Raw genomic sequence first — 56,769 nt, forward strand, 5'->3', positions numbered from 1 at the left:
GGTCATCGGCGTCGGACAGCCAGGCGTAGCCGTCGGAGTCACACTCAACTCGATCGCCATCGTCATCATCGGCGGAACTTCACTGCTCGGCGGAGAAGGCGCCATGTGGCGAACCCTCGTCGGCATCCTGATCTTCGGAACCATCAACAACGTCTTCGACATCCTCGCATTCCCGCAAGCAACACAAGAGGTCGCCCTCGGCGTGATCGTACTCGCCGCCGTATCCCTCGACGCCTACACCCGGTCACGGAAACGCTCAGGAGAAGCCTGACCTGCCGCGACAACGGCAGCTTTGCTGAAGAATCCCCTATCAGAGAAGGAATATGAATATGTCACGATTGGCCGGCAAGGTCGCCATCATTACGGGTGCAGCCAGCGGACTGGGGCTCTCCGCCCTCAAGCTCTTCGTGGCCGAAGGGGCCCGGGTACTGGCTACGGACATCTCCGCGGAGGCACTGCAGCAGGCGGTCGATGAAGTTACGGCTGATGGTGGCGAGGCAATCGCCCGCACTCACGACGTCTCTTCCGTTGAGGATTGGAATCGTGTGGTTGATGACGTCCTGCTGGAGTGGGGCACGATCGACATCCTGATCAACAATGCTGGCATTGCCCTGCCAAATGGTATTCTCGACGCCGGGCTGGAGGACTGGAACAAGGTCATGGCCATCAACGCCACCGGACCCTGGCTCGGGATGAAGAGTGTAATCCCCACCATGCAGGCCGCCGGCCACGGTTCCATTGTGAACGTCTCGTCGATCGCCGGGATTATCGGTGGTGGCGCCGGGGACGGCGGGGGCGCGGCATATTCCGCCTCGAAGGGTGCGGTCCGGTCCCTGACAAAGCACGCTGCCCAGTGGTTCGCAAAGGACAGCATCCGGGTAAACTCGGTGCATCCGGGTCCGATCGATACCGGCCTGACCCGTGGTTACGGGTTCACCAGGGAAACGCTGGCCAACCCCGGAACTGTTCCTTTGCCGCCCCACGCCGGGGAGGCCTCCGACATCGCGTACGGCATGCTCTACCTTGCCTCGGACGAGGCAAAGTTCATCACCGGAGCAGAACTAGTCATCGACGGCGGATTCATCTCTCGCTGAGGAAACCTACTCCTAGTACTACAGCGGGCCGTCATTGCCAACGAAGATGTCGCGGTATCGCTTCGACCATTCATAAACTAGCCGCCCACGACCCCGAAACGGGATCGTAGTGGATGCGGTCGACTTCAGAAGGACAAGCACATGCATGAAATCACCCTTCAACTTGACGTTCCCGCCACGATGCGCGACGGCACCATTTTGCGAGCAAACGTTTTCCGCCCTGAGGGAGAAGGTCCTTTCCCTGTTCTTCTTGCCCGCCACCCTTACGACAAGAATTTGATGGAGACCGGCCAGCTCGACGTCAGGACGTTGGTGCGAGCTGGCTACATGGTGGTCACGCAGGACTCCAGGGGTCGCTTCACTTCCGACGGCGAGTGGCATCCCTTGCAACACGAACGCGAGGATGGCTACGACACCGTTGAATGGGCGGCTTCTCTACCGGGCAGCAACGGCAGGGTGGGCATGTTTGGCCCCAGCTATCTCGGCAGCACCCAGTGGAGCGCCGCGATTGCCCGTCCCCCACATCTGGCGACCATCGTCCCTGCCACAACTTTCGCCGACCCGGACAACGGCTTACTGTTCCGAGGCGGGGCGATCGAGTTCGGAAACAACCTTTTCTGGGGACTGTTTACCGCCTTGGGCCAGATCCCGAAGGCCGGGCTCGAGGCCGACGCAATGATGAGGCAGTTGGGGACGACGTTCACCGACCTTGACGCTCTCGCCACCCGCACGTATTGGCAGCTACCGGCAGGTGCCCCTGCGGCGCTGGCGGCGACAGGTCAGCCGGACCTCGGGGTCACCCGAGCCTTGGCGGATCCCACAACCATGGAGGACACACGCGTCTCAAGCAAGTACGACGATATAGACGTTCCCACCTTGGGGTTCGCGGGCTGGTACGACCTCTTTCTGCAAGGAGACATCGACAACTACGTCGGCCTGCGGGCACGCGGCCGTACCGCTCGCCTCGTAATCGGGCCCTGGCACCATGGCAGCCTCTCATCGCCTTGGAATGGAGGCCAGGTCGGTGAAATCAACTTCGGCCTTTCCGCCCAGACCCCGGGCGGACAGACGGTCACTGATATCGAGCGAGAGTGGTACGACCACTGGCTAAAGGACATGCCCGCCACCCACGCACACGAACCCGGTGTCCTGATCTTCGTTATGGGTACGAACCAGTGGAGGTCCGAAGAGGACTGGCCGCTCGCACGGGCCAAAGACACGGCGCTGTATCTCAACGAGGACAAGACTCTGACATGGTCAGTGCCCGAGCTTGACGAGGCCGGGTCGGGCTTCACCTACGACCCGGCTGACCCCGTCATCACCCGAGGTGGAAGCATCCAAATGGCCTCCGACTTCCCCGCAGGCCCATTCGACCAGCGCGTCGTGGAGGCCCGTGACGACGTTCTGGTTTTCACCACCGATCCGCTTGAGGCTGACCTCGAGATCACCGGACGCGTGCGCGCAACCATCTTCGCCTCCACGGACGGTCCCTCCACCGACTGGGTAGTGCGGCTGTGCGAGGTCGACGCGGCTGGCATATCGCGCAATATCACCGACGGGATAACACGTGTGCATACCGAATCGGAGCGTGTCGACGAGGTCGATGTCGACCTGTGGTCGACCTCCATCGTTATAAAGGCGGGCCACTGCCTGCGCGTGCAGGTGACTTCCAGCAATTTCCCCCGCTGGGACCGCAACCTCAACACCGGGGAACCCGTGACTGAGGGCACTTCCATCCGCGTCGCACAGCAGCGGCTCTACCACGACCGCAAACGTCCCTCGCGAATCATTCTCCCGATCGTCCCCAGTGGACCGGAGAACGTATTGGCCAACCGCGAGGGTCAGTAAAGTTTGCTACCCTGGCACGCTTTCGGTGGTGGAGCCCAACGTCGTTCAGGCGAGGAGGATGCGGTGGTGGGATTGGCCTCGTTGGGCTCCAAAAGAGCGGCGAACGCCTGGACCAGGCTGAGCCCTGCGGTGATCGCCGGGCAGGAGGCGGCGAGCTGGTCGAGGCGCTCTTGCTGTCCGACGGTGAGCCTGTCCGGTCTGCTTAGAGGGAGGCGGGAAGGCAAGGCGGGGTAAGAGGTCCGGGACGCTCATCCTGGTGCGGCCCTGGTTCAGGTACGGGGTCAGCTGGTTCCCGCTGCCCTGGTAGCCCAGCTCAGGGGTCTCGCGGAGGAGCTGTTGAACCGGCCCTGGGCTCGGTCGCCCGGCGGCTGGGCAGGTGCTTCCGATACGGGTCCGCGAACGTGGGCCGGTACGGCGGGACGCGCTGGAGGCGTTCAGGCGTACAGGTCGATGACGGTGGCTAGGTACCACGGCTTGGAGCCCTTGATCAGCAGGTAGGTCATGTCCCCGACGTAGCGCTGGTTCGGGGCCGAAGCAGTGAAGTCCCGGCCCAGGATGTCCGGGATCCTTGCCGCGGCCGGGCCGGGGACGGTGGTGCAGTGCCGGATCCCCGAGAGGCGAACAAGAGCGAACAAGGCGGCGAAAAAGACTCTCACCCCGCAGCGGGCCGTCGCTTCGGTGTACCGAAAGCCCTCCTTGCTCGTGATACACGATTAGCAGAGAGACCGTCTCCTCGTACACCCGGCAAGCAAGGTTGGAATGAGCGTTTCCGTGCCGGGGTCGTCGTTATCCCATATCCGGATGTCGCCATGGCTTGACGGAATCTACATGGGGGGAAGAGAAAGGTCCACCGAGAGGGCAGCAAGGACCACGATATCGACGAGTTGCCCCAGCCCAGATGCTAGCTGGCAAGGTGTACCTTCCCGGAAACGGCGTAACAGCCTGAGCGCTGGTTCTCACTGGTCGTAGACAGGGGCGGGTTCTCCCTGGAGTTCGCGGACGACGACGGCCGTGGGCATGCCAGAGGTTGCACCGAGGGACTGCGTCGAGAGGGACGCCTGGCAGACCGCCCTGTTCGCGGCATGAGGAGGGACTCGCCCTTGGTCAGGGCGTTACCGAGGACTCCCACGAAAGTGTCGCCGGCGCCAGTGGTGTCCACCACATTCACCGAGGGCGCTGGGATCTGGGTCGACTCTCCGCTGAGCCAGATCAGGGCGCTTCGACCTCCGAGAGTTACGACGAGGAAGGTCGGCGCCTTTCGTCCGGCCATGGCCCCCCAAGCAGAGCCGGGTTCTCTGGGACGCGCTGGCCGAAGATGACCTCGAACGCGCCTTCGTTAACGAACATCACATCGCACCAGCACCAGGAGTTCCGTGTCGAGCGCTCGGGCCCGCGCGGGGTTGAGCACAAAGATCCCCCTCGACCGCTGCGCAGCTCTGCGAATTACGTCCAGCGGCACTTCAGGCGAGCACTTCGGCTGCTTCTGCGGCAGCTTCGGCTGCTTCCGTGACGCTGTGGGGACTCACCGTCGCGTTGGCCTCGCTGACGACGACGATCGAGTTTTCGGCAGTTGCGGGCGAAGTTCTGTCACAGTTCTGCTGGGATCCGAAACCCGCCTTGTCTGCCATCGCCACAAGCGGGGCCCCGAACCGCTAGTTCGGGGGCCCCGCGTTGTTAAATCTCGAGGTCGAGGATGGCAATGTCGGTGTTTTTGCGGAACTCGAGGATGAACATGGCCACCTCCATGTGGGTGGGGTCGGCCGAGAACACTTCCAGGGCGGCGCGGTCATCGAGCTCGGCGACGAGGCCGAAGTCGAAGTTTCCTTCGATACCTATGTCGATGCCTGCCTTTAAAGAGCGCAGGCCGGGGATGACACCGACGAGTGCTTCAAGTCGATCGATGGCCTCCTGCACGCGCTTCGCCGGTGTGCCTTCGATGACGCGGAATAAAACGATGTGTCGGATCATGGTGTCTCCTTTACTGGGCGGCGTGGCCGCCGTCGATGATGATGTCGGCGTCGGTTCCGGTCACGAACCCGCGGCTCGGCGAGGAAGAGCACGCGGTAGGTGATGTCGATCGGATCGGCGCCGAAGATCGGGATCTTCGAGAGGACCGCGTCGGCGGTTTCCTTCGACATGGCTTCTATAATGGGGGTGCGGGTGAGCCGCGATCGGACCGTATTCAGGCGGACGTCGGCCTTGGCAACGTCCAGCGCGATCTTCTTCGTGATCGCGCGCAGAGCATCCTTGGTAGACGAAAATGCCGCTGGGCCACCGCTGACATTTCCCACGAGACCGGCTGCAGACAAGATCTTGACGATCCAACCCGTGCCGTTCTTCTTCATCTCGGCATCGCAGCTTCCGAGCGGTGTGCCGAGGATGTTGACGTTGAGGATGCGGATCGTCTCGTCGGGGTCGATGTCCCACACATCCCGTGTTTGGCCGGTGTTGATCAGGGTGTCCACCTTGCCGGACGCCTCAGCGGCCTTTGGAACGCAGTCGACGCAGTCGCTCTCCGTGACGATGTTGTGCTTGAGCCCGACGACTGCCTTGGATCCAGCCGCTCCATTTGATCTCTGCGACCGTCTCTCTAACAGCGCGTGAGGTCTGTGGCGACGACCTTCGCGCCCTAAAGGCGAAGAGGTTAGCCTCAAACTTGCCTTGTCCGCCGGCCGCTCCTGTGATGATTACGGCCTTCCTGTATAGACGTCCCCTGATGTTGGCCCTGTTTTTGGCAGACGCTAATTATGTGCTGCGCGGTTGATCGCGACAGTTTCGTCCAGAGGCGGCATCTTCTCGAAAGAGCCGAAGTACTCGATGAGACGGTCACGCGTGATCGTCGCCTTGTCTTTCTCGGCCGCGGCAATAGCCTTGGCGAGGTCTTCCAGGCCGAGCTCGGTGCAGTAGGCCGGGGTGCCGGGCTGCTGGCGCCACGAGTCGGCAATTACGCCGGCGTCGAAGGGGTCAAAGCCGGTGTCGTCAACGAGGCCCATGACCGTAGCGCGGGCCTCGGCGGAGTCCGCAGCGACAGGGATTGCAATTCGGCCAGGAGATCCTGCGGGGAGTCCCTTGGTCTGCTGGGTACCGGCGAGTGCTGCATTCCATGCCTTAACCACGGGGCGCCCGAGCTGCTCCTGGCTCCATTCGCTCTCGATCTGTCCGTTGTCTACTGCCTCAACCGGGCCCATCATGTAGGGGTAATAGTTCGACGTGTCGACCACGATCGTGTCCCTAGACACACTGGCCAGGAGATCTGCGAGATCCCGCTGTACCGAGAACGGGACCGCCAGCACGATTACGTCGCGGTCCGTGACCGCGGCGTCCATCTCGGCAGCACGCGCGCCGGCGGCGAGGACTTCTTCAGCGACGACTTCCGGTCCGCGGGCGTCAGCGACGAGAACGTCGTGTCCTGCTTCGCTGAGACGACGTGCGAGGTTGCCGCCGATAGCTCCAGCGCCGATAACTGTGATCTTCATAGGTGTTTCCTTCGTTGGTTGGTCCCACACGACAGGTGCGGACCGGATGTACACTCATCCGTGTACAAGAAGCCTAGCAGATGTACGCCTAAATGTGTACATCTATGGTCTGGGATGGATCGCCACCCGATGGATAGGGCAACCACGCCGGCCAGTCGCTTGGCGAATACCCTCATGACCCCGCCTGAGGAGGATCTCAACCTCTTTGCCGTGTCCGCGCTGAGCGACCCCACCCGGCGCGCGATCATCGAGTCCATCAACCAGGAGCCCGGCACCGGACGCAGCGGCTCCGACTTCGGCGTGCCCGGCATCGCCGGAGCAAGTCTGGGCAACACCAGACCTCCACAAAAACGAGGAGAAATACCAATGAAAGAAAGAAGCTACAACCCCCGGATATCGTCATCGTCGGCAGCGTCAACCTAGACATCGGGTGTATCCAAGAAGTCTCACTCGGCCACTGTGACTGACAAACTCCTCACGGTCACCAACCTGAGACAGTTTTTGCTGAGACGCAACTTTAAGACATCGCCACCCTCAGAATTCCGCGGACCGGAGCTCGCGAAGGTACCAGTAGCCGTCGAAAAGCTGTTGATTTCCAAGTCGCTCCAGAGCGGAAGCCAGGCGCCAGTCGCCATCCGCAGCCCCACTCGCTTGCCGTTAGGAATGCGGGCGCGCCATACAACCCCCACAGGAGGGGACACGTGCGCAACAGCGCATGGAGCCTTCCGGGTGCGATTCTTAGTGACTCGAAGGTGAATCGGTCTTGGAACTCGCGTCCGCGGCGATTACCAGGTCCAACAGACCAGGGAAGCGTCGGTCGAGCTCCTCTCTGCGGAGCCAGTTCCTGTGCCGATTGCCCTGGGCTTCTTGCTTGATGACGCCTGCCTCTCGAAGAACGCGCCAGTGCCGGGTCAGTGCCGATTTCGAAACGCCGAAGTCCGACCTGCTGCACGCCTCTCCAGGCGCTGCGGCAACCATTTCCACGATCGCGCGGCGGGTGGGGTCGACGAGCGCAGACATCACCGCGAACAGGTCCAGGTCTTGTTCGTCCGGCATGGTCAACGGGTTTGCTAAGCGACTTGCCACAGCATCATTCCTCCCTGTAACCGAAATCATGTACACGTCTCCGCGTACATCGTGTTACGCTTTTTTTATGTACATGACTTAGTGTACATCCCATGGTGCTCTCCATGGGATCCTGCGACAAAGGAACCCAGATGAAGATTACTGTTATCGGCGCCGGAGCTATCGGCGGAAACCTTGCACGCCGATTGAGTGAGGCCGGCCACGATGTGAACGTGGCCGATGCTCGTGGACCCGAGGCTATTGCCACCGAGGTCGTCGCCGCGGGCGCACATGCCGTAGAACTCGATAGTGCAGTGGAGGACCGTGACGTGGTCATCCTGTCGGTTCCGTTCTCCGTCCAGCCCAAGCTCACCGATCTGCTGACCAAGGCACCCGCGGACGCGATCATCGTTGACACATCGAACTACTACCCATCCATGGTCGGGCCGGTAGCAGCCGTCGACGCCGGTCAGGTCGAAAGCGCATGGAGCCAGGAACAGCTCGGTCGTCCCGTGGTGAAGGCATGGAATGCAACACTGCCCGGTACCCAGCAGACCAAGGGACTCCCCGCAGGATCTCCTGGCCGAATTGCAATCCCTGTCGCTGCGGACTCCGCCGAGGCTCGCGCGACGGTCATGGGCCTCGTTGACGACACCGGCTTTGACCCCTTCGACGCCGGCGTAATTGCCGACTCGTGGCGCCAGCAGCCCGGCACCCCGGCCTACTGCACCGAGCTCGGCCTGGAAGACCTCGCCAAGGCTATTGCCGCGGCCGAGAAAGACAAGGCGACGATCACGCGTGACCAGCTGGGCGAGCGCTTCGCTTCACTCGAGGCAATGCCCTCGTTAGACGAGACGGTCGCTATCAACCGTTCGGCACACGAGTGAATCTCGAGAGCCTGAATAGGCAGGGGGCGCTGCGGCTAGCCGGATCATAAGCCCTCGCACGATTCCGGGACGATCCTTCGTCCGATCACTTCGACGTCGCCCCACATTCCTGGCCGGCGATCCTAATGCCGCGCTCATCTCCTGGCTGGAACCCGGCCCGGACGCATCCGAGTGCGACCCCGCCGACAAACGAGCGGCCATAGAGCCGCGTGGCTCGTCATTGGCGAGACCATATTGAGAGAACAGAGAAACATCACATGTCACGCTTAAAAGGCAAGGTTGCCATCATCACCGGAGCTGCCAGCGGTATCGGTCTTGCCACCGCCCAGCTCTTTGCCGCCGAGGGGGCCAGCGCCGCTTACTCGGCTTCAAAGGGTGCGGTGCGATCCCTGACCAAGCACGCGGCAAACTATTTCGCCGGTGACAGTATCCGGGTGAACTCCGTCCACCCGGGGCCCATTTACACGAACCTCATCAAGAACTATGGCGTCACCAAAGAACAGGCTGCGGATGCCGCCAACGCGATTCTGCCGCCGCACATCGGCGAGGCATCAGACATCGCTTACGGCATCCTGTATCTCGCGTCCGACGAGGCCGGATTCGTCACCGGTGAGGAACTGATCATCGACGGCGGCTACGCCGCCCACTAGACCGGAACCCCGGGAAAGTCCCGCGTCGGGGCGCTCTCCCGGGGTGCCAGAGGTGTTTTTCGGCCTGTGGAGTAAGTCGCGGTCAGAACTGTCGCGCGGCGACGTCGGGGCGGTGTGAAGCGGCGAGTAGCTCCCCGAGGCGTTCTGCGGAGACAGGCGCTCCGGGGTCCCCGAGGTAGTCCCGCTTCATGCCTTCCAGGTCGGCGGCGTAGATCGGGGTGTAGGCACCGGAGTCCGGTTCGAAGCGCCATGACTCAGCGAGCGTTCCGGCGTCGATGGTGTCGAAGCCGAGGGCGTCCACGATCGCCGCGACCCGCGTCTTGGCCTCGTCGTTGTCACCGGCGATTGCCAGCGCGGTCCGGGGAGTGGAGTGCGCGAGGTTCGGGATGTGGTGGAAGAGGATGTTGTTGAAGGCCTTGACGATCACCGTGTTCGGAAGGAGCGACTGCTCGTACTCTGCGGTCGTGTTCTCGAGGGAGTCCAGCTGCTCGATGCGGCCTTCGCGGTGGGGGTAGTAGTTCCCGGTCGAGAGGATCGTTTTCCCGGCGAAGGCCTCCACAGGCAGGTTCGAGTAGGCGGCCAGCGGCACGGCCAGGACCGGGATGTCGCCGAACTCAACTGCGGCGCGGACGTCGCCGGCCTGCGCCCGAGGGCCGAGCTCTTCGATCAGGCCGGCAAGTGTCTCCGGTCCTCGCGAGTTTGCGATGAGGACCTCGTAGCCGGCCCTTACGGCCAGTCGGGCTATGGCGGCTCCGATCGATCCGCTGCCGATGATTCCGATTCGGTTCATGGTGTTCTCCTAATGCCTACCGTTCAATGGTTTGACGTTCTAGTCGGCGGTTGTCGCTGACACCCCGCCTGTGTGGGACGAGTTCAGTTCCCACCCGTTCCTGGTGATACCGGCCAGGGCCGCGGCGGATGCGCCATCGGCCAAAGCCGCTCCGCGGACCCAGCTCGTGGCCAGTGCCACCAAGAAGAGATCCCGTGCCCGAATCTCCTTCCGGGCACTTCCATCTCGTTGTGCGGCGTGCAGGAACTCCTCGGTTGTTGTGATGAATCCTTCGCACGTAACTGCGAGCGGGGATGTGCTGGTGGCCGCCGCAGCGCGGAGGGGGTCGGGCAGCCCGTCGAACGCGGCTGCCCACTCGGTTAGCGCTTCGAGCCAGCCGTCGAGGGCGTCGGCCGTGTTAGCCGCCTGGGTGCGGAGCTCGTCCCGGCGGGACATCAGCGCCTCATCGCGCGCGGCGAGCAAGGCCGCGAGCAGAGCTTCCCGGTTGGGGAAATGCCGGTACAGGGTTCCCGCGCCGACGCCTGCTTGTTTCGCGATCGCGTCGAGCGAGCCGCCCACTCCGTGCTTGGAGAAGTACTGCTCGGCGGTGTCGAGGATGTGATCTCGGTTGCGTCGGGCATCAGCCCGCGGGGCGCGGGCGCTGCTCGTAGCGGTCCTGGACATAACGGTTGCCTCACTTTTGACAAAACGGGGAGCGTCTCCGTATAGTCGTTCACCTAATGGGAGACACTCTCCACTATAGAGCACACTGCAGGCGACCGATGGCATGTCCCCACATTCCGGCTCGGTCGACCCACTGTGATGACCGGGTGTCGTCGCCTCCAAATCAGCCTCTCAATGAACGGAATGCAGCTATGTCAGATACCTCCACCGCATCGCTTCCCCAGGTGACGCATACTCACCGGCAGGAGGTCGACGCGCGCAATCGGCTCGCAATCGGGGTACTGCTTGCATCAACGTTTGTCGTCATCCTGAACGAGACGATCATGAGCGTCGCACTTCCTCACCTCATGGACGGTTTCGACATCGAGGCAAGCGCGGCGCAGTGGCTCACCACCGCCTTCCTCCTCACCATGGCGGTCGTGATTCCGATCACCGGCTTCTTGTTGCAGCGCGTCAGTACCCGCGCGATCTACATCAGCGCCATGTCGTTGTTCAGTGTCGGCACACTCATCGCGGCCATCGCGCCCGGCTTTGAGATCCTGGTCGCCGCACGTGTCGTGCAGGCCATGGGCACGGCGATCATGATCCCGCTGCTTTTCACCACCGTGCTCACCCTCGTCCCGGCAGAGCGACGCGGTCGCGTGATGGGCAACATCTCGATCGTGATCTCCGTCGCCCCCGCGGTCGGCCCGACCGTATCGGGCCTCATCCTAAGTGCGCTGAGCTGGCGCTGGATGTTCATCATCGTGCTGCCGGTCGCCGTGCTCGCTCTCGTGGCCGGGGTCCTGCGCATCCCCAACGTCAGCGAGCCGCGCAAGACCCCGCTCGATTACGTGTCGGTCGTTCTTTCGGCCATCGGCTTCGGCGGGCTCGTTTTTGGCCTCAGTCACATCGGCGAGACCGAGGCCGGAATCTCCAGCCCGACCAGCTGGGCGCCCCTCGCCATTGGCGCAGCAGGGATCGCGCTTTTCATCCTGCGCCAGCTGCAGCTGCAACGCAGAGACCGCGCACTGCTTGACCTGCGCACCTTCGCAAGCTCGGGCTTCACCCTCGCGATCGCGGTGATCGCGATCTACACGACCATACTGTTTGGCACTCTCACGCTGCTGCCGATCTACACGCAGAACGTGCTCGAACTCGACGCCCTGACCACCGGTTTGCTGATGCTGCCCGGCGGACTTGTGATGGGGTTCCTCGCGCCGTTCGTCGGGCGCCTCTATGACAAGGCCGGCCCGACCGTGCTCGTTGTTCCGGGCTCGATCATCGTCAGCGGTGCGCTGTGGTTCATGACGACGCTGGGCGCTGGGTCGAGCATCGTCACGGTCCTCGTCGCCCACATCGTGCTGAGTATCGGCCTGGCCCTCGCGTTCACCCCGTTGTTCACCTCGGGGCTCGCATCGCTCAGCCCGCAGTTCTACTCCCACGGCAGCGCCACCGTCAGCACCGTACAGCAGCTCGCCGGCGCGGTCGGCATCGCGGTGTTTATCACGGTGATGACCGCGACATCGACACCGCGAATCGAAGACGGGGCCAGCGTTATCGCGGCCACGGCCGACGGCATCCACGCCGCGTTCCTCTGCGGCGCGATCCTCTCGCTCATCGCAATCCCGCTCGCGTTCTTCATCCGCAAGCCCGCCTCCAGCGGCGCCCCGGTGCCCGTCGGGCACTGAGCATCACTCCCGTCTGCTCCGAAACAACTGCGATCATCCGATAGGGAAGATATCGACAATGCAAACCTCATCAGCCGCTACTATGCGTCACTCCTTCGCCGCCTACCCCACCGGGATGGCACTTATTGCCGCCGAGGTTCACGGCCAGAACGAGGCGATGCTCGCGAACTCCTTCACCAGCGTTTCTCTGGACCCGCCACTCGTCTCCATGGCGTTTACCCATACCTCGACCACCTGGCCCCGGCTTCGCCGAGCGCAGGAGTTGGGTATCACGATTCTGGGAGAGTCCCACCTCGCCCTCGTGTCTCAGCTTCGCTTGTCCGGCCCCGCCCGGCTCGACGGCATCACTCTGGATCACGCCACCGCCCAGGCACGCACCCTGCCGCAGGCGGCAGCCACCTTTGTCGTTCGGCCCCACCAGCATGTGCCGGCTGGTGACCACGAGCTCGTACTCTTCGAAGTCATCGACCACCAGCGCTACGACGACATGAGCCCCCCTGACCTTTTATAACCGCCAGGTCGCCGTGCTCCAGCGCGAGAGAGAGTAGACGATGTCCCGTAAGAAGATGCATCTGGCCGCAGCAAGTGCCACTCCCTACGGCGCCAGCCCGTACGCGTGGTTGGAACCCGGGGTCGATCTCCACGACTACGACAACATTCACGTCCTGGTGCGCGCCGCTCAGGCTGCCGAACGTGGCATGTTCGATTTCCTTTTCCTCGGCGACTTCCTCGCGCAGACCCAGCGCAGTGAGGCGCACGCGCCGAACCAGACCCTCGAGCCGACCATCGTGGCCACCGCCATCGCCCTGGCTACCGAGCGGATCGGTCTCGTCACCACGGTCAGCGCCACCTTCCAGGAGCCCTACAACATCGCGCGCGTGCTCAAGTCCCTCGACGTCGTTTCCGGCGGGCGCATGGGCTGGAACGCCGTGACCACCTCCTCACCTCAGGCCGCCGCGAACTTCGGGCGCGCGATCGAGGACCGTGACACTCGCTATGCCCGGGCCGACGAGGTCGTTCAGATCGTCCAGGCGCTCTGGGGGAGCTGGGAAGAGGATGCCTGGATTGGCGACCAGCAGTCCCGGAGGATCACCGACCTGTCCAAAATCTCGCCCGTGAACCTCAGAGGAACTTACGTCTCCTCCCGCGGCCCACTGGAGATCCCGCCCTCCAAGCAGGGCCAGCCGGTCATGGCCCACGCCGGCACGAGCCCGCACAGCCTCGCCTTCGCCGGCCGCTACGCCGACATCCTGATCAGTGAGGTCTTCACCATAGAGGAGGCTCGGCACCAGCGCGCCGCAGTGCGCCGCGCCGCCGAATCTGCCGGTCGTAGCCCTGACGACGTCAAGTTCTTCGTCGGGGTGATGCCCACCATCGCGGCGACCCACGCGGAGGCTCTTGCTCGACGCGGAAAGCTGATCGAGCCCGACATCGAGCAGCAGGTGCGCCATCTCGGCCAGCTTCTCGGCCTGCCGTTGGGGCCAAGGGACCTTGACGCCCCGTTGAGTGCGGATCAGCTGGCTGTTGCGTACGCAAATCCTGGTGACCCGCGATCGCCCAGAGCGCTTGAGGTCGCCAAGGAAGGCTGGACCGTGCGTCAGGTGCTCCACCACGCCGTCATCGATTACCACCCTTCCCCTATCGGTCCCCCCGAGGTGATCGCCGATCACCTGCAGGAATGGTTCGAAGCTGATGCCGCGGACGGCTTCTGGGTCATCCCCGGTGTTATTCCCGAGGGCATGGACTCCTTCGTCGACGGAGTCATTCCGATCCTGCAGCAGCGCGGCCTGTTCCGCACCGAGTACGAAGGCGAGACACTCCGCGAAAATCTCGGCGTCGACCACCAGTACGGCCCGCAGCGCCGACCCCAGACTCCCTAACAACGGGTCCGCCTACACAGCCCACATCTAGAGCGCACCCGACAGCAACGACAGCTCAGATTTACACACGGAGAGAAAACATCATGACCAGACAGATGCTCATCGGCCTGCACTTGGGTAACGGGTACGGAAACCTGCCTGGCGCCTGGCGCGCCCAAGGAGTCGATCCCACAAGCTATACGAGCTTCGACGCGAAAGTTCGGCACGCCCAAGCCGCCGAGCGCGGAAAACTCCAATTCCTGTTCCTCCCCGACGGCCCCACCCACGTCGGCGACATCGCGAACGAGCCACCCAACTTCAACCTCGACGTCATGGTCACCTTGGCAGCGATCGCCCGCGAAACCAGCCATATCGGCCTCGTCGCCACCGGCTCCACCACCTTCAACGAACCGTTCAACCTTGCCCGACAGTTCAAAGCACTCGACGTCCTAAGTCACGGACGGACGGGATGGAACGCCGTCACGTCCAGCGGCGAAGACGTCGCCGCCAACTACGGCCAACATATTCCGTCCAGCCCGGAACGCTACGGAAGAGCACACGAGACCGTCCAGCTCGTGCAGGCCCTCTGGGGCAGCTGGGGCCAGACCGCCTGGGTGCACGACAAGGCCACGGGCCGCTTCGCCGACCCGGAGCAGGTCGCACCGATCAACCTTGGTGGCGAACACGTCGCCTCCCGCGGGCCCCTGTACATTCCTCCGTCCGAGCAGGGGCAACCCGTCATCTTCCACGCCGGAGGCAGTCCGAACGCCCACGAGTTCGCCGGACGCTGGGCCAACGCCGTCATCGGAGCGGCCTTCACGATCGACGATGCCCGTGCACAGCGCGCCGCGTTCCGTGAAGCGGCCAAACGTGCCGGACGGAACCCGGACGAAATCAAGTTCTTCGCCGGCCTGATGACCACGATCACCCCCGCTAAGCGAGAAGGCCTCGATCGCCGCATCACATTGAGCGGACGAACGTTCCCTCAACGCGCGGCGTATCTCGGGAGAATGCTCGGCCTGTACCTTGATCCCGCACACCTAGATGAACCACTCTCCGCTGCGCAGTTGTCCGAAGCTCGACCATCACCGGCCGACCCCCGCTCGATCCACGCACTGAAGATCGCGCGTGAAGGCTGGACCGTCCGCGACATACTCGCGCACGGCGTCATCGACTACCACCCCGTCATCGTCGGTCCTGCAGCCGAAGCCGCCAACCACATGCAGGAATGGTTCGAATCCGACGCCGTCGACGGCTTCTGGGTATCCCCGGACATTTATGACAGCGGAGTCGATGCCTTCGTCGACAGCGTGGTGCCGATCCTCCAAGACCGAGGTCTGTTCCATCGGGACTATGACGGCGCCACCCTGCGCGATCATTTGAACATCCCAGCCCAATATGGCGTCGACCCGCGAGTGACACGGTGATGCGGATCACCCGCCGACTTCACGATCGACGATTCGTGGTGCGCCTCTTGCCTAACGGGAGTGACTGGCCAAGTTATTGGCGGTCTCGCCCCGGAGTTTCCATCCAGTTGAGGCACCCCTAAGCTGACACACGGTCCCCTGCCGGGTCCTCTGAACAACCGGAATTGATCTACATTTGAACTCGAAGTCGAGTCCGCCCACCTACAGCCGGGGGCAATTCTCATTAGTTTTTCACCGCTACTGTTGCCAGAGAGCTACTCCAACGGCTCCCAACTTCCAGCCGTGGACAACCTGAATTGACCCCAGCCGTGGACGGATCAGAGTCGCCACAAGTTCCGGCCGCGTGATCGAAGATGTTCGCCGCGAAGACGAGGTTTACGCCCGCTGGTCCTACGAATTCAACCTCAGGCACTCCCAGCGCTTTCCGCACTCCCATCGACGCTGGATCACGTTGGGCACGGCATCATTGTTCCCGCTGTTCCTTGAAGAAGCCCATGTATGACGTTCGGGACGCGTTTTCGCCTGGTGGTGGCCATGTCGAAACAAGTCACCGCCAAGCCAACTTATGGCTGCCGGCAGGAAGGTGCCTCAGCGTCAACGATGAGCAGGGGCAACATCGCTCCGCTGGGCTAACGACCGGAATTCAGCGCAGGCGTGCGATCAACCGTTCCACCAGACTCAATGGCACCGTCGATGTAGCCCAGTTCCGTGAGGTTTTACATCTCTGGCTGAATAGTCCGTGCGGTACAAGGGCAGTTAGAAGTAGCCTGTTCCTGAACATCGGCGAATATCAGGCAGTGTTCTCCAGGGTTACACCTTGGACGTTCTCGCGTTCCTCCAGGGCTCCGGTTACTGAGGCTGTGAGGCTGTTGGCGATGTGGGTCCGGGCGAGTTCGGCTGCGCCAGGGCCATCGCCGGAGGCGACAAGTTCAAGGATCTGGTGGTGCTGGTTAAGGTCGATGGTGCGGGGTTCATCACCGGAGGGAAGTTCCAGGCCGAGGCGGCGGTAGCGGTCGGACTTGTCCCACAGGTCGTCGAGGAGCTTGATCATGCTGGTGTTGTGGGAGGCGGCGTAGACGGCCCGGTGGAAATCGCGGTGTGCCGTGATGGCGTCCTCGCCCCAGACCCGGGTGACCGGCAGCAATCTCTCCGCTGCAATCCGCATGGCGACGATGTCAGCTTCGGTCCGGCGGTGTGCCGCCAGCTCGGTCGCTGACGGCTCCAGGGAGAGTCGGACTTCGAGCAGTTCGCGGGCCTCTGCAGCGCTCACGTCAGCCACACGGGAGTCCCGGTGGGTATCCATGATGATCAGGCCCTCGCTTGAGAGTCGACGGATCGCTTCGCGCAGGGGCGTGATGCTCATCTGCATCTTGTCCGCCAGTTCGTACTGGGAGACGCGTGAGCCGGGTGCAAGGCCGCCAGAGAGGATCATTTGGCGTAGTTCGCTGTACGCCAGACTGCCCTTACTGGAAAAGACGTTCGTGGTGCTCATCTGAAGCTCCAAATCTCTCACTAACGGTGGAGCCGCCCTGCTCCCATCCACATCTTATAAGAAATTCCCTCCGAAGACTTGTGCGGCCCGTCACCCGCCGCTAACCTTGAGTGCAGGTCTTATAAGATATTCGCCCTACGGGCTACGTGCCCCTTACAACCTCGGGTTGACTTCAACCAAGGATCTTATAAGAAATAAGACACCAAGTAGGAGAGTTTCAAAGATGAAAATCGTTTCCGCCCACGTTGGCACCATCCCCATCAGTTCCTCGATCCGGAACGCCTTCATTGACTTCACCAAGATGGACTGCACGATCATCGCGCTCGTCTCCGATGTGTTCGTCGACGGCAAGCCCCTGGTTGGCTACGGCTTTAACTCCAACGGCCGCTACAACGCCACGGGCATCCTGAAAGACCGCATCCTGCCGCGCATCATGGATGCCCCGTCCGAGGACCTTCTGGACGAAAGCGGCCAGCTTTCGCCGGAAAAGGCGTGGGACCTGATGATGTCCAACGAGAAGCCCGGCGGCCATGGTGAGCGCTCGGTCGCTGTCGGTGTTGCAGACATGGCCCTGCACGACCTTGCCGCCAAGATCGCCGGCGTCCCGCTATACCGGTGGATCTCGGACCACTACGGTGACGGCAACCCGGACAAGGACGTCTTCGTCTACGCCGCCGGCGGCTACTACGCTCCCGGCAAGAGCCTGGAGGACCTGCAGAACGAAATGCGCGGCTTCCTGGCAAAGGGCTACGACGTGGTCAAAATGAAGATCGGCGGCGCCGACCTGGCCGAAGACCTCCGCCGCATCGAAGCCGTGATCGAGGTCCTCGACGGCGACGGCTCCCGCCTGATGGTGGACGTCAACGGCAAGTTCGACCTGGAGACGGCGCTGGAATACGGCAAAGCCATCGACCAGTACGGACTGTTCTGGTACGAGGAAGTCGGCGACCCGCTGGACTACGCCCTGAACGCCACCCTCTCCGAGCACTACAAAAACCCGATCGCCACCGGAGAAAACCTCTTCTCCCTCCAGGACGCCCGCAACCTGATCCGCTACGGCGGCATGCGCCCGGACCGCGACTTCATCCAGGTCGACCCGGCCCTGAGCTACGGCCTGACCGAATACCGCCGGATCCAGGACATGCTCGCCCAGCACGGCTGGTCCTCCCGCCGCTGCATCCCGCACGGCGGACACCAGTTCTCCCTGCACATCGCCGCAGCCCTCAAGCTCGGCGGAAACGAATCCTACCCGGGCGAGTTCCAGCCCACCGGCGGCTTCACTGACGACGCTGTCATCGTCAACAGCCGCGTGGCCCCGGGCGATTTGCCGGGCATCGGGCTTGAAGGTAAGGCCGAGTTCTACAAGGTCCTGCGCGAACTGCACAGCTAACCACTCCGGTAGTGCCCCGGTCCCGGGCAGTATCACTGCCCGGGACCGCACCTCTCAAATTTTCTCTGTCTGTCGTGCAAAGGAGCACCCAAGATGTCGTCCCACACCATGCAGAACCCGCAACTTTCCGCCCACCCGCCCAGGCAGCGCTCCCGGTTCGGCCGGCTGATGCGCGAACTCTGGTTTCAAGTCGTCCTGGGCGCCGTCCTGGGCATCGCCGTCGGCTTCCTCCTCCCCGAAGTTGGTAAACAGCTCACCCCGCTCAGCGACTGGTTCATCGCCCTGGTGAAGATGATCGTCATCCCGGTGGTGTTCTGCGTTGTTTCCCTTGGCATCGCGTCCATGGACAGCCTGCGCAAGGCCGGCCGCATCGGTGTGAAGGCACTGGGCTACTTCCTCGCCCTGTCCCTGCTGTCGATGCTCATCGGCCTCGTTGTCGCAAACGTATTCCGTCCCGGCGACGGCATGAACATCGACCCGTCCCAGCTGGACTCCAGCAAAGTTCCCGCCAAGGCCAGCGAAGGCTTCGACGGCATCGAGTTCGTCAACAACATCATCCCCGAATCCCTGTTTGGCGCCCTGACAGGCCACACCATCATCGCCGCACTGATGGTCTCCATCATCTTCGGTGCCGCAATGAATGTCTCCGGTGAAGCCGGCGCCTTCTTGACCAAGGGCATCCAGGCCCTGTCCACGGTCATCTTCAAGATCGTCAACTGGGTCATGCGGCTTGCCCCCATCGGCACCTTCGGTGCACTGGCCGCCGTGGTGGCCAACTACGGCACCCAAAGCCTGCAGCAACTCGGTTACCTCGTCCTGCTGTTCACCGGAACCTGCATCGTGTACGTCCTGGTGGTCCTGGGTGTCATCGCCCGTAGCTGCGGATTGAACATCTTCACAGTCATGCGGTACTTCAAGGCAGAACTGCTGATCGCCCTGAGCACCTGCTCCAGCGAAGCGGTCCTTCCGCAGCTGATCAAGAAGCTCGAAGCGATGGGGGTTGGAAAATCCACCGTCGGCATCGTCATCCCGTCCGGATTCTCCTTCAACCTCGACGGCTCCGCCGTCTACCTCACCATGGCCTCCGTGTTCCTGGCCCAGGCCGTCGGCATGGACCTCTCCTGGGAACAGCAGCTGGTCATGGTCGGCGTCATGATGCTCACCAGCAAAGGCACCGCAGGAATTGCAGGCGGCGCATTCATCGTCCTGGCCAGCACCCTGAGCTCCGTCGGCGGCATCCCCCTGGCCGCTCTCGCCCTCATCGTCGGCATCGACCGCCTCCTGAACGAAGGACGGGTGTTCATCAACGTCCTGGGCAACGTGATGGCAGCCGTCGTCGTCGGCAAATGGGAGAAGGACTACGACCCCGAACAGGCCCGCGAAGCCCTGCACGCCGCAGGCCAGAAGAAGAAGGAAATCGAAGCAAAGACACCGACCGCTGTGGAAGCGGACAAGGTTGACGTCCACTAACACCGCAGCATGCAGGGCCGCCGCACACCGCGGCGGCCCTGCCCCGTGTGAACCGTAAACCCACAGCCGCTGACGGCAGCGCCTCCGCACGAACCAAATTAGGAGCCCACCTGCATATGGCCGCCCGCATCCTGATCACCACCGACTACCTCCACCCGGGAGATACCGTTGACCAGCTCCTGCGCGAACACGGTCTGGAACCCGTCTACGCACCCTCCCGGGGCCCACGGACCATTGAGGAACGCCGCTCGTTGTTCGACGGCATATCCGGAGCGATCCTCGCCAGCGAACCGGTCACCACCGACATGCTCACCGGCGCCGCATCCCTGAAAGTCATCGCACGCAGCGGCGTAGGGTATGACTCCATCGACATCCAGGCCGCGGCCGCACAAGGAATCAGGGTCTGCAACGCCCCCGGAACAAACCACCACTCCGTCGCCGAACTCACCATCGGACTGATCATCATGACCGCACGCCGCCTCCTGGAGGTCACGACCGCGGTACGCCAAGGACACTGGCCCCGCGAAGCCGGCAACGAACTGCGCGGCTCCACCCTCGGCATCATCGGCTACGGCCCCAGCGGACGCGCCACCGCAAACCTCGGCATCGCCCTCGGCATGACCGTTATGGTCAGCACCATCCACCCCGACCTCGACAGCACTTCGGTCCAGTTCACCGACCTCGACACCGTCATTCGCGAGGCCGACTACCTCTCCCTGCACACCCGCGCAGGCCAAAGCACCGGCAAACTCATCGACGCGCCCCGGCTAAAGGCGATGAAACGCACCGCCGTTCTCATCAACACAGCCCGCGGCTCCCTCGTTGACGAAGAAGCCCTGGCCAAAGCACTGTACGACGGCACCATCGCCGCAGCAGCCCTGGACGTGCTCGAGACCGAACCCCTGCCCACCGACAGCCCCCTCCGGGGCCTGGACAACGTGCTCATCACCTCCCACCTCGCCGGACAAACCATCGAGGCACGGGAGCGGGCCGGCCTGGCAGCAGCCCAGGCTGTCATCGACGTCCTCGAAAACCGCGAACCGGCACACCCTGTCGACCGCTAACACCAAACACAACTCACCGACGAAGAAGGATCCTGATGTCGAAATCCCACCGCATCGCAGTCATCCCCGGAGACGGAATCGGCACCGAAGTCGTGCCCCAAGGGCTGCGCATCCTAGACGCCGCAGCCTCAGCCTTCGACCTCAACCTCAAATACGAGCACTTCGACTACGCCTCGGCCGACTACTACACCAGGCACGGGAAGATGCTCCCCGACGGATGGTTCGACCAGTTAAACCAGTTCGATTCCATCTTCTTCGGCGCCGTCGGATGGCCCGACGTCGTCCCCGACCACATCTCGCTCTGGGGAAGCCTTCTGCAGTTCCGCCGCCACTTCGACCAGTACGTCAGCCTCCGCCCGGTCAAACTCCTCCCCGGCGTCCCCAGCCCCCTGACCGGCAGGGTCCCGGGCGACGTCGACTTCTACGTCGTACGCGAAAACACCGAAGGCGAATACTCCAGCATCGGCGGCAAAATCTTCGAAGGCACCGACCGCGAAACCGTGGTCCAGGAAACCGTCATGACCCGCACCGGCGTGGACCGGATCCTCAAATACGCCTTCGACCTGGCCCAAAGCCGTCCCAAGAAACACCTGACCTCCGCCACGAAGAGCAACGGCATCTCCATCACCATGCCCTACTGGGACGAACGCGTCCAGGAAATGGCCAACGACTTCAGTGACGTCAACGTGGACAAGTACCACATCGACATCCTGGCCGCCAACTTCGTCATGCACCCCGACTGGTTCGACGTCGTCGTCGCCAGCAACCTCTTCGGCGACATCCTCTCCGACCTCGGACCCGCCTGCACCGGAACCATCGGCATCGCCCCCAGCGGCAACATCAACCCCGAACGCAAATTCCCCAGCCTCTTCGAGCCCGTCCACGGCTCCGCCCCGGACATCGCCGGCAAAGGCATCGCCAACCCCATCGGACAAATCTGGTGCGCCGCCATGATGCTGGACCACCTCGGAGAACCCGCAGCCGCGGCCGCCATCACCACCGCCATGGAAACCGTGCTGGCCCGTGGATCACATGCCCTGACTCCGGACATGGGTGGTATCGCCACCACTGAAGAACTGGGCAAAGCCGTGGCATCAGCCCTGACCGCACCATGACACCATCAACCAGCCCCAGCGAGCAGCAGGGACCTGCCTTCCGAGAGCGGATGATGCTCCGCCAATACATCCATTGGAACCGGCTAATCGGAGCCACCGTTCAGATCCGTTACAACGGCAGGATCATCCGCACCGGAACCATCGATGATGCCATGCCAGACTCCACAGCACTCTGGATCGCAGGCGACGCCGCACAACCACGCACTATGTACGAAGCCGCACGCGGGATCGAGGTGTGGGTCGACCCGGAAGAAGCCGAAGACGGGCTCTGCTACCGCATGACATCCACCGCACCATCACATAACTGACCTAGCAGGGAGACCTATGACGCAGCCGATTTACATGCCCCAAAGCACCGGACACACCTCCTCCACAGCACTGACTGATGCGTTCCGAAACTTCACCCCCGAACGCAATATCCCCGCAGAGATCGCCCGCTCCTGGCTCCTGGTCAATGCCATGAAGCCCGAGCTCTTCGACCAGTCGGCCGAGTCCCGCGCCGACTCGATCATCCTGGATATTGAAGATGCCGTGGACCCCTCCCAGAAGGACCAGGCCCGGAACCACGTGATTGACTGGCTCACCGCAGGCGGCAAGGCCTGGGTCCGGATCAACGACGCCACGAGCCCGTACTGGGCAGACGATCTCGCCGGCCTCCGCGGCACCCCCGGCCTCCTTGGCGTCATGCTGGCCAAGACCGAATCCGCCGACCAGGTGACCGAAAGCTTCCACCGCATGGACGGCAAGACTCCCGTCATCCCTTTGGTGGAATCCGCCATCGGCATCGAGGAAGCCAACCAGATCGCCAAGGCACAGGGCGCCTTCCGCCTGGCCTTCGGCTCCGGTGACTTCCGCCGCGACACCGGCATGGCCGCCACTGCAGAGGCGATGGCCTACCCGCGCGCCAAGCTCGTGGTAGCCAGCCGCGTCGGCAACCTGCCGGGCCCCATCGACGGCCCCACCGTTGGCACCAACCACCCCATCCTGCGCGAGCAGACCGGCATCACGGTGATGATGGGCATGACCGGAAAACTCTGCCTGGCCATCGACCAGACCCCCGTCATCAACGAGGTCATCAGCCCCACGCCGTCCGACGTCGCCTGGGCCACCGACTTCATGGCCGACTTCGAAGCCAACGGCCGCGTCATCCGCGACGGCTCCGACCTGCCCCGCCTGGGCCGCGCCGAAAAGATCATGAAGCTCGCGGTAGCCCTCGCCGTGCAGCCGGCAGGCTAGCGCCTGCGCCGAACCAACCGAAGGCGGCACGGATGCTGATGATGAACAACCTTCACCTCCCGCACGTTGCGCGCATTTGCCCAAAACAGTTAGCCCAGATCAGGAAGAGAAAAAATGGCCTACGCAAACTACCGATACAAGGGTCAGCACTACCTCGGCGAAGTCCACGGCGAATACCTCATCCCGCTCGCCGGGCTCGCCGACGTTGGACCGGAAACATCCGCTGATCTCCTTGCCAGTGCCGCCCGTCTGACCGAAGCCCGGGTTAGCGTCTCGGAAGTCACCCTGCGCGCTGCGTCACCACGGGCCGGGAAGATCCTGTGCGTGGGCCTGAACTATAAAGACCATGCCGACGAGGTCAGCACGGCCGCCTTTCCCGTCCTCTTCCCTAAATACGCATCCACTCTCATCGGACCAGCGGACGACATCGTCCTGCCCCCGGAATCCACCCAGGTCGACTTTGAGGGCGAACTCGCCGTCATCATTGGCAAGACAGGCCGCCGCATCAACGAACAGGACGCCATGGACCACGTCCTTGGCTATTGCGTCTCCAACGACGTGACCATGCGCGACTTCCAGAACAAGTCCCACCAATGGTTGCAGGGCAAGATCTGGGACAACACCACCCCGATCGGCCCATACATCGTCACCCCTGCAGAAGCCAACATTAGTAGGGCAGGCATCAGCACAACCCTGAACGGGGAAGTCGTACAAAAATCCGACCTTTCCTACCTGATCTTCAGCATTCCCACACTCATCGCCACCATCTCCGAATTCACCACCTTGGAGCCTGGAGACATCATCCTCACCGGCACACCATCCGGAGTCGGATACCGCAGAGCCCCCCAACTTTTCCTAAAAGACGGCGACACCATCACCGTGACAGTCGAAGGAGTAGGGAGCATCTCCAACAGGGTCCGGGCAGAATTTGTCTGATCGGACCGTTATCCAGAAGACACCAACGCGCGGCCAAATGACGCGGTAGTCAGTTGAAGTACACCCCAAACTGACGTCAGGAAACGCTGAAAGACCGTCAGAATAGGGTGCGAAAGCCATTTCTGCACATGCCCAGTGAAGAGTCTTAGATTCAAATCTGACTGCCGTCCCTGTTTGCTGAGCTTGTGTCGGCGGGTGCCGGACAATTGTGCAACAGCGTGTTGCGCAATTGTCCAGATCGCGTCTGGACAATTAAGAATCCAAGCTGCGCGGCCTCCGCCTGTCCGAGCCTTGCCTGTCCTCGAATCTGCGGCAGCAGTACCACGAGCTGTGTGGGGCTATTCAGCGGTCCGCCTCATCCTCCACACGCCCAGCGTCGATACCGATGCCACAGTTGTTGCAGACCCCCACCTGCCCATCACAGGTCAACTGCTCACACCTCTGGCATCCAAGGTCATAAGCGTGAGGACAGCTCACGTCCGGTCATGTCGAAACCCGGCCCCGGACTGATGAACCATCGTGACCGTCAAGATTTGCGAAGAGTGCACGGGCAGCTTCAAGTCTTCCCGCAAAAGTCAGCGCTTCTGTTCCACGCGCTGCGGCAACAGGAAGCGGGACAGGATGCGTCGAACTGCCCGCCGTCCTGCCCTGCCGGTAGTGGCTGACGCCGGAGCCGTAGTTGTCAAGGACGAGCTGAAGGTATTGCAGCGCAAGCTGGCAACTAAGACGAAGATCTGCCAACGCCGCGTCGAGATTCTCCAGTCCAGGCTCCGCTCCCAGTGCTGTGAGATCGATCGCCTCGAAGCTGAGAACTCCGAGCAGCGTCGGAGCAACAATGTGCTCCAGCTCGAAGTAGCCCGGCTGAAGCGTGCGCAACGGACCAACGTGCAGGACCTCGCGCATCTCGCAGCATGGCTGGTCTCGCTTGCGAACGCAAAAGGTGTCGCCCTGGACCCAGCAACGCTGGACATCCTTAACCGCCGCGGATGGCATCCATCCAAGCGCCAGGCAGGAGCGGCGCGGCCATGACGATGTCCATCGCGCGCCTCTCAGCCCAGTCAGGCCTCCGCTACCTGTTCAAGACCACGATGATGGACGACCTCACCACTACTCCCCCGGAAAACACCATCTACTATATGAAGGCCGGGACGCCCGAAGGCCGGTGGATCGGCAGCGGATTACCAAGCATCAACAGAGGTCCCTGCGACGTCGTCTCCGAAACAGACGCGAAAGCAGTGTTCGACCTAGCCGTACATCCGGACACCAACGCTCCGCTGGGCCGCCCGCACAGCCAACCCACCGCCGTCGAAAACAAAACCGGCCCACCCACGGTGAGGCACGCCGTCGTTGGTTTCGACCTGACCTTCAGCGTGCCGAAGTCAGTGTCAGTCCTCTGGGCACTCAGCCCACGCAGCACGCAAGAGCTGATCCTCCGCGTGCACCACGAAGCAGTGGAAGCAACCCTTGCCTGGCTGGAAGAGCACGTCATCCACACCCGCGCCGGACGAAACGGCGTCGCCCACGTCGGCACAAAGGGTGCCATCGCCGCCGCCTTCGATCATTGGGAATCCCGCACCGGCGACCCTCAACTTCACACCCATCTCGTGATCACCAACCGCATTCAGCGCATCACCGACGGTGCCTGGGTGACCCTCGACTCCCGCACCCTGTACAAGGCTGCGGTCGCCGCCAGCGAACACTACAACGGTCTCCTATTCGACGCGCTCCACTGCCGCCTTGGCAGCGACACGGACATCCGCGTCCCCGTCATCAACACGGGCAATCCCAGCCAGCAGCTCTCCGGGATCGATGAGGACCTCATCCGCGAGTTTTCCAACCGGTCCCGGCTGATCAACGTGGAAACAGACCGCCTCGTCGCGGAGTGGACAAAGGAGCACGGCCTTCCGCCAACCACAGCAACGGTCATCAAGCTGCGGCAGCAAGCGACCCTCGCCACACGCGTTCCCAAGTCCGAGCTCCCCACTCCCCTGCACGAGCTATCCAGAGAATGGAAGGCACGCGCCTCCGCCAAGGGATTCACACCGGACGACGTCATCGCGGCAACGATCAACCGCTCCAGAATTGCCCCATTTGCCTTCACTGATTTGACCCCTGACTGGATCACCGCCGTCGCCACCCTGACCCGTGAGCGGGTCGCTCACAAACGCTCAACCTGGAACCGCTGGAATCTATTGGCGGAAGCCGAACGCGTCTGTGCCCAGGTGCGTTGCCGCACGGCGGCGGACAGGAGCACGCTCATGGACGCCATCGCCACCGCAGCCGAACAGCAATCCGTGCCTCTGAATGATTACCGGTACACCGTCCCGGCCCACGCCGAGGCAGACGTCCAGCACGGGCCACGAAGCGTCTTCGACTTTCACGGGTCACGCCTCTACACCGATACGTCCACGCTCGCCTGCGAGGACGCGGTCATGGCAGCAAGGAACGACGACGGCGGCCCGGCAATCCGCGCCGCCGTCATCATGGATCTCCTTGACCAAGTCCAACAGCCGGAGAGCCGAGTGCTTCACTCCGACCAGCGTGCCGCCGTCGCCGAGGTGGTCCTCAGCGGCAACAGGCTCGACGCGATAGTGGGGCCAGCGGGAACGGGAAAGACGACAACGCTGAGTGCAGTAAAGGCAGTATGGGAAGCGGATTACGGCGCCGGCAGCGTTGTTGGCCTCGCCCCGGCAGCTGCCAGCGCCGAAGTGCTGGGCCGCGAACTCGCTATGGCAACCGAGAACGTCACCAAGTGGCTGCATGAATCGGCCGGCCAAGGCGCAAGCTCAAGGGCCGGACGCTTCTTCAGCGTCCAGGCGCAACTGGCCAAAGCGCACGTCGGCGAGCGCTGGAGCATCGCATTAGCGCAGGAGGCTGCTCGGCTCGCTGCCACCCAGCAACGCTGGTGCTTCCATGCGAATCAACTTGTCATCGTCGATGAAGCGTCAATGGTCTCGACATTCCAACTCGCAGCTCTCGTACAGCAAGCCCAGGAAGCCGGCGCGAAGATCCTCCTGGTCGGCGACCCGGGACAGCTGGACGCCATCGACGCCGGTGGCGTACTTGGCTGGCTAGACCGGCAAGGGAAGGCAACACGGCTGAGCACGATCTGGAGATTCCATGAGGAGTGGGAGCGTGCGTCGTCACTCAAGCTCCGGAAGGGTGACTATTCAGCCATCTCCGACTACGCCCACCATGGAAGGATCCGGCACGGCACCTACCTGAATATGGCTGACCAGGCCTACCTCGCCTGGCAGGCAGATACCCGGGCAGGCAAGTCATCCATCCTCATTGCCGCCGACAATGAAACGGTCGGCATGCTCAATGAACGGGCCCAGGCGGACCGGGTGGCGCAGGGCGAGGTGAATCCTGAGCAAACGATGCTGCTCAGTGATGGGCTATGGGCGGGACCCGGTGACACGGTCATCGCCCGCGAAAACAACCGAAAGCTAGTGGACAGTGACGGTAATTTCGTGAGGAACGGCACCCTGTTCGACGTCGAACAGGTCAGTCGTCGCGACAGCTCGGTGCTGGCACGACGGCGGGACACAGGCGCGAGTGTCCTACTCCCCGGAGCCTATCTGGAGGCGTCCGTCGAGCTGGGCTATGCAACAACAGCCCACCGCTCCCAAGGCATCACGGTGGACACCGGCCACACCGTAGTCACTCAGGGCCGGCTCACCCGCGAGCTGCTGTATGTGAGCATGACCCGTGGCCGCTCCGGCAACTTTGCCTACGTCAGCGAAGGTGACGACGCCGACCATCCGGCAGTCGATCCATCACTGCAGCTCTCATGGCAGGGCATCCTCGGCGAGGTACTCGCTGCGGAAGGCGCTGAGCGGACCGCCCACGAGATTCGTGACGCGGAGCTTAGGAAGGCGGACAGCCTTGAGCGGCTTTACGCGGAGTATGACTACCTCGCCCAGATCGCGGCAGGACTGGATCTTAGGCAGCAGTTGGACGAACAAGCCCCTGGTGCCTCACCGGAATTCGAACAATCTCCGTCGTGGGGTGCAGCTGTCGCGGCATGGCGGAAAGCCACAGCCGTCAGCCGGCAGCGTAGCGAGCGCATACTGAGCCAGTTCTGCCAAGAAACTGGCAGTGCCAATGATCGCTGCGCTGTCCTCAGCACGCGCTTACGCCGGTTCATGAAAGGAAGGACGACGTCGGTTGAGGAACCTCTGGTTGAAAAGCTCACCATTCCGCGCCCTGACCTAGCGGAGATGATTCAGCAGGTCAGGGAACGTATATCCCAAAGGACGGAGACCGTGAGCATGGCAGCGCTGACAGCCGATCCTGCGTGGAAACGTGCTTTGCTTGAAGCCGTCGGAGATAGCGCCAGCGGCGAAACCTGGCAGCTGGTTCGTGACGTTGCCGTCTTTCGCGACAGGTGGGCACTGCCGGACTCTCCCCTCCCTCTGGGCCCGTCTCCGGCGGATTACGAATGGGAACAAAGGGGCCAGCGTGAACAAATCAATGCAGCAATCAACAATGCTCATCGCCGTAGCACCGCTCAACTAGATGACTCACCTGTGGATTCAGCCCTTACTCAGCAAGTCGTCCTTACAGGTGCCGGCTGGCAGCTCTAATCTGGTAGGGAGGTAATGCGAATGGTCGTCAATCCGGCGGTAAGACCCAAGGTAGCGACAACCGGACTAGTGATAGCCAGCGCGGTTGTCTTCATAGCCTGTGCCCTCTCATTCGTAGCCTTGGCTCCCACGCGACTTCCTCTCGTCATGAAGGTCATCGTTGGCAGCTTGTTGCTGGCAACTGTTCTAGTGCTGGCGCTGTTATGGGGGAAAAGATCTGCCCAACGGCGGACCTGGCGGGCCAACGCGGCAAACAGATGGCGATCCTTCGACAGCGCTAAGCTCGCCAGCGGGACCACGACCGAGGTGACCCTCCTCAGCGTCGACGCGGTGCAACCCACCGGCGCGTGGGTCACCATCATGTGGAACCGCTTCAACCACGTTCAGCGTGCCTGGATAGAAGCACTACCCGAACCACTATGGCCAGGATCCGTCCTACTCATCGCCCCCGACCCCACTCAAGTAATGCCGAGCACACCCTGGCCAGAGACGTACTTCATTCGAGCCGCCGACTGCTTAGCTTGGGCACCCGCCGAAGGCCGGAGCCCCTAAGCGGCATCTACTGTTACGACGCTCCGGCGATACAAACATTCGAACGTATGTTCTAAAATTGCTTCATGATCAAGTCCGGCTCCCCTCAAGATGTCGAGCGAATGATGATTCGCATGGACGCCGAAGCAAGCCGGCCGATAGACGACCCGGCACCTATCCGAGAATTCCCGAAGTATGGGCGTCCGCTTGTGTACGTCAGCGGAATTTACGGCAAAGCGGTCGGGTGGACCCACAAGTACGGCCTCATCGAGTGGCTGGACTCTTCCGGGAAGTACCACATGGGTTGGGCGCATTCCTCAAGCATCAGGCGTGTAAAGCCTGATGAATGGAAGGGCAGTAGTGCGTTGTAGTCGGCAGCCATCCCGGCGACGCTCAGGTAATCATCGGGTAGCGCTGTGCGTGTCGAAGAAACGCAAGGCTCGCGGTCGTGCCTAGGGTCGTTGGCATGGAGAGAGATCCCTCAGGGGAGCTGAGAGGACAGACGTCGATCAACGATCTTCTCGATAAGCAAGTCGGCGCCGCACCGGTCCAGCTCGCGCTGCCGATCCTCGTGCAGGTGAAGCCTGGACAATTCCGCCGGCTGTCTTAGAGCGGCGGCCGAAGGCCGGTCTGAGCGTACAAGCGGAGCGTAGACAAGGTGATGGCCTGGTCCAAATGAGGATCAGGCCACCCACTTCCAGCAGCAGTCAGCTACATGCTTATGTCAGCTCGCGCCGGCCCGCTTAAAGGGGGCGCGGCCACCGGTCCTTTCGTAGCGATGCTGTAAGCAGGCTGGGCAGCTTCGGGTGCCGCTTGAAGACCCGCATCTGCAGTAGTGTCCGGACCGGCTACCGCCCGCGGTGAGCGCTGGTAGGCGGCCGTGCCGAACCGAAGGTCAGGACCGATCGTCTCAGCAACAATCCGGCGGGCTTCCCGCCGCTCGCCGTCCTTTTCGAAGGCACGGAACTCGAGTTCACCCGACACCGTAACGGGGTCACCCTTCTTCAAGGAGTTCGAAGCATTCTCTGCGAGCGCGCGGAACGCCGAGACGTTGTGGAAGACAGGCTCTCCGTCCTGCCAGGACCCGTCGGCTCCCTGAATCCGCTGGTTCACAGCAACCCGCAGTTTGGCGTGCGCTACTCCGGACTCACCGTAGGTAAGCTCAGGGTCCGCGACGAGGTTTCCGGCAATGTTGACCGGAATCTTGGTACTCATATCTTCTGCCCTTTCTTTCGCAGACGGGTTTCTCCCGTCCAACACTTCGCGGCCGCCCTACGGGCCGGAAATCTCCAACCCTCGGGATGGTCCGCCGGGCTGCTGCAGGCGTACGTACGAATCCTTGCCTTGCACCTGGGGCGAGACTTCAGCAGTGGGAACCTTCCCGCCAAAACCCGGAGGATTGGTGGATTCGAGGATGTTCTTGCTTGCCGCCGTGACGCGGCCTAAGACTGACTTCGCAATATCCACCCGCGAGGCGGGTTGCTTCGGAGAAGAGCTGCGCACAGCGGCTGAATGCTCCGCCTCAATCACTGCATCAGCCCAGCCTGATAGGTAACTTGCAGACTGCGGACCCCGGTCAATTCCATGAGCCTTGAGGATCGTGTACGCCACAGACTCGGCCTCGACCTCGGCAAGGCCTCGGTGGTCCACGCTGCTCCCGTAAAGCTTTCCCACCTTGTCATCCGGCCCGTGTAGCAAAACATGGCCGAGCTCATGCGCCAGGACGGCGACCCGCTCCTCCGGATTCAGCCAGCCACCCACTTGAACCTGGCGCTGCGCGAAGTCGGTGAAACCACTCGTCAGGCCGAACTGCGCATCGGTGACCTGGATCGAGAAGCCGTGCGTGCGGGCAACCCGGGCCAGCGACTCCCATAGGTCCGGCGCGTCGAAGGTCGGGGCATCACTCGGCCTGGGAACCAGCAGCGGAGCCCCCTGGGTCTGCGAAACGTCGAAGACTGCCTGCCCGCGCCAACCCGTGATGAGGGTCTTCTTCCCCTCGTCGATAGCACCCTTGGGAAGTTTGTCGCCCAGGGGAATGCGCTGGCGCGTACCATCGGGCAGCAGCATCTGCTGCACACGGGCAGTCCGAGGAGCAATAACCCACAGGGCCTGCTCGCCACGAAGGACAGTGCGGCCGTGCCGTTCCCATTCCTTGTACCCCGCGACGAGCGTCGGCTCGTCCGTACCCCGCTGCGCCATCTGCATCATGAGCAAGGCGACGTTGCCACCTGAGTACCGCCACAAATTGGCTGAGGCATCCAGCAGAACCTGCCAATGTGAAGGTGACTCGACCGCCTCCTCCAGAATCGAGTGCAGGCCATCCATCAATGAGGCGATTCGCTCCTCGGGCGCCATACGGCGAGCGCCGACGCTCGCTTCCGGAGAGCTCTGGTCGGGCAAACTGCTAGATTGAACTTCAGGTGTAGCGGCCACGACAGCCACCCTTCATGCTTCTTGGACCGCAGCATTGCTGCGCAGACACCCGTTCATGGTTAAGCACCTCAAGAGCAACATGACTCAGAAGTCAGCAACCAGTTGATGAGCAGCCTTCCGCCACTCAACAAAGTCCGGGTCATCGCCAGACAGGATGCGAGGCGCAGGCTCCTTGTGTGCCTGCAGGCCCACACACCCGGCAGTCCTGGTGTGCATCCGCAAGCGTTCGACGGCGTGCGGGAGCCTTTCGTGAAAGGCAAGCGGGCCGAAGCCCGGGTCATCTTGAGTGAAGGAGGCAAGCTCGGCGCGGTGAAGCGCATACAACTCAGCCACAATCTCGGGGTGACGCCACCAGCAGTCAGGAATGACCGACATCGTCAGCTGATAGGTCGCGACAAGCCATCGCACCCATGAGAAAAGGGCACCCCAGACTTCCTGGGACTGCTCCGGAGTCATTTCCCGCCAACGGCGGGTCACGCTCTTGGAAGCCGCTGAAGCACCAAAAGCGGATCGAAACAGCTGCGCGGTGATTTCGTCGTCCCCGAAAGAGCCAGCAGACGGGACATCGAACTCCTCGGTCTCGTCATTGCTGCGCATCCGGCTCCCCTTCGGTCTTTTGCTGACGCTCTCTGTGCCCGTCGGCCAAGATGCGCTCCATCTCCGCCTTCAAGCGGCGCAGCTCCCCTGCGTCCTTACGCTTGTGCCACTCGAGTAGGTCGAGCAGGATCGGTCGAGTCCGCCGCCCAAGCATCAGCGCGGTGCCAGCGGGCAGGCGTCGAATCTCGTCCAGAGCAATTACAGGACTTTCCCGTATCTGCTCCCCGTCCTGCCGGCCAGCGGAAGACCAGGACCGCGTGGTGAGGGTGAGGCTCCTCTCTCCCAGCAACCCGGCGAGCGAACGCAGGTCCCGTTCGTCAGATCCGCCTCCAAAGATCACTTTGATGATCGCCGAGTCCCAGATGGTCGATGCCTCATCGATGGACCAGCCCGAACGGGCCTGGGACAACGACTGCAAAACGACGAGCGTTGAGATCCCGATACCGCCGCCGTCGGACAGCGCCACAGGCAGCCCGGGCCAGGGGGCGAGGTTCGCAATCTCGTCCAGTACTAGGGAAAGCGGTGGCTCAAGCCGCCCGCCTGGTGACACAAAGGCCATCTCACGGGCTGCATTGTCGATGTCATCGATCAGGGCCGATAGATAAGGCCCGGCAGCAGCTGCCCCCGCCCGAGTGCCGATGAGATACAGAGTCCCCCGTTCCCGGATGAAGGCTTTCGGATCGAACTCTTCGGATGCGTCCTGGGGATTCAGCGCGGCCAGCACCTTGGGCGATGAGAGAGGCGCCACCGCCGCCGAAACGCCGATCCACGAGTTAGAAGTATTCCGCGGATCGTCCTCCAGGATCCCCATTAGGTCTGCCTGCCAACCCAGCGCCGCCCCAGGGCTGCCCAGAACCTCGAGCGCCTCCCGCGCCAGTACCGGGCTGGATGACCAGCGCCGGAATGCCGCCACTCCCTCGCCGCACAGCGCCGCTGCATGCAGCAGGCATTGAAGAACTATCAGCGAGCGCTTCTGCCACGCTGCGTTCTCCCCTTTCATCTCGGTGTCCGCGGTAATAACCAACGCCCGCCGGGTAGCAATATCAGGGTCCTCGCACCCACGTACGGGTGACCAGCGAAGCGAAGACGGGATCCCCGACATACCCTGTGGGTCAAAGACGGTCACGGGTCGCCCACCGGAAGCCCGCGCCTTCATCGTCACCACCAGGTTGTCCGCACGCGTGGATGTCGTGACGACTGCCCCCGGTGCGTCAAGGATCGCGTTGATGACGACATAAAGCCCCTTGCCGGATCGCGGAGCACCTTGAATCACCATCGACTCTTCCGTGGAGACATGGACGGTGACACCGCGGGAGCGGCCCAGCGTCCATGACACGTCCTGCACTGAAGGATTCGCGAGTCCTGGACGCGTGAACTTTCCTCTTTTCCGCACGGCCCTCGCCCCAAAATCGTGAAGAATCTCCGCCCGGCGGGCAACGCCGTCGCGGTTCAGGATGTCTTGGCGCAGCCAGCCGCCCGATTGCTTCCAACGCCGCCACAGGACCAACGCGCCGACGGCGAGCGCACCCACCAGAAGTAGAGTCGGGCCTAGGACCCACCAGATGCTGTCTGTGCCAAGCACACAGTCAGCCCGGCGAACAACGATCCATTCCATCCTGTTGGCGACAAGTCCGACGGCGGCGGCAGGGTTAAAGGGCGACGGCGGCATGGCGCCGCACTGCCAAGAGCCGGCCACGTGCGCTGCAGCCTGCACTATTGCGCAGAGACATACATACGCCGCCGCGCCGACAAGGCCGACGGTGACCAATGGATTCTCGTTTGCCGCGCGCGAGCTCACTGGCCGTCTCACAGCATCCTGTCGTCTGTCCCGAAAACAGCAAGCTCGTCAGTGGTCACGCGATTGGCAACGATGAAGGAGCGGTTGCCCACTTTCCAGAGCCCGACGCCCTTCGGAAGGTTCTCCACATGCTCGCACTCCGCTTCGGTCAGGCCGAGCGCTTCCTTGGTCAGGCGCATCGCGTCGTGCTTCTGCCGGTAGATGACCCTGGTGTCAGCCTCAGTCAGCAGGCCCAGCGCTTTCTGCCGGTGTCCGCTGGTGCTGTCACCGATCTCGTTGAGGTCGGCGACCTTGTGCATGATGAGCAGGTTCGCGATCCCGTACGTTCTGGCGAGCCGCCACTGTTCGCTCATCTTTGCCAACATGTAGGGATCTGCGAGCATCCGCCACCCCTCGTCGTACACCACCAGCCGCTTCCCGCCGTCGGGATTGGTGATGGCGGCTTCCAACCACGTGGCACCGCAGGCGGCGGCCAACGAAAGGGCCTGCTCCGACGCTCCGATCAGCGCTGAGGTATCCATCACCATCATCGGGGCATCAGCGTCGAAGGCCACCGTGGATGGCGCATCGAACATGCCCTCGAGATCACCGGACACAGTACGTCGCAGGGAATGGCTGACGGCGGTTGCTCCGTCAGTTCCAACCAGGGCGGTCATCTCCTTCGACGGTTTGAGGAGGTGGTCCAGCACCATGGGCAGGGTCGGGTTCGAATTCTCGGCCATGGTTTCCATGAGGGCTATGTCCAAGGCTGTGTGCTCCACGGGCCTAAGGGGCGTCCCCTGCCGCATGAGTGAAACCAAGGCCCCCAGGAGATACCGACGGCGTTGCCTCACCACCGCTTGCCACTGAGCCTCGGTAAGGGCAGTGGAGCGGGGACCGGCGTCGAGGGGATTCACCCTCGCAGGACGGCCAGGGCCAATGGAGATGACCTTGCCGCCGACAGCCTCCGCTACAGCAACCCACTCGCCCTTGGGATCAGACGCGACGGCGGCCTTTCGGCCCAGTGTGATTGACCGCGTCACCAGCGACTTGCCGCACATCGACTTGCCGGTGCCGACCGTCCCGATCACGACAATGGACGGGCCACTGATGATCCCCTTGTCGTACAGGATCCATGGATCGTAGGAGAAGGCTCCAGATCCGAAAACGTCGGTGCCGATGTAGGTTCCCTCGTGCCCCAGCCCCGACTCTGTAAGGAACGGGTAGGCGGCGGCAAACGTCATGGTCGATGCGCGGTGGGGCGCGGGCCGCAACCGATGCGGACCCCGCAGGGAGTTCGGATCATTACTCCCCCAGTCACCCGCGAGGCGAAAGGCACTGAATTCCTGCAGCCTATCCTCTGCCGCGGTGCTCGCCGGCACTGCCCCGGAAGGCGAGATCCGCCGTCGTGCTTTCCGTTCCGTCCCTTTCTTTCCCGACGGCAGGTACTCGAAGCTAGTGGATGCTCGCTTCAACGCAGTCCCCTTCCAAGCGGCAGACCGCCGGCAACAAACGCGGCCCATTGCTGTCCGTAGAGAAGCCGAAGCTCAACGAATGCCCCGGCCGCAGCGGACTCAAGTTCCTGGCGATGCCTTGCCAAGTCCTCCAACGTGGTCGCCGTGACGGTGATGTAGGCAGCCGGGCGGACGTCACCATGGCCGGTGACGATCTCTTCCTCCCTCTGGATTACTTCTTCTTCCTCGGCCTTTTGCTCACGGGTAAGCGGCCTGTCAAAGCGGGCATTGATGCGGCGGCGGGTCTCATGCGCCTCCTGCGCGGAACGGATGTCACGAAGGGCTTCAGCAGTAGGAACCGCCCGGATGACTTCCGTAAACGTGTGGCGGAATTCGCCCACGTAGATCAGCGGGTGCAGGAAGCCCGGAAACACTTTCTGGCGCGGCCATTCAGCAATCCAGAAAGTCTGGTGGAACCCGGTGTCGGTCCGCAGGTAGGTCCAGTGTTCCTCAACGGCCATCGGGCCATGGCGGTGGAGGGTATCCATCTCCTCTTTTGCCCCCTCGTCCGACGGCGGGGCTGTCGCCACCGACCCTTTGGTAGCCGGTAAAGCAGCGGGATCGAATGCACCACGAATGATCCCTAACAATCCCGGTTCCCCAATCCACTCCTCTACCTTCACGCTGTGGGTACCGAGCGACGTTTTCATTGCCTCGACTTCCAGCCGCAGGACGCGTTCCAGGCCTACCAGTCCCCCGCCCGACTCCTTGATCCGCCGTCGAGCCTTGCTGGTATCCAGGACGACCGCCACGAGGAGTTCATGGCTCATGGTTGATTCGGCTGCACCGAGCAAGTCCTCATAGGCGCGTTGTCCCCACGCGATCTTCTCTCCGGTTTGGGCCGTGATGGCGTTGTCCTTATAGAACTCCCAGAGCGCCGACGACGGATAGGGCACGGTGTAATCCTGGACCGCGATCCGGGCCACGCTTGGCCGCTGGGCCATGCCCGCTTGCACACGCGACCAGGCCTGGACCGCCCAGGCTTTGTCGTCTGCGTCCAAGAGTGCAAAAGACCTCGTGCTGCACCGCAGCACCGCGATTGCCTCCCTGCCGTGGCGGTCGACCATGAAGCATTCACCGCTGGCCGTTGTTCGGATCTCCAGGTTGCCGAGACCGCCCGGGAGGGCGAGCCGACCAGCCAATTGCGGGACCGCGGGTTTTGCAAGGAACCGTGTTTGTCCTGCCGCTGCCCGGTAGAAGAACACAGCGAGCTGTTTCGCCCATACGGGATAAGGAATGCGGGAATACTGGAGGAGCCCGAGCAGCATAAGCCCAAGCCAGAGGGGTCCGGAGGAAAAAAGGCCAACCGGCCCACTGCTGGCAGAAGCCACTATGGCAACCACGCCGCCCCCTGCGACTATCAACAACTGGTACCACTTAAGGCCAAGGAAGAACCCGCGGCGCTCGTATCTGGGGAATTTGACGGCCTCGAGGGCACGGGCATCGTCAGACATGTGGGGCACCTCCGTTCGGAGGGTCGATTCTTGGTGGATGGGGTTTCGGAGGCCGCACCCTCGAAGGGGCCGGTGGGCTTGCGTTGGGATGCGCTCGCGGTTCGGCCTCTCCGAGTGGGGCCTGCCGCGCGGATGCCGGGGCGGTACCGCTGTTTTCGCGAGGGTCTATGCGCGCTAAGCCCTGCTGCGACCCCGGTGGGTGAAGGGTGTTCGGGCCTCCGTTGGAGGGCGCGGTTCTCAAGGCCAACTGGCCGCCGCCACCCTGAGGCGACGGCATCCCGGACCGGACAGTGGGTGCCAACACTTGTGTCGGGAAGAGGCTGCGGCTTGAGCTGATGGGCCGGGTCATGGCCGACCGACTCACCAAGCCCGCAAGCGTTAGGCGACCACCCGTCTGCCGACTGATCTGGCTAGCTGCCACGCTGCTGCTCCGGGACAGGACGTGGCCGCCACCCGCCGTTTGGGCCGCTGCCGCAAGTTCCCCACCTGCGAAGCTAACCAAGCGCAGAGCCATCAACGGTGCGCCGCAGGCAAGCGCCATGCCCACCGTTCCGGCAGCCAAACCCGCAAAGGACTTTGACTCCGCAAAGAGCTTCACTGCAACGGCCAAAACAGTTGCGGCTAAGGGTTTTGCCAACACCAGGGCAATGACCACCTCGCACCAGCGGCGAGCCCAGGACTTTGTCTTTTCCCAGGGCAGCAGCATCAAGGCAACCGGAGCGACAGCGGCCAGGACTACGAGTGCAAAGGAGCGGAAGATCATCGAGCACATCAAGATGAAGGCAAGGATCCACACGACAATAACTGCCATCACTGTAACGACGACGGCACCGGCTGGGCCCCCTGTCGTCCCAGGTGCCAGCGAGACCAAGTTCCATTCCCGACCACTTCCTTCTGGTGCCCGTTCAAATCCGAAAAGCCTCATGAACACGAGGTATGGGTCCGAACCAATCGATTCGAGCAGCGCGGCTGAGGCTAAATCACTCGCCCGCGTCAGTTGCCGGACGAGATACACGGCAGCCCCGACCAGTGGAATGGCGGCAGCGCCACCAAGCATCGCGCGGCCGATGCGTCTCGGCTGCTGACTGAGCAGACCCGACAGGACCTGGAGGATCATCACGACGACGAGCGGCGTCATCATGACGACCACCCACCAGCTCGTCAGCCCCTCGATGGAGAGCCATTGGGAGTCGTCCACGTCCGACACGGTGAAGGCGCCAGTGATGAAGGCCCAAAGCCAGGACGCCATGTTTTGGAGGATGTTTGCGAAGAGGGACGTGACTGCGCCCAGGGCGTTGTCGTTGGCCTGTGAGACCAAACCGCAGCCGGGCGGCCACCATCCATTGAGGTCGCACTCAACAGGCATGAGTTAGAACCCAAGCGGGAAGGCGGTCTGTGACCAGAGGATGTAGCCGTTTATGCCGCCGAGAATGGCAGCTACGGGCCCTGTCCAGAGGAGGATCACGCCACCGCCGGAAGCAAGGCGTGACGACTGGCTAAGTTTGCCGGCCAGCAGCATCGCGGCACCGATGATAGCCACGATAGCAATGATGATGAAGGCGCCGACGAGGATGCCGCCGCCGATCTGTTTGAGCGATTCCAGGAAGGGAAAGCTCGCGTTCGGGGTGATCCCCGGGTCCACCGCTGCGAAAAACATTGGTGCTCCGTCCGTTGTGTTCCATGGAGTGAGCAGATGAGCTCACGGGTTCATGGAGGTGGCAGGGACGGAGCGACATGATCGCATTGCATAATCATCGGCAGAGAGCCTTCGTCGCGACATCGGTTTTGCCTGCCTAACGAGAACCCCGCCAGCAACGGGGCTGACGGGGTTCTCGTATAGATGAGCGTTAGCTCAGCAGCGTCTCGCCGTGCTCGGTACGTGACCGGACAAAGGGACGCGGGTACTTGGGTGAGCCCCAGAAGAAGTGTTCTTCTTCATCAGTGGAGCTCTGCTCTGCCTTCACTTGCCCTTGCCCTTCTGGGAAAGGGCACTGGCTGCGGCGGTCTTCTCGGCTTTGGTGGAGCTAGGGTTGCGCAAGACTTTGCTTGCGGCGGTTGCAGCTTTGCTGCTGGTTTGGCGGCTGTTCTTAGCCATAATCCTGTTCCTTCAGGTCGATCCATTTGAAAAGGTGGGACCGGCGCTTTGATTCGAGCGATCCCAGCACCGGGCCCGGGGCCTCCAACTCAGCGCCTTAGCGCTGGGTCGGGCGGATACGGATGGTCCGCTTAATGCGGATCCGTACTACACGTGTAGCCATTTGTGGCTACTCCTTTCCGGGATCACCGGGCACAAGACACGAAACGTTGTCAAGATTGACGAATGTTCTAACCGCTCGTAGTCTGTTCTGACGTTCCTAGTTCGAACGAAAACGACAAAACACAATATCTTGGGCCGTTGCGCACCCTCTTTGGCTGCGTGGCGTAGTCCCTATTTGGTTGTAAATGAAGCGCATGTTTGGGTACCAGCCGAACGTGCGCTTCGTTGCGTGATCCACCATCTGGATGAACCCGTACCTAGATACTACATCTAGGGCTGACGCCTCTTAGGAACCCCAAGATGATGTATTACAAGGATGTCATTTAATGCACCTTTAATCCACAGGCAGGTGCCCTTAGAATGCCCGGAAAACCGCGATCCTGAGGGCGAAATCCACATCCTGTGGAGTACTTAGCCACATTTAACGCTCAGCGTGTCGTGGAAAAAACGGCGTGTCGCACCTCGGCAAAAGGGTTTTCTGGTAGCCTCCAAGCCCTCAATTGCCCAAGATGGCAGACAATCGTCGCAGTCAGTAGGGGTGAATCTCTAGGGGTCTGTATCGAGGGCACTAAAGGTCAATCGAGACAGCGAAACCGGCAGCTTCCCCAAGCTCTTATGCGTTGAAATCTAGCCGGGATTCGGCGATGAGCGCGTGAACCGAACGCCTACCCGGCGGGCGTGTAAAGCACGACCAGTGGGTCGGGTACCGTCCGCGTCTCGCCAATCGCAGAAAGTTCCTCAGTGACCTAACAGGTCAAAGTAGGCCGCACCAGGATTCCAGCTCACGGGATGCAGCAATGTCCCTACCGCCGGGTTGAGGGCACTCCACATCATGCCGTCACCCGCGTAGATACCGACGTGGCCCCAGTTGTCGGGTCCCTGCGGATTTTGAACCACTAGGTCTCCTGGTTGTGGATCCTCTGTTCGGACACCAACGCGCCATTGTTCTACTCGGGGCAGCTCGATTCCGGCTTGCCTGTAGATCCACTGCACATAGCCGGAGCAATCCCAGGCTTTGAAGGCAGTCCCTCCCCACACATATCTTCCGCCCAAACCTTCTTTGGTGAACTTCAGAATGTCCTGACGCAACTGGCTCAAGTTACGGGAAGATGCTCCGGGCCGCGGCGCTGGCGACGAATCTGCACAGGAGGCAGGAGCAGTGCCACCCTCAAGCGCAGCAACGATTGCCGTGGCCGCCGGCTCCCAACGCGCATACAGTTCGGGAAAAGCAGACACCTGGACTGCTTGAGCCGCCAAACCTTTGTCCATTCCCTGCCAACCGGGAATGTCCAGGAGCCCTCGAGGACTGCCGCGGTTCGGTCCCGACGGCCCGCCATAGAACGCGCGCGCGTTATAGGAGGGGTCCATAAGCTGCGCAACTGTCCCCCAGCCCGCCGCCGGACGCTGTTGGGCTGAACCGATCGAGTCGTGGTCCCGCCCAACACCGTCATTGGGGAGATGTAAGGAAGCCGGCACGCTGGGGTTCGCGAGCATGCGCAGGCTAGACTCTTGCAGCGCCATCATGATGGCGATGATCTGCCCGGAGCGCGGTATTCCAAGCTGCTTACCTACCGCGATGTATGTCCGTGCAACGCTCTCCTGCCGAGGCGTCAGCCCGTAGAGCAAGCGCCCAGCGTTCCGAACTTCCAAGCCGGCACCAGTGACGTTAGGGTCAGTGGCTATCCCTGATCCCGCTGGTGTACAGGCAACTGCAGATTGCCGCGCCACACCAGTTAGCGCCGCCACGCCTCCGGCAAATGCCATGGCGCCAACAAGCAGAGCGAGGGAAGCGGCCGCCGATACGACCTTCACCAATGCCCGGCGCCGCATGAGGCCTGCAACGGCAACCAGCCCAGCCACTAGTAGACGATTCTCTCTGCTGTCGCGTAGAAAGCAACCATGGCGCAGCGCCCAGTTGGAGCGGTGGTGGCAGGAGGACAATTGACCAACACCGTGACAGGTGCCGCATAGGCACTTCTGCCGTTACTGGACTCGTCCACAACTTGCACCGTCACCGTGCATACGTGAAGGCCCTCCCACGGGGCCGGATACTCCTGAACCTTGGCCAACTCGAGATCGCAGCGTAGGGACTCAGCGGTGCCGCTTCGGCGAGCCGACTGTTCTGCCAGGCTGGTGAACGTCCCCGCGGTCACGCCAGTCCCTTCAAACTCTCGAACCAACACAGATAAGGGATTCGACCCATCAGGCAGCAACTCCCACCACGACCGCACCTTGGCATATACATCCGAGTACGACGACGAACGGCTGTCCCAGCTATAGATTCCCTTTGCTGCCGCTACAGCGAGCGCCCGGTAATCGCGGGTACGCGGCAAATCATCCGGCGTTGCCTCCGCCGTAACGACCGGCTCGTCAGGAACACCGGACGTACTGCCTGGTGCAGTGGCAGTGCCTGATGGCTTCGCCGTTGACGGCGCGGTTGCGGACGATGTCGGCGGGACTTGTCCGCGGGGGCTATCGGCAGGCCAAAGTAGGAAGACTGCACTAATCATGAGCAGGGCAACCAGTCCTGCCGCCAGCCACTCCCGGCGGTCAACTCTACGGAACCAATTCATCGTCCAAACCGATGTCCGAAACCCAAGACCTACAGAGCCGGTCCATGCACTTCATGCTGAAGCACGCGCCATGCTGCCTGGTACAACTGCCGGGCAAATCCGATGTTGACCGCAATGTACCTTTCGGTGACACCGAGCTCACAGGCCAGAGCAGCCATCTGGACGGACCTATCCAGTCCCCGCAGTCCGGGACGGACAATAGTCTCCGCGACGCTCCGAAGAACGTTTGTGGGAAGGCAGTTCGCAGCGCACCGGCAGAGATCGTCGATGTCTAACCCGGGCTCGGGGTGGCAGTTCAGTGCCGTGTTGATCGTTTTGGCCGTCTGCCGAACGACGGTTACGGCATGCCACCGACGCCGGTCTTTGGGAGACGGTGGTCCGTAATGCCTCGGCCCCGTGAGGCTGGATACGGCAAGCCTCCAGGTTTCCTCACTGACGCTGCGCTGGACCAGGCCCAGCATGGCGTGTGCCCAAGCCTGATCAACATAGTTCTCGACGTCGTTTCCTGACGCCCCAGCATGGATGACAGCAAGAACCTCCGGTGAGCTTTCCGTCGTCGTGAAGTCAACAAGCAAGGGCAACGTTTGATGGCTAAGCTCGCGCCGGATATGGGCAGCGCAGATCTTGTTGCAGATACCTTGAACCCACGCCTCAAACGGGATGCCGGGCAGCTCCCGGTAGCGTCCCCGCGCAACCCCGTCCCACACGGCGACTCGGATATCCTGCATGACGTCGTCCACGTCGCAGGCTCGCCCAATCCGCGCGAGCCGGGAAACGACGTAACGGTGCACCCCATCAACCGCGACCATGATCCGGTCGATCTGGATGACGGGTTCTCCCGGCGGAGGTGCGCTTCGCAATGAGACATCCACGTCAGCGACCGTCTCTGGTCCCTTTGTAGATTGATATGCCTTGGCTTCAATTTCCATGGCTTCACCGCTTTGACTGTTCAGATCGAGTAGTTCGCAGAGTTGCGCAAACGGCCACCCCAGTTAGTGGATGCGGAGATCCAACAACGATCAGAAGAAGCTATAGGAATTATTGTCGAAGATAACTAAAGTATCGTCAAGAGTGCTGTTCTTACTTTTTGCGCTGCCTTCGGGAAGAATGACCTTATGCCGAGAATTACGCAGCCTCACGACGCCGCCTGGTCGGCCGACGTCGAGGCTGCCGTCGCAACCTTCGGCAACCGGGCGCGAAACGAGATTCTTCGATTCCTCACGGCCACTGGGCCCGCGACGCGCGGAGACATCGTCGCTGCTGTCAGCGCGGGCGATCCCAGCGTGGCCAAGCATCTGGCGGCGCTCGAAGAGGCAGGCGTGGTGATGGTCGACGTCGAGCCTGGACGTAGACACGGACGGTCACCGAGGTATTCCGCGAACCCTGTCCGGATCAAGGAACTGCTCGACGCTCACCTTAAGTACTTGCTGGAAAAGTAACCTCAGTGCTTTGGAAAGATGAGTCGGACGTTTAGTCCGCGCGCTCCGGCGCCTCATCCGCGTCCAACTGCGGACTGGCCTCGGCCCTCTCCCCTTCCGGCCGACGGCCAATGTCCTTATTCAAGTACTCTGTGATCGCCCGAAGCGTCTCGGGCGACACGTCACCAAGGGTCCGCGCCGCGAACGTCTTCACCCTCGCAGCGCGGAGAGATTTCACAAACTCAAGCTGGGAATCAATGCGCTCGGGAAGATCTGAGGCGTCGCTGCCCATCAGGTAATTTGGATCCACATTAAAGATGTCGCACAGGGCGCCTAGCAGCGCGGGGTCGCTCACCAGCCTGCCTGTGCCGTCTTTCATGTAGAACCAGCGGGCTCTGGAAAGCTTGATGCCCTTCTCCGCCAGCTTCTGCTGGACTTCGCGGAACGTGACGGGTTGTCCTCGCTCTGCAACGACGACGTCGAGCAGCAGGTTTAGGCGCCGTGCAAGTTCGGCTTGGGGAGAGAGTTCCGCGCCTTTGAGACCTTCTTCGTCTCCGGACACGATTCACCTCCCAAACCAGACCTGACTATCGTCAGCGAGTCACTAATTGTTGCCCAGTATTGCCTTGGCCAAGTCCACATGCAATAAGCGGGGCTTCGTCCTTCCATCCGTATGTGGATGAGCGTATCGTTCTGCTGTAGACCCGTCTACAGCGGGGTACAGGAATTCCCTCGTCACCTGGTGGTCTCCATGGCGAACATCTTGATGAACCGGACGCGAAGCCGCCTTATTCGCTATTTGATCACCCACGGCCCGGCGACCTGCCGTGAGGTCGCTGCAGCCCTCACCATTTCTGCTTCCTCTGTCCGCAAACACCTCAGTCTTCTATGCGAGGCAGGCGTAGTCATCCTCGGTTCGGGAACGTACAAGGCGCGGCCGGATATTGTCGAAAGGGAGCTTGCGGACCTTGCGGCCACGTTTCAGTCAGCGGGCAGCGACCTCAGGAACTGCGTAACGGACGACTCCCACTTCACGGTATCGGCGTTCCACTCGAGTGAATGCCCCGGAACATCGAAGCGAACCAACTGAACGAGGTCTGGTCGTAGTTCGGCGAATCGTTCAGAGACTGCGACCGGCGTCGATTTGTCATCGACCCCGTGCAATATGAGCGTCGGTGTCTTTAGGTCACCAGCGCGGGTTAACCAGTCCAGCGCGGAGAGGTCAATGGATTGCTTGAGACCCGTGACCCAGCGGCCCGCATTCGAACCCAACAAACTCAGCCCAGCCCTGGCGATAGCCTTAGGCAATCCACTGGCACTCCCGTTAGACGTCAGAGTCTCGGCCCAATCCAGGACGGGAGCCACGAGCACCAGGCCGATGATCCGATTAGAATGGGCTGAGAGATTTGCCGCACGCAGAGCCATGGAACCGCCCAGAGACCATCCAAACAATACGAGCCGCTCGGCGCCACGGTCCACGGCGTACCTAATGGCTGCTTCGACATCCAACCACTCATTCTGGCCCAATGAGTACCGGGAATCGTTCGACGGCGGCGCTTCGCCGTCGTTCCGGAATGACACGACCAGGGATGTAATTCCGAGTCTTGTCGCAACAGGAACACCGCGAAGGGCGCCGGCTCGTTTTCCACCCATTCCATGCGCGTGGATGGCCCATGTCGAAGACGCCGGACCGGCCGCCGTTGGCGCGAATTTCCATGCAGGCGCCATACCGCCGTCGACCTGAATCTCCACGTTCTGAAAAGGCAGGCCCAGTTGCTCTGGTTTGGAGTACGCGTACCCGCTCCAGATGCCGGCGGTAGCAGCGTGTAAGTCACCGGAGTCGACTCGCTCCACAAGACGAGTCACTGTTCCCTTATCCGTCTCTTCATCTACGACAGGACCGATGCAGGCGTGGCCCTTCCCGTTGCCGAACCACAAACTGTATCGGCCCGGCGCCCTTGTCAATGGGGTCGCTGGCAGTTCAATCCTCAGTGTTCCATCCTCGCCGGAGAAGACTTGCCTGATGGAAAGATCCTCCCGTCGCGTAGTACTCGGCACCACCACCCGGCGCGCAAAATAGGCGGCACCGAGGAACGTTATTGAGGATGCGCATACAGCTGCGACGGCTAGCGGGGCCAGCACTTTAGGAGCCTTCATCTTCGCTCCTGACGTGCTTGTCAATGACCTCCCTAAGTCGCGCCAGAGTTTCGGGAGACAACTCCTGCAATTGCCTTGCTGCGAAATTTTTGACGCGAGCCTCTCGCATCGACCTAAGGAGGTTGAGCTGGGCTTCCACTAGTTCGGGTATCTCTGTTGAGTCATCCAGAAGGTAACGGCGATCCACGCCGAAGAATGTCGCGAGGTTCTGCAGCAGATCCTGGTCCATAGCGAGGGAGCTATCACCGCTGCGCATGTAGGCCCACCTTGACCGCGACAACGGCGTGCCATGTTCAGTCATTGCTTCGCTGACTTCCCTGAAAGACAAGGGCCCTGTTCCTCGGGACTCATACAAATCCAGCAGGAGATTGATCTTGCGAGCGAGCCTGGCCTGCGGCGAGTCCGAGTGTTCTACGGCATCATCTGCCACTTGGGTTCTTCCCCCTCCCCCATCGCGTCGTGCCCAATCGAACACCCTGCGTGTCCCTATGGGAAGCGAGGTAGGTCTCTGTTCGAGTCAATGTTTGAAAATCAGCTTCATCCAGCAACTTAGCAGCAGCGGGATCCATCAGGAGAGCATCCTCGATCTCGACGAGCATCCGATGAAGCCTCCGCGTCTCTGGGTCTCCCCGCTCGATGACTCCAGCGGGCGTCGCCAGGCGACCATCCTTGCGGGTAGCGGTCGCTTTTTCCCAAGTGGATGTGAGGTTTTTCAGTAAGCCAGCTTGAGTCCTCTGTTGCGTTCGTTGAACGATGCGGCGCGCTACTGGTGGCAGGGCCAGGCCAGCACACAGGAACAACATCGCCCCGACAAAACTGGAGTCGTAGATAGCCGCCAACTGCTGCATGGTCGACTGGTCACCGAGAAGATGGGCTAGGTCCATTCCCAAGACTGAGAACACTACGACGAGAGCCAGGAAGCAGCCGATGCCGATGAGGGTGAAGGCGACGCGAAAGTAGGAGGCGGCCATCCGCCGTCGGAATCTAAAGCACACGTATCCGGTGACGCCGATGACCACCCCGATGTAAACAAACTGGATGGTGGAATAGAGGGCGGCAGCAGGCTGGTCCCCGTAATCCAACATGAATCTCGTTGAGGACACGGGTGCTTCGATGCGGAGGAATGCAAGGACGAGCCCGGCGGAGACTAGACCCAAAACCATAAGGCCAAGACGATCCTTACCAACAGGTGCATCGTTGAGCTCTGCAGCCCGGAGGATGGCCTGGGAAAGGAAGTAGATTCCAACGACCATCAAGATGTTCGCGAACAGATCTAGGAGGTTGCGGCCACCGAGGGCTCGATCACCCGTGATATAGATCGGGTCGACATTCAAGGAAAGCGCGATGGCGATCGCCACGGCGGCAACTAGGATGCTGTGGTCTTTTCTGGCGCGGGCGCCGGGCAGCAGGCACAGAACGAGGCACCAGATGACAGCGGCGGCGACTGCCTGGATCACCCGAAGACCTGTTCAAATGATCTTGGCTCCATAGTGCTGTCGCGGATAGCGCCGGCAAGAAGATCAGCGAGAGTCTCAGCTGCAGCCTCCAGATCGTCGACGAAGCTACTCCGTGCCAGAGCTCTTGACACCATCTCTCCGTCAAGATTTGGGAAAAGACTGCCCGCATATTCGGAGGAGATCCCCAACTCATCGTGGCGCAGGATCATATGTCCAAGTTCATGAAGGATGAACTGCTGCCTATGGAGCGCTGAGTCCGTGAATGCGTGCAGAATGATTTCCCGAGTATCCGTCGACAACCAGAGACCGCAGACGGACGTGCCGTTGAGGATCGTCGTGGCTTCGATCTCGATTCGACGCCTACGTCGGGCGGCCACGATTGCTATGAGCCTCTCCAGCGTCAGGTGGCTCGGTAGCCGCAGTGATACGAATGCCTCGGCCGCAACCTGAGCTGGCCCCTGTCCTTCCGATTTTTGCTCGTCCATACCGCCCCTCCTTGCAGCGGACAGCAAGCGTGACTGCCATTGCCAGCTGCCACCGGAGCGCACAGGGCGCCCCAACTTCAATTGAACTCCCCCGCTCTGGACATGTCCAGAACAGAGGCGCGAAGTTGAACCAATATGGACGACGGATTTTAGAGACGTACAGTTCTTCCCGACGGTATCAGGGGTGGTGCAGCTATGACGCTCACACCAAGTGCGGCATAAACCCGAAGTCCACTTTGGGGTTCCGCCCCAGTGTTCCCAGTGCGTTGCCCGGTTCCGGTGTGGTCAGGCACCGGAACCGAGAGTGGCTGCCAGCCTGTCCTGCTGTACAGGGTAGAGAGCGTCATCAGTCTCCTCCCACTCCCCCGTGAGTTGGGCACCAGTACAGTTGAGGCACAGCGGCATAGCTGTTACCAAAACCAAGTGAAGCCACGGAATCCCACCGCTCCCGGCTTCTACATTGTTAGATTCTGCACTCTCGTCGGGAAGAATCACCTCTCTAAACTGTGGGCGCAGATGGAAGAGCGCGAGATCTTTTCACGTTAGGATTTGGGAATGACGACACCGGGGGCAGCGCCGAGCCCCGATATTCCCCAGGAAGCGCTAGAGGACATTCAAAAGAGTTTTCTGCACATGCGGTTTCGGGGTGGGCGTTTCGAAGGCGCCACTGGAATGCCCATGGCAGCGATGGGTGAGCTCGCTTCACTAAACGAAATCATTATGGAACTGGCAAAGGTCCTCTGGCGTCGTAAGCTCGGCAAACAACGCGTTCGAGGTGGCTACCCGAGCCCGCCCACACTTCGAGTTGAAAAATTTGCGCAGGGAAGCACGATCCCACTGATCCAGCGTGATGGACCACCGTCCACTCTGTTGGATGACCCCTACGACGCTAGCCGCGATCTGCTTGAGCGTACGTTTTGGGCCATCGTGTCTGAGAACAAGATTCCTGACGAATTTCCAACAGAATGTATCGACCGTCTACGAAGATTCGGAAAGGGCTTTCACTCCGGTGAGGCTGCCGGTTTCCTCAGGCGCGATCAAGCCGGAACCTGGTCTGAAGCTCTTTTCACTTCTGCGGTGCGCCAACACTTTTGGGAGTCTTTCGACACTACTAGCGTGGCAACTGAAACGCTGATCGGCAAAATGGATTCTTTGGATCGGAACAAGTCCCGCTTCATGTTCCGCAGGGAATCAGGGCAGGCGCTGCCGGGAGGTTTCGCAAATGCCGTTGTTTGGGACGATCTCCATAAGGCCCTCGGGAGCGCCGAAAAATATCCCTTCTGTCGACTGTCCGCTCAAGTTGAGCGGGACTATCTAGGAAGGCCGACGTCCATCCTCGACGTCAATAAAGTGGAAGTTATTGAGGTGGAAGCCGTGGGGTGGAAGGATCGATTCCTGCAATTAGCCGACGACGCCTACAACGCTGAGGGTGGCCTACCACCGGTTGCGGCGGACTCCCTCGAACGAGCCGACCTCCTAATAGAGGCCACGACTAGCATTGGCCTCTATCTCCCGGCCATTTTTGCTTCGAGCGAGGGTGGCATCAATTTGGTATGGCAGGCGAGCCAGGATCGAACCACGGTCTACATCGAACCAGACGAACCCTACGAGATAGAGAATGTTCCGTTCGGGAGTCTGGAGCCGATCGTGTCCGACGACGTAACCGAAGTCGCCCAAGCTGTAAAAGAGTTAGTAGATGCCTGAAGACAAAACGGATACCACTGTGGAAGTCGCCTTCAATTGGCCAGATCTCCTAGACGGGGAAACACCCATTGAGGACGCGTCCCAGATCTTGTGGCGACAGGTGCATCCAAACCACGTCTCCCCGGCCGGCGTTATTGATGGCGTTGCTTTCGAAGAGATTGTCACACTCGAGGCTATTAACGGCACCGAAGATGCCCGGGACGAGGTTTCGATGACGCAAGGTACGTTAATCTCCGCCGAGGAGGCGTACGTTAATTGGACTGGACTTGGAAAGACGAGTGCCGGGAGCTACGGGGTAACAGTTGAGGAGGTTGTCAATGCCAAAGCTCGCGCAGTTGACGACTCACGTCTTCAAGATGGAGAAGAAGCAATCCCGGGGCACGCGTACATAGACCTCCGGGGATTCCCCAATAAGCCCAAGACTCACAAACGCCGTGCCAAAAGCATCTTGGCGGCTGCTGCTACCTACCGCCGTCGGCAATTTCCAAAGGACTAACGGCGGACCTTGAAGCCGCTGCAGTATCGACAACTGCGCTTGGGCGCGACGGCAGCGGCGGGCTCGTCCACGCTGGCACCTTGTCAGCACGGAGCGACTCTTCCACGCCTCACAGGGGGTCCCGTCGAATTACATGAAACTCGGCATCGAACCGCCTGACCACGCGATCGGACGTTCCCGCGGTGGCTTGACGTCCAAGCTGCACATGGCCACTGACGGCAAAGGGCGGATGCTCTCAGCCGTTCTTACGGCCGGCAACATCAATGACACGACCATGATGGCCGCCACCCTCGAGGAGATACGGGTCCCACGGCCTGGAAGGGGAAGACCGCGCACCCGTCCGGACCGCGTCCTGGCGGACAAGGGTTACGCGTCCAAGGCCAACCGCAGCTGGCTGGCCGAGCGGGGCATCAAGGCCACCATCCCGGAAAAGTCTGACCAGGCAGCGAACCGGAAGAGAAAGGGCTCCGCTGGCGGGCGCCCGCCAGCGTTCGATGGTGAGGCCTACAAGGGGCGCAACGTCGTCGAACGGGGATTCAATCGACTCAAGAACTGGCGGGGCCTCGCGATGAGATCGCACAAAACCGCACGCAACTACCTCGCCGCCGTCCAGCTCGGTGCATCGCTCGTCTGGCTAAAAGCCAGCTTTAGCAACACTCCCTAGGGCCTTGGCGGCAGTTGCCGGATCTACCGTGCTCGAGGCACCGATGCCTGGAGCAGGGTCGATGATCTCAAGGGTGTTGGCTGCGGCGTCGCAACCCGCCAATGATCCCGCCAGCATCATCGCGGTGACAACGGTCAGGACTTTGGCGGGAGAACAGGTGGTCTTCATGCTCCTTCTGGGTATACGGCGCTGTTCCACGCTAGCTTCGACCACCACCTGCTGCGGGTAACTCAGTCCGTGGTGCCTGCACACGTCCGCGCCCTTAGTACTCCGCGCTAGGTCCGCTTCGGGTGCCACTGGTTTGCCTCAACTGTTCAGACCATGGCCCTCACGGAAGCGTCACGCTTACTCAACGCGCCGTCGCCAGTCTGACTTTGGACCGAGTACCGATGAGCCTCTCCTTCGTCACGGGCCCACTGCCGGAGAGCGGGGAGCCAGTGCTGCCGGGAAGGATCTCACTCAACTTTGCGATTTCCAGGATGTGTTCGGAGGTAAAAATGATCTTTCCTTTTCCCCAGCACGCATGCGGGAAGCGCCCGCTAGCGGCGCCGTCGCGGAGCCATGATTCGGTGCAGCGCATCAGCGCGGCTGCTTCTGCGGGTTCAAAGAATTCGATCTCCACGGGATCTCCAAAAGGAAGGCGGTTGCTTTCCACTTTCATGACGGCTTGGAGACCGACCGACATGACCGGCGCTGCGCGGCGGGCAAGGGAACCCGGGGACACACATTCCGCCGTGCTGAGTAGTAGGACGGTCACCGCAGGAAAGCCGTTATCGACCGCTCAGTCGCGTCAGCACCAGCCTGAAGCGCCTCCGGCATCAAGTGCCCGTACACCTGCTCAGTAGTCCTGGTAGAGGCATGCCCCAGCCGACGCGAGATGGTGAACAAGGGCACACCATCCTGGATCAGCCATGAAGCGTGAGTGTGGCGGAGGTCGTGGATCCGCGGATTCTTGGTCAGGCCGATTGCCTGGGCCGTGCGAACGGCAGGCACCCAGTAGTGGTGCCAGTAAAGCTTGTGGATGATGCGCGCGCCCGAAGGTGTTGTAAACACGAGGTCCTTGCCCGGTCTGCTGGCGACCAAGGGAATCAACAACTCCACCAAGGCAGGGTTCAACCCTATGGTTCGCTTGCCGGCACCTGTCTTCGTCGCCCCGATGTAGAACTGGTTCTGGCCGTCCCGTTTCCAGGCCTTGTTGATCCGGGCCGTAGGCGGTTTCGAGAGCAGGTCGACGTCAGCAACAGTAAGGGCGGTGGCCTCCCCGAAGCGGGTACCGGTCATGACCAGGAAGTTAGTGAAGGCCTTGTACCGCTCCCCCATCCCCTCCATGATGAGGCTGAACTCCGCGTGGGTCAGGAACATTGCCTCGTCCTCGGCCTTTTCAATCCCGGGGAGCTGCACGCCGCGGCAAGGGTTCCGCGAAATATAGCCGAGCATCTCAGCAGTATTCATTGATGCCGAAATCAGGCCATGAACATTGTGGATCGTCTTTGGCGCCTTGCCCTTGGCCATCATGGACTTCACCCAGTGGGCGATCAGACGGTAATCGAGCTTGTCTACGGGGACGCGGCCGATGACGTTCCGGATGTGCAGGTCCAGCATGGTCTGGTACGTCTTCGTGGTTCCACTCGACGGCCGGATCAGAAGGTCGATGTGCTCCTGGATGACTTCAGCAACAGTCGGTGTGCGCTTCTCGTTGGAGAGGATGGCGTGCTGCGCGATTTCGAAGGACTGGCCGTTGGCGTCCAGCAGCCTCTTCAGGGTCTCAGCTTCGACGATCGTGGCAACTGTCAGGCCCTGCTGCTCGCGGCTCTTCGGGTCCCGCCACAACACCATGTAGGACGCAGAGCCGTCCTTTTTGGTGCGTTTTCGAATGCTTGCCACACCAAAAACGGTACGCCGCTGTCAACACTTTGGGCGGTTTTGTCAACACCCAAAGAGGGAACAGGCCCTTGACCTGCGGAAACACTGTGCCCGAGGTGGGACTCGAACCCACACACCTTTCGATACCGCATTTTGAGTGCGGCGCGTCTGCCAATTCCGCCACTCGGGCGCGGAATACATGACGCAAACCGGTACGCCCACAGCTGATTGTGAGCAACGCGATCGCTTCACGTACGCGGAATTACTCTACATCCAGATAGGCTGAATTCCAGAATCGCGCCGCTGACGCCGCAACCGACCATGCAGATCAAGTACCGGACCGGGCGCACCTAAGATAGTGATGTCCCCGCCGTACCTTTCCAAGGAGATCCCGTGACTGAACAGACGGAGTCAAAACCCACGTCCCAGCCGGCGCGCCGCGTCATTGTGGCGGAGGATGAAACCCTCATCCGCCTCGACATCATCGAAATCCTGCGCGGCGAAGGCTATGACGTTGTGGGCGAGGCAGACAACGGCGAGAAGGCTGTCCAGCTCGCCGAGGAACTGAAGCCGGACCTGGTCCTGATGGACGTCAAGATGCCCGTCATGGACGGTATCTCGGCCGCCGAGAAGATCGTCAAGGCGCGCATTGCCCCCGTCGTGCTGCTGACCGCATTCAGCCAGAAGGAACTAGTGGAGCGTGCCCGCGACGCCGGCGCCATGGCATACGTCGTGAAGCCGTTCACCCCCGCGGACCTCATCCCCGCGCTGGAGATCGCCCTCTCCCGCCACGAGGAGATCAAGGCCCTCGAAAGCGAGGTCTCCGACCTCCAGGAGCAGTTCGCCACCCGCAAGCTTGTGGAGCGCGCCAAGAGCCTGCTCACCACCAAGATGGGCCTCACGGAGCCGGAAGCCTTCCGGTGGATCCAGAAGACGTCCATGGACCGCCGCCTGAGCATGCGCGAAGTCGCCGAGACCATCATCAACCAGGTCAACTGACTGCCGCTGGCTGGGCCTGCCGCAAAGCCGGCAGGTCCAGCCGCAAAGCACAGAGCAAACCGAAAAGGACCCCTGCCAACCGGCAGGGGTCCTTTTCGGTGTCCGAAAGCCTAGGCCTTCTTCTTCTTTTCCGGCCAGGGGCCGAGCTTTTCCCTGTTGCTGACTGCTTCGCCGACGCGGGTGGAGTCGGCGAGGTCGCCCACCTTGTGCACCTTCAGCGAGTTCGTGGAGCCGGCTTTTCCGGGAGGCGAACCGGCGGCGATGACCACCAGGTCACCGTCCTCAACGAGGTCCATCTCCAGCAGGCTGCGGTCCACCTGCGCGGTCATCTCGTCGGTGTGGTCCACCATCTGGACCAGCACCGGCTGGATGCCCCAGGTCAGCGCAAGCTGGTTCCAGACCTGCTCCACCGGGGTGAAGGCGAAGACCGGCTTGATGGGGCGCAGGCGGGAGAGCCGGCGTGCGGAGTCACCGGACTGGGTGAACGCACAGATGTACTTGGCGTCCAGCTGGTCGGCGATTTCGACGGCGGCACGGGTGATGGCGCCGCCGCGGGTCTTGGGCTTGGTGCCCAGCGGGGGGACGCGCTCCAGGCCGTGGACCTCGGTGGACTCGATGATCCGGGCCATGACCTTGACGGTTTCGATCGGGTACTTGCCCACGCTGGTCTCACCGGAGAGCATGACCGCGTCGGCACCGTCCAGCACTGCGTTGGCGCAGTCGGAGGCCTCGGCGCGGGTGGGGCGCGGGTTGTCGATCATGGATTCGAGGACCTGGGTGGCCACGATGACCGGCTTGGCCCAGCGGCGGGCCAGCTCAATGGCACGCTTCTGCACGATCGGCACTTCCTCCAGCGGAAGCTCCACACCGAGGTCGCCACGGGCCACCATGATGGCGTCGAACGCGTCGATGATCTCGGGCAGCTGCTCCACTGCCTGCGGCTTTTCGATCTTGGCGATGACCGGCACGCGGCGGCCTTCCTCGTCCATGATCTCGTGCACGCGGGTGATGTCGGAGGCATCGCGGACGAAAGACAGGGCCACCAGGTCAACGCCGCGGCGCATGGCCCAGCGCAGGTCGTCCTCGTCCTTTTCGCTCAGCGCGGGCACGTTGACGGCCACGCCGGGAAGGTTGATGCCCTTGTTGTTGGAAACCATGCCGCCAACGGTCACCTCGGCGACCACCTTGACGTCGTCGACGGCGATGGCACGCAGTGCCACCTTGCCGTCGTCGATCAGAAGGGCATCACCCACGTTGACGTCCTCGGTGAGGCTCTTCAGCGTGGTGGAGCAGATTTCCTTGGTGCCGGGAACGTCCTCGGTGGTGATGGTGAAGGTGTCTCCAACAGCCAGCAAGTGCGGTCCGTCAACGAAACGGCCCAGGCGGATCTTGGGACCCTGCAGGTCAGCCATGATGGCCACGGCCTTGCCGAGGTCTGCAGCTGCCTTCCGGACGTTTTCGTAGGTGTTGTCATGCACGGAGTAGTCGCCGTGGCTCATGTTCATGCGGGCGACGTCAACGCCGGCTTCCAGCACCGCGAGGGTGTTCTCGTAGCTGGCGATTGCCGGGCCGAACGTAGCCACAATTTTTGCGCGTCTCATATACCTACCCTATTGGTCTCTTGCATTGGTTAGTTGTCGTGGAGGTGAACCCCCGATGCATGCCTAGAGCACGGCGATGGCGCGGTCCGTGGGGGCCACGGGGGCGGGAAGGATGGTGCTCCCCATCAGGAACTTGTCCACTGCTGCAGCCGCGGCGCGGCCTTCGGCGATGGCCCACACAATGAGGGACTGTCCGCGGCCCGCGTCGCCGGCCACGAAGACGCCCTCGGTGTTGGTCATGTAGTAGCCGTCGCGGGACACATTGCCGCGGCCGTCGAACTCAGCCTTGACCTGTTCGGTGATCCCGGCGGGCTCGGCGCCGGTGAATCCCAGCGACAGGAACACCAGGTCCGCGGGGATGATCCGCTCGGTGCCGGCCTTGGGCAGGCGCTTGCCGTCCACGAATTCAGTCTCGGCAACCTTGACGCCGGTCAGCTTGCCGTTCTCGCCCACGAACTCGACGGTGGAGGCAAGGTACGTGCGCTCACCGCCTTCCTCGTGGGCGCTGGCTACCTCGAAGAGGTTGGGGAACGTGGGCCACGGCTGGTGGCTGGCACGCTCGGCCGGCGGCTGCTTGCCGATGGCGAGGGTGGTCACCGATGCCGCACCGTGGCGGTGCGCGGTGCCCAGGCAGTCCGCCCCGGTGTCACCGCCGCCGAGGATCACTACATGCTTGCCCTGGGCGTGGATCTGGTTTTCGATGTGCTCCCCCGCAACGGCGCGGTTTGCCGGGACCAGGTAGTCCATGGCGAAGTGCACGCCGTCAAGGTCCCGGCCCGGGATGGGCAGGTCGCGCGGCACGGTGGCGCCCGTGCAGACCACGACGGCGTCATAGCGCCGGCGCAGCTGCTCCCACGTCACGTCGGTGCCCACGGCGACGCCGGTCCGGAAGCGGGTGCCTTCCGCCTTCATCTGCTCGACGCGGCGGTCCACCTGCTCCTTCTCCATCTTGAAGTCGGGGATCCCGTAGCGCAGCAGGCCGCCGATCTTGTCGTCGCGTTCGTACACCGCGACGGTGTGGCCCACGCGCGTCAGCTGCTGGGCCACCGCCAGGCCGGCGGGTCCGGAGCCAACGACGGCCACCGTCTTGCCGGTCAACCGGGCGGGAGGCAGCGGCTCCACCCAGCCGTTGTCCCAGGCCTCGTCGATGATGGAAACTTCCACCTGCTTGATGGTGACGGCAGGCTGGTTGATCCCCAGGACGCAGGACGCCTCGCACGGAGCGGGGCACAGGCGGCCGGTGAATTCCGGGAAGTTGTTCGTGGCGTGCAGGCGCTCGATCGCTTCCTCGCCCTTGTCCCGCCACATGAGGTCGTTCCACTCGGGAATCAGGTTGCCCAGCGGGCAGCCCTGGTGGCAGAACGGGACGCCGCAGTCCATGCAGCGGCCGGCCTGCGCCTTCAGCGTGCCCTTTTCCTGCGCCTCGTACACTTCCTTCCAGTCCATGATGCGGACGGAAACGGGACGGCGCGGCTGGGTTTCCCGCTGGCGTACTTTCAGAAATCCGCGTGGATCAGCCACCGGTCACCTCCAGGATTCGAGACCATACTTCTTCGCCGTCGGGGTCCAGGCCCTCTTCGATGGCGTCGAGACGGGTTTGCAGCACGGCCGCGTAGTCGCGCGGCAGCACCTTGGTAATGCGGGCTGCGGTGTCATCGAAATTCTCGAGGAGCCGCGCAGCCAGCTGGGAATCAGTTTCTTCAACGTGCTTGACCAGCAGACCGTGCACGATGTCGCGGTCCTCGGCATCCAGCTCGCGGAGCTGGAGTTCGCCGGACTGCAGGGCTTCCTTGTTGACCCGGGCGGTGTCCAGGTCCAGGACGTAGGCGGTTCCGCCGGACATGCCGGCGCCGAAGTTCCGGCCTGTGCGGCCGATGATCAGCGTCTGGCCGCCGGTCATGTACTCGCAGCCGTGGTCACCGATGCCTTCGACGACGGCGGTGGCACCCGAGTTGCGGACCAGGAAGCGTTCGCCCACCTGGCCGCGGAGGAACATCTCGCCGCTGGTGGCGCCGTAGCCAATCACGTTGCCCGCGATGACATTCGTCTCCGCCTTGAACACGTTGGT

58 protein-coding genes, 1 tRNA gene and 1 pseudogene (2 of these 60 cut by a window edge) are annotated in these 56,769 nt (G+C 62.0%); 27 read left to right on the forward strand and 33 right to left on the reverse strand.

The window, feature by feature from the left end:
- The 3 genes from GK109_RS01260 to GK109_RS01270 form a co-directional block, all read left to right on the forward strand.
- Positions 1-271, forward strand: partial view of an ABC transporter permease gene (locus tag GK109_RS01260; RefSeq protein ID WP_157238392.1) — the end only. The gene continues 746 nt to the left of window position 1, outside the view; only the last 271 of its 1,017 coding nucleotides appear in the window; its start codon lies off the left edge, out of view; the stop codon is at positions 269-271.
- Positions 272-329: 58 nt separating this feature from the next.
- The gene (locus GK109_RS01265) at positions 330-1,094 is read left to right on the forward strand and encodes an SDR family NAD(P)-dependent oxidoreductase (protein WP_157238393.1); all 765 of its coding nucleotides are present in this window, start codon (positions 330-332) and stop codon (positions 1,092-1,094) included.
- Positions 1,095-1,235: 141 nt separating this feature from the next.
- On the forward strand, positions 1,236-2,942 hold the full coding sequence (locus GK109_RS01270) for a CocE/NonD family hydrolase (RefSeq protein ID WP_104997673.1): 1,707 nt from the start codon (positions 1,236-1,238) through the stop codon (positions 2,940-2,942).
- Positions 2,943-3,385: 443 nt separating this feature from the next.
- On the opposite strand, the pseudogene GK109_RS01275 reads toward GK109_RS01270, so the two are convergent.
- The 6 genes and pseudogenes from GK109_RS01275 to GK109_RS01300 form a co-directional block, all read right to left on the reverse strand.
- Positions 3,386-3,538 (reverse strand): annotated as a pseudogene (locus tag GK109_RS01275) (IS3 family transposase); the annotation flags it as partial.
- Positions 3,539-3,843: 305 nt separating this feature from the next.
- The gene (locus GK109_RS22290) at positions 3,844-4,212 is read right to left on the reverse strand and encodes a PfkB family carbohydrate kinase (protein ID WP_157238395.1); all 369 of its coding nucleotides are present in this window, start codon (positions 4,210-4,212) and stop codon (positions 3,844-3,846) included.
- Between the two features lie 190 nt (positions 4,213-4,402).
- A complete protein-coding gene (locus GK109_RS01285; protein WP_157238396.1) occupies positions 4,403-4,570 on the reverse strand; it encodes a hypothetical protein in 168 nt (55 codons plus the stop codon).
- A gap of 46 nt (positions 4,571-4,616) precedes the next feature.
- A complete protein-coding gene (locus GK109_RS01290; RefSeq protein ID WP_104997670.1) occupies positions 4,617-4,910 on the reverse strand; it encodes a Dabb family protein in 294 nt (97 codons plus the stop codon).
- Positions 4,907-5,596 carry an SDR family NAD(P)-dependent oxidoreductase gene (locus tag GK109_RS01295; protein ID WP_157238397.1) on the reverse strand — a complete coding sequence of 230 codons (690 nt, stop codon included), beginning with the start codon at positions 5,594-5,596 and terminating at the stop codon, positions 4,907-4,909. The genes GK109_RS01290 and GK109_RS01295 overlap by 4 nt, the downstream gene beginning before the upstream one ends.
- Positions 5,597-5,683: 87 nt before the next feature.
- Complete coding sequence (locus tag GK109_RS01300; protein ID WP_370460304.1) at positions 5,684-6,472, reverse strand: NADPH-dependent F420 reductase; 789 nt, start codon at positions 6,470-6,472, stop codon at positions 5,684-5,686.
- A gap of 120 nt (positions 6,473-6,592) precedes the next feature.
- Here GK109_RS01300 and GK109_RS01305 point away from each other — a divergent pair, with 120 nt between their 5' ends.
- Positions 6,593-6,841 carry a hypothetical protein gene (locus GK109_RS01305; protein ID WP_157238399.1) on the forward strand — a complete coding sequence of 83 codons (249 nt, stop codon included), beginning with the start codon at positions 6,593-6,595 and terminating at the stop codon, positions 6,839-6,841.
- A gap of 315 nt (positions 6,842-7,156) precedes the next feature.
- On the opposite strand, the gene GK109_RS01310 is transcribed toward GK109_RS01305, so the two are convergent.
- A complete protein-coding gene (locus GK109_RS01310) occupies positions 7,157-7,474 on the reverse strand; it encodes a helix-turn-helix transcriptional regulator (RefSeq protein WP_197432538.1) in 318 nt (105 codons plus the stop codon).
- A gap of 161 nt (positions 7,475-7,635) precedes the next feature.
- Here GK109_RS01310 and GK109_RS01315 point away from each other — a divergent pair, with 161 nt between their 5' ends.
- Both GK109_RS01315 and GK109_RS01320 read left to right on the forward strand, forming a co-directional pair.
- Positions 7,636-8,370, forward strand: a complete 735-nt coding sequence (locus GK109_RS01315; RefSeq protein WP_157238400.1) for an NADPH-dependent F420 reductase — start codon at positions 7,636-7,638, stop codon at positions 8,368-8,370.
- Between the two features lie 257 nt (positions 8,371-8,627).
- A complete protein-coding gene (locus GK109_RS01320) occupies positions 8,628-9,020 on the forward strand; it encodes an SDR family oxidoreductase (RefSeq protein ID WP_157242503.1) in 393 nt (130 codons plus the stop codon).
- Between the two features lie 82 nt (positions 9,021-9,102).
- On the opposite strand, the gene GK109_RS01325 is transcribed toward GK109_RS01320, so the two are convergent.
- Entirely contained in the window at positions 9,103-9,810 is a 708-nt protein-coding gene (locus GK109_RS01325) for an NADPH-dependent F420 reductase (RefSeq protein ID WP_157238401.1), read from the reverse strand.
- 39 nt (positions 9,811-9,849) lie between these two features.
- Complete coding sequence (locus GK109_RS01330; RefSeq protein WP_157238402.1) at positions 9,850-10,473, reverse strand: TetR/AcrR family transcriptional regulator; 624 nt, start codon at positions 10,471-10,473, stop codon at positions 9,850-9,852.
- A 191-nt stretch (positions 10,474-10,664) separates the two neighbouring features.
- On the opposite strand from GK109_RS01330, the gene GK109_RS01335 reads away from it, so the two are divergent.
- From GK109_RS01335 to GK109_RS01355, 5 genes are all read left to right on the forward strand, one after another.
- The gene (locus GK109_RS01335) at positions 10,665-12,143 is read left to right on the forward strand and encodes an MDR family MFS transporter (protein WP_157238403.1); all 1,479 of its coding nucleotides are present in this window, start codon (positions 10,665-10,667) and stop codon (positions 12,141-12,143) included.
- A gap of 82 nt (positions 12,144-12,225) precedes the next feature.
- Positions 12,226-12,654, forward strand: coding sequence for a flavin reductase family protein (locus GK109_RS01340; protein ID WP_255428796.1), 429 nt, complete (start codon positions 12,226-12,228; stop codon positions 12,652-12,654).
- A 40-nt stretch (positions 12,655-12,694) separates the two neighbouring features.
- Positions 12,695-14,023 carry an NtaA/DmoA family FMN-dependent monooxygenase gene (locus tag GK109_RS01345; RefSeq protein ID WP_157238405.1) on the forward strand — a complete coding sequence of 443 codons (1,329 nt, stop codon included), beginning with the start codon at positions 12,695-12,697 and terminating at the stop codon, positions 14,021-14,023.
- 83 nt (positions 14,024-14,106) lie between these two features.
- Positions 14,107-15,429, forward strand: coding sequence for an NtaA/DmoA family FMN-dependent monooxygenase (locus GK109_RS01350; RefSeq protein WP_157238406.1), 1,323 nt, complete (start codon positions 14,107-14,109; stop codon positions 15,427-15,429).
- Between the two features lie 343 nt (positions 15,430-15,772).
- Complete coding sequence (locus tag GK109_RS01355) at positions 15,773-15,931, forward strand: hypothetical protein (protein ID WP_157238407.1); 159 nt, start codon at positions 15,773-15,775, stop codon at positions 15,929-15,931.
- A 288-nt stretch (positions 15,932-16,219) separates the two neighbouring features.
- Here the strand turns inward: GK109_RS01355 and GK109_RS01360 are convergent, their stop codons facing one another.
- Entirely contained in the window at positions 16,220-16,921 is a 702-nt protein-coding gene (locus tag GK109_RS01360) for a GntR family transcriptional regulator (RefSeq protein ID WP_157238408.1), read from the reverse strand.
- A 223-nt stretch (positions 16,922-17,144) separates the two neighbouring features.
- Here GK109_RS01360 and GK109_RS01365 point away from each other — a divergent pair, with 223 nt between their 5' ends.
- From GK109_RS01365 to GK109_RS01410, 10 genes are all read left to right on the forward strand, one after another.
- Positions 17,145-18,311 carry a mandelate racemase/muconate lactonizing enzyme family protein gene (locus GK109_RS01365; RefSeq protein ID WP_157238409.1) on the forward strand — a complete coding sequence of 389 codons (1,167 nt, stop codon included), beginning with the start codon at positions 17,145-17,147 and terminating at the stop codon, positions 18,309-18,311.
- Between the two features lie 93 nt (positions 18,312-18,404).
- On the forward strand, positions 18,405-19,781 hold the full coding sequence (locus GK109_RS01370; protein ID WP_197432381.1) for a cation:dicarboxylate symporter family transporter: 1,377 nt from the start codon (positions 18,405-18,407) through the stop codon (positions 19,779-19,781).
- Between the two features lie 116 nt (positions 19,782-19,897).
- The gene (locus tag GK109_RS01375) at positions 19,898-20,845 is read left to right on the forward strand and encodes a phosphoglycerate dehydrogenase (RefSeq protein WP_157238410.1); all 948 of its coding nucleotides are present in this window, start codon (positions 19,898-19,900) and stop codon (positions 20,843-20,845) included.
- A 35-nt stretch (positions 20,846-20,880) separates the two neighbouring features.
- On the forward strand, positions 20,881-21,960 hold the full coding sequence (locus GK109_RS01380; RefSeq protein WP_157238411.1) for a tartrate dehydrogenase: 1,080 nt from the start codon (positions 20,881-20,883) through the stop codon (positions 21,958-21,960).
- Positions 21,957-22,268, forward strand: a complete 312-nt coding sequence (locus GK109_RS01385; RefSeq protein ID WP_231754781.1) for a hypothetical protein — start codon at positions 21,957-21,959, stop codon at positions 22,266-22,268. The genes GK109_RS01380 and GK109_RS01385 overlap by 4 nt, the downstream gene beginning before the upstream one ends.
- A gap of 16 nt (positions 22,269-22,284) precedes the next feature.
- Complete coding sequence (locus GK109_RS01390; RefSeq protein WP_231754782.1) at positions 22,285-23,196, forward strand: CoA ester lyase; 912 nt, start codon at positions 22,285-22,287, stop codon at positions 23,194-23,196.
- A gap of 114 nt (positions 23,197-23,310) precedes the next feature.
- A complete protein-coding gene (locus GK109_RS01395; protein ID WP_157238412.1) occupies positions 23,311-24,132 on the forward strand; it encodes a fumarylacetoacetate hydrolase family protein in 822 nt (273 codons plus the stop codon).
- A 621-nt stretch (positions 24,133-24,753) separates the two neighbouring features.
- Positions 24,754-25,161 (forward strand): hypothetical protein, encoded by a 408-nt coding sequence (locus tag GK109_RS01400; protein ID WP_231754783.1) that lies wholly within the window; start codon positions 24,754-24,756, stop codon positions 25,159-25,161.
- Complete coding sequence (mobF, locus tag GK109_RS01405) at positions 25,158-28,721, forward strand: MobF family relaxase (protein WP_197432382.1); 3,564 nt, start codon at positions 25,158-25,160, stop codon at positions 28,719-28,721. Before GK109_RS01400 ends, mobF begins: the two co-directional genes overlap by 4 nt.
- A gap of 617 nt (positions 28,722-29,338) precedes the next feature.
- Positions 29,339-29,623, forward strand: a complete 285-nt coding sequence (locus tag GK109_RS01410) for a hypothetical protein (protein WP_157238414.1) — start codon at positions 29,339-29,341, stop codon at positions 29,621-29,623.
- Positions 29,624-29,963: 340 nt separating this feature from the next.
- Here the strand turns inward: GK109_RS01410 and GK109_RS01415 are convergent, their stop codons facing one another.
- From GK109_RS01415 to GK109_RS01460, 11 genes are all read right to left on the reverse strand, one after another.
- Positions 29,964-30,467, reverse strand: a complete 504-nt coding sequence (locus GK109_RS01415; RefSeq protein WP_157238415.1) for a single-stranded DNA-binding protein — start codon at positions 30,465-30,467, stop codon at positions 29,964-29,966.
- 57 nt (positions 30,468-30,524) lie between these two features.
- Complete coding sequence (locus GK109_RS01420; RefSeq protein ID WP_157238416.1) at positions 30,525-31,652, reverse strand: ArdC-like ssDNA-binding domain-containing protein; 1,128 nt, start codon at positions 31,650-31,652, stop codon at positions 30,525-30,527.
- Between the two features lie 117 nt (positions 31,653-31,769).
- Positions 31,770-32,282, reverse strand: a complete 513-nt coding sequence (locus tag GK109_RS01425) for a hypothetical protein (RefSeq protein ID WP_157238417.1) — start codon at positions 32,280-32,282, stop codon at positions 31,770-31,772.
- Entirely contained in the window at positions 32,269-33,813 is a 1,545-nt protein-coding gene (locus GK109_RS01430) for a TraM recognition domain-containing protein (protein WP_197432383.1), read from the reverse strand. Before GK109_RS01430 ends, GK109_RS01425 begins: the two co-directional genes overlap by 14 nt.
- 275 nt (positions 33,814-34,088) lie before the next feature.
- Entirely contained in the window at positions 34,089-35,303 is a 1,215-nt protein-coding gene (locus GK109_RS01435) for an ATP-binding protein (protein WP_142061252.1), read from the reverse strand.
- Between the two features lie 227 nt (positions 35,304-35,530).
- Positions 35,531-37,027 (reverse strand): SCO6880 family protein, encoded by a 1,497-nt coding sequence (locus tag GK109_RS01440; protein WP_370460306.1) that lies wholly within the window; start codon positions 37,025-37,027, stop codon positions 35,531-35,533.
- Complete coding sequence (locus tag GK109_RS22295) at positions 37,020-38,393, reverse strand: type IV secretion system protein (RefSeq protein WP_157238420.1); 1,374 nt, start codon at positions 38,391-38,393, stop codon at positions 37,020-37,022. Before GK109_RS22295 ends, GK109_RS01440 begins: the two co-directional genes overlap by 8 nt.
- Positions 38,394-38,396: 3 nt before the next feature.
- Positions 38,397-38,684, reverse strand: a complete 288-nt coding sequence (locus GK109_RS01450; RefSeq protein WP_056084497.1) for a hypothetical protein — start codon at positions 38,682-38,684, stop codon at positions 38,397-38,399.
- Positions 38,685-38,987: 303 nt separating this feature from the next.
- Positions 38,988-39,122 carry a hypothetical protein gene (locus GK109_RS22190; RefSeq protein WP_255428732.1) on the reverse strand — a complete coding sequence of 45 codons (135 nt, stop codon included), beginning with the start codon at positions 39,120-39,122 and terminating at the stop codon, positions 38,988-38,990.
- 900 nt (positions 39,123-40,022) lie between these two features.
- On the reverse strand, positions 40,023-40,910 hold the full coding sequence (locus GK109_RS22020) for a C40 family peptidase (protein ID WP_157238421.1): 888 nt from the start codon (positions 40,908-40,910) through the stop codon (positions 40,023-40,025).
- Positions 40,911-41,886: 976 nt separating this feature from the next.
- Entirely contained in the window at positions 41,887-42,786 is a 900-nt protein-coding gene (locus GK109_RS01460; protein WP_157238422.1) for an RNA polymerase sigma factor, read from the reverse strand.
- 186 nt (positions 42,787-42,972) lie between these two features.
- Here GK109_RS01460 and GK109_RS01465 point away from each other — a divergent pair, with 186 nt between their 5' ends.
- Positions 42,973-43,296, forward strand: a complete 324-nt coding sequence (locus GK109_RS01465; RefSeq protein WP_157238423.1) for a helix-turn-helix transcriptional regulator — start codon at positions 42,973-42,975, stop codon at positions 43,294-43,296.
- Positions 43,297-43,327: 31 nt separating this feature from the next.
- Here the strand turns inward: GK109_RS01465 and GK109_RS01470 are convergent, their stop codons facing one another.
- Complete coding sequence (locus tag GK109_RS01470; RefSeq protein ID WP_370460307.1) at positions 43,328-43,837, reverse strand: hypothetical protein; 510 nt, start codon at positions 43,835-43,837, stop codon at positions 43,328-43,330.
- Positions 43,838-44,041: 204 nt separating this feature from the next.
- Between GK109_RS01470 and GK109_RS22300 the strand changes: the two genes are divergently transcribed.
- The gene (locus GK109_RS22300) at positions 44,042-44,365 is read left to right on the forward strand and encodes a helix-turn-helix domain-containing protein (RefSeq protein ID WP_370460762.1); all 324 of its coding nucleotides are present in this window, start codon (positions 44,042-44,044) and stop codon (positions 44,363-44,365) included.
- Here GK109_RS22300 and GK109_RS01480 read toward each other — a convergent pair.
- The 4 genes from GK109_RS01480 to GK109_RS01495 are packed head-to-tail and all read right to left on the reverse strand — an operon-like array spanning position 44,257 to position 47,374.
- Positions 44,257-45,432 carry a S9 family peptidase gene (locus GK109_RS01480; RefSeq protein WP_157238425.1) on the reverse strand — a complete coding sequence of 392 codons (1,176 nt, stop codon included), beginning with the start codon at positions 45,430-45,432 and terminating at the stop codon, positions 44,257-44,259. The genes GK109_RS22300 and GK109_RS01480 overlap by 109 nt on opposite strands.
- On the reverse strand, positions 45,419-45,862 hold the full coding sequence (locus GK109_RS01485; protein ID WP_197432386.1) for a hypothetical protein: 444 nt from the start codon (positions 45,860-45,862) through the stop codon (positions 45,419-45,421). Before GK109_RS01485 ends, GK109_RS01480 begins: the two co-directional genes overlap by 14 nt.
- Positions 45,852-46,889: a hypothetical protein gene (locus GK109_RS01490; RefSeq protein WP_157238426.1), complete on the reverse strand. Its 1,038-nt coding sequence runs from the start codon at positions 46,887-46,889 to the stop codon at positions 45,852-45,854. Before GK109_RS01490 ends, GK109_RS01485 begins: the two co-directional genes overlap by 11 nt.
- On the reverse strand, positions 46,886-47,374 hold the full coding sequence (locus tag GK109_RS01495) for a hypothetical protein (protein WP_157238427.1): 489 nt from the start codon (positions 47,372-47,374) through the stop codon (positions 46,886-46,888). The genes GK109_RS01490 and GK109_RS01495 overlap by 4 nt, the downstream gene beginning before the upstream one ends.
- Before the next feature lie 555 nt (positions 47,375-47,929).
- Here GK109_RS01495 and GK109_RS01500 point away from each other — a divergent pair.
- From GK109_RS01500 to GK109_RS01510, 3 genes are all read left to right on the forward strand, one after another.
- Positions 47,930-49,078, forward strand: coding sequence for a hypothetical protein (locus GK109_RS01500; RefSeq protein WP_157238428.1), 1,149 nt, complete (start codon positions 47,930-47,932; stop codon positions 49,076-49,078).
- Positions 49,071-49,574, forward strand: coding sequence for a hypothetical protein (locus tag GK109_RS01505; protein WP_157238429.1), 504 nt, complete (start codon positions 49,071-49,073; stop codon positions 49,572-49,574). The genes GK109_RS01500 and GK109_RS01505 overlap by 8 nt, the downstream gene beginning before the upstream one ends.
- A gap of 133 nt (positions 49,575-49,707) precedes the next feature.
- Positions 49,708-50,238 carry an IS5 family transposase gene (locus GK109_RS01510; protein ID WP_157238430.1) on the forward strand — a complete coding sequence of 177 codons (531 nt, stop codon included), beginning with the start codon at positions 49,708-49,710 and terminating at the stop codon, positions 50,236-50,238.
- On the opposite strand, the gene GK109_RS01515 is transcribed toward GK109_RS01510, so the two are convergent.
- From GK109_RS01515 to GK109_RS01530, 4 genes are all read right to left on the reverse strand, one after another.
- The gene (locus tag GK109_RS01515) at positions 50,209-50,406 is read right to left on the reverse strand and encodes a hypothetical protein (RefSeq protein WP_157238431.1); all 198 of its coding nucleotides are present in this window, start codon (positions 50,404-50,406) and stop codon (positions 50,209-50,211) included. The two genes, GK109_RS01510 and GK109_RS01515, sit on opposite strands and share 30 nt — an antisense overlap.
- A gap of 181 nt (positions 50,407-50,587) precedes the next feature.
- A complete protein-coding gene (locus GK109_RS01520) occupies positions 50,588-50,860 on the reverse strand; it encodes a hypothetical protein (protein ID WP_157238432.1) in 273 nt (90 codons plus the stop codon).
- Between the two features lie 131 nt (positions 50,861-50,991).
- Complete coding sequence (locus tag GK109_RS01525) at positions 50,992-52,122, reverse strand: tyrosine-type recombinase/integrase (protein WP_370460308.1); 1,131 nt, start codon at positions 52,120-52,122, stop codon at positions 50,992-50,994.
- Positions 52,123-52,209: 87 nt separating this feature from the next.
- Positions 52,210-52,291 (reverse strand) — tRNA-Leu (locus GK109_RS01530).
- A 203-nt stretch (positions 52,292-52,494) separates the two neighbouring features.
- On the opposite strand from GK109_RS01530, the gene GK109_RS01535 reads away from it, so the two are divergent.
- Positions 52,495-53,100: an ANTAR domain-containing response regulator gene (locus GK109_RS01535; RefSeq protein ID WP_009358190.1), complete on the forward strand. Its 606-nt coding sequence runs from the start codon at positions 52,495-52,497 to the stop codon at positions 53,098-53,100.
- Positions 53,101-53,210: 110 nt separating this feature from the next.
- On the opposite strand, the gene pyk is transcribed toward GK109_RS01535, so the two are convergent.
- The 3 genes from pyk to gltB all read right to left on the reverse strand — a co-directional run.
- Positions 53,211-54,701, reverse strand: coding sequence for a pyruvate kinase (gene pyk, locus GK109_RS01540; RefSeq protein WP_157238433.1), 1,491 nt, complete (start codon positions 54,699-54,701; stop codon positions 53,211-53,213).
- Between the two features lie 63 nt (positions 54,702-54,764).
- On the reverse strand, positions 54,765-56,222 hold the full coding sequence (locus GK109_RS01545) for a glutamate synthase subunit beta (RefSeq protein WP_321215990.1): 1,458 nt from the start codon (positions 56,220-56,222) through the stop codon (positions 54,765-54,767).
- Positions 56,215-56,769: the final stretch of a glutamate synthase large subunit gene (gltB, locus tag GK109_RS01550; RefSeq protein ID WP_157238434.1), read on the reverse strand. Its footprint extends 4,059 nt past the window's final position; the window shows 555 of its 4,614 coding nt (coding positions 4,060-4,614); its start codon lies off the right edge, out of view — the gene reads right to left on this strand; the stop codon is at positions 56,215-56,217. The genes GK109_RS01545 and gltB overlap by 8 nt, the downstream gene beginning before the upstream one ends.

The sequence above is a fragment of the Pseudarthrobacter sp. GA104 genome (assembly GCF_009741265.1).
In the GTDB taxonomy this organism is placed as follows: Bacteria; Actinomycetota; Actinomycetes; order Actinomycetales; family Micrococcaceae; genus Arthrobacter.

Coding starts and splice junctions, on each gene's coding strand:
- GK109_RS01410 (WP_157238414.1), top strand. CDS start 29,339: ATGATCAAGTCCGGCTCCCCTCAAGATGTCGAGCGAATGATGATTCGC.
- GK109_RS01450 (WP_056084497.1), bottom strand. CDS start 38,684: ATGTTTTTCGCAGCGGTGGACCCGGGGATCACCCCGAACGCGAGCTTT.
- GK109_RS01330 (WP_157238402.1), bottom strand. CDS start 10,473: ATGTCCAGGACCGCTACGAGCAGCGCCCGCGCCCCGCGGGCTGATGCC.
- GK109_RS01495 (WP_157238427.1), bottom strand. CDS start 47,374: ATGGACGAGCAAAAATCGGAAGGACAGGGGCCAGCTCAGGTTGCGGCC.
- GK109_RS01370 (WP_197432381.1), top strand. CDS start 18,405: ATGTCGTCCCACACCATGCAGAACCCGCAACTTTCCGCCCACCCGCCC.
- GK109_RS01285 (WP_157238396.1), bottom strand. CDS start 4,570: ATGGCAGACAAGGCGGGTTTCGGATCCCAGCAGAACTGTGACAGAACT.
- GK109_RS01310 (WP_197432538.1), bottom strand. CDS start 7,474: ATGCCGGACGAACAAGACCTGGACCTGTTCGCGGTGATGTCTGCGCTC.
- GK109_RS22295 (WP_157238420.1), bottom strand. CDS start 38,393: ATGCCTGTTGAGTGCGACCTCAATGGATGGTGGCCGCCCGGCTGCGGT.
- GK109_RS01315 (WP_157238400.1), top strand. CDS start 7,636: ATGAAGATTACTGTTATCGGCGCCGGAGCTATCGGCGGAAACCTTGCA.
- GK109_RS01350 (WP_157238406.1), top strand. CDS start 14,107: ATGACCAGACAGATGCTCATCGGCCTGCACTTGGGTAACGGGTACGGA.
- GK109_RS01415 (WP_157238415.1), bottom strand. CDS start 30,467: ATGAGTACCAAGATTCCGGTCAACATTGCCGGAAACCTCGTCGCGGAC.
- GK109_RS22300 (WP_370460762.1), top strand. CDS start 44,042: ATGAACCGGACGCGAAGCCGCCTTATTCGCTATTTGATCACCCACGGC.
- GK109_RS01460 (WP_157238422.1), bottom strand. CDS start 42,786: ATGGAAATTGAAGCCAAGGCATATCAATCTACAAAGGGACCAGAGACG.
- GK109_RS01320 (WP_157242503.1), top strand. CDS start 8,628: ATGTCACGCTTAAAAGGCAAGGTTGCCATCATCACCGGAGCTGCCAGC.
- GK109_RS01380 (WP_157238411.1), top strand. CDS start 20,881: ATGTCGAAATCCCACCGCATCGCAGTCATCCCCGGAGACGGAATCGGC.
- GK109_RS01400 (WP_231754783.1), top strand. CDS start 24,754: ATGCGTCGAACTGCCCGCCGTCCTGCCCTGCCGGTAGTGGCTGACGCC.
- GK109_RS01510 (WP_157238430.1), top strand. CDS start 49,708: ATGAAACTCGGCATCGAACCGCCTGACCACGCGATCGGACGTTCCCGC.
- GK109_RS01345 (WP_157238405.1), top strand. CDS start 12,695: ATGTCCCGTAAGAAGATGCATCTGGCCGCAGCAAGTGCCACTCCCTAC.
- GK109_RS01480 (WP_157238425.1), bottom strand. CDS start 45,432: ATGAAGGCTCCTAAAGTGCTGGCCCCGCTAGCCGTCGCAGCTGTATGC.
- GK109_RS01440 (WP_370460306.1), bottom strand. CDS start 37,027: ATGTCTGACGATGCCCGTGCCCTCGAGGCCGTCAAATTCCCCAGATAC.
- GK109_RS01305 (WP_157238399.1), top strand. CDS start 6,593: ATGACCCCGCCTGAGGAGGATCTCAACCTCTTTGCCGTGTCCGCGCTG.
- GK109_RS01270 (WP_104997673.1), top strand. CDS start 1,236: ATGCATGAAATCACCCTTCAACTTGACGTTCCCGCCACGATGCGCGAC.
- GK109_RS01365 (WP_157238409.1), top strand. CDS start 17,145: ATGAAAATCGTTTCCGCCCACGTTGGCACCATCCCCATCAGTTCCTCG.
- GK109_RS01395 (WP_157238412.1), top strand. CDS start 23,311: ATGGCCTACGCAAACTACCGATACAAGGGTCAGCACTACCTCGGCGAA.
- GK109_RS01515 (WP_157238431.1), bottom strand. CDS start 50,406: ATGAAGACCACCTGTTCTCCCGCCAAAGTCCTGACCGTTGTCACCGCG.
- mobF (WP_197432382.1), top strand. CDS start 25,158: ATGACGATGTCCATCGCGCGCCTCTCAGCCCAGTCAGGCCTCCGCTAC.
- GK109_RS01290 (WP_104997670.1), bottom strand. CDS start 4,910: ATGATCCGACACATCGTTTTATTCCGCGTCATCGAAGGCACACCGGCG.
- GK109_RS01505 (WP_157238429.1), top strand. CDS start 49,071: ATGCCTGAAGACAAAACGGATACCACTGTGGAAGTCGCCTTCAATTGG.
- GK109_RS01265 (WP_157238393.1), top strand. CDS start 330: ATGTCACGATTGGCCGGCAAGGTCGCCATCATTACGGGTGCAGCCAGC.
- GK109_RS01390 (WP_231754782.1), top strand. CDS start 22,285: ATGACGCAGCCGATTTACATGCCCCAAAGCACCGGACACACCTCCTCC.
- GK109_RS01435 (WP_142061252.1), bottom strand. CDS start 35,303: ATGACGTTTGCCGCCGCCTACCCGTTCCTTACAGAGTCGGGGCTGGGG.
- GK109_RS01385 (WP_231754781.1), top strand. CDS start 21,957: ATGACACCATCAACCAGCCCCAGCGAGCAGCAGGGACCTGCCTTCCGA.
- GK109_RS01360 (WP_157238408.1), bottom strand. CDS start 16,921: ATGAGCACCACGAACGTCTTTTCCAGTAAGGGCAGTCTGGCGTACAGC.
- GK109_RS01465 (WP_157238423.1), top strand. CDS start 42,973: ATGCCGAGAATTACGCAGCCTCACGACGCCGCCTGGTCGGCCGACGTC.
- GK109_RS01425 (WP_157238417.1), bottom strand. CDS start 32,282: ATGCGCAGCAATGACGAGACCGAGGAGTTCGATGTCCCGTCTGCTGGC.
- GK109_RS01335 (WP_157238403.1), top strand. CDS start 10,665: ATGTCAGATACCTCCACCGCATCGCTTCCCCAGGTGACGCATACTCAC.
- GK109_RS01500 (WP_157238428.1), top strand. CDS start 47,930: ATGACGACACCGGGGGCAGCGCCGAGCCCCGATATTCCCCAGGAAGCG.
- GK109_RS22190 (WP_255428732.1), bottom strand. CDS start 39,122: ATGGCTAAGAACAGCCGCCAAACCAGCAGCAAAGCTGCAACCGCCGCA.
- GK109_RS01340 (WP_255428796.1), top strand. CDS start 12,226: ATGCGTCACTCCTTCGCCGCCTACCCCACCGGGATGGCACTTATTGCC.
- GK109_RS01325 (WP_157238401.1), bottom strand. CDS start 9,810: ATGAACCGAATCGGAATCATCGGCAGCGGATCGATCGGAGCCGCCATA.
- pyk (WP_157238433.1), bottom strand. CDS start 54,701: ATGAGACGCGCAAAAATTGTGGCTACGTTCGGCCCGGCAATCGCCAGC.
- GK109_RS01375 (WP_157238410.1), top strand. CDS start 19,898: ATGGCCGCCCGCATCCTGATCACCACCGACTACCTCCACCCGGGAGAT.
- GK109_RS22290 (WP_157238395.1), bottom strand. CDS start 4,212: ATGGCCGGACGAAAGGCGCCGACCTTCCTCGTCGTAACTCTCGGAGGT.